Origin of the sequence: Sulfolobus acidocaldarius SUSAZ, assembly GCA_000508305.1 — an archaeon.
GTDB lineage: Archaea > Thermoproteota > Thermoprotei_A > Sulfolobales > Sulfolobaceae > Sulfolobus > Sulfolobus acidocaldarius_A.
This window is the reverse complement of the sequence record CP006977.1, coordinates 802,831-860,501: the sequence shown is the minus strand read 5'-3', so window position 1 is coordinate 860,501 and position 57,671 is coordinate 802,831. Positions and strand designations below refer to the sequence as shown.

General features: G+C 36.3%; 53 protein-coding genes and 3 pseudogenes (2 of these 56 only partly in view). 24 read left to right on the top strand and 32 right to left on the bottom strand.

Going from position 1 to position 57,671, the window contains the following annotated elements:
• Positions 1–668, top strand: partial view of a 3-ketoacyl-ACP reductase gene (gene fabG / locus SUSAZ_05150; protein ID AHC51406.1) — the 3' portion only. The gene continues 91 nt to the left of window position 1, outside the view; 668 of the gene's 759 nt are visible here — the last part of the coding sequence; its start codon lies off the left edge, out of view; the stop codon is at positions 666–668.
• 20 nt (positions 669–688) lie between these two features.
• Here fabG and SUSAZ_05145 read toward each other — a convergent pair whose 3' ends face one another.
• On the bottom strand, positions 689–2,080 hold the full coding sequence (locus SUSAZ_05145; protein ID AHC51405.1) for a 4-hydroxybutyryl-CoA dehydratase: 1,392 nt from the start codon (positions 2,078–2,080) through the stop codon (positions 689–691).
• A gap of 253 nt (positions 2,081–2,333) precedes the next feature.
• Between SUSAZ_05145 and SUSAZ_05140 the strand changes: the two genes are divergently transcribed.
• On the top strand, positions 2,334–3,059 hold the full coding sequence (locus SUSAZ_05140) for a dehydrogenase (GenBank protein AHC51404.1): 726 nt from the start codon (positions 2,334–2,336) through the stop codon (positions 3,057–3,059).
• On the top strand, positions 3,056–3,946 hold the full coding sequence (locus SUSAZ_05135) for a folate biosynthesis protein (protein ID AHC51403.1): 891 nt from the start codon (positions 3,056–3,058) through the stop codon (positions 3,944–3,946). The genes SUSAZ_05140 and SUSAZ_05135 overlap by 4 nt, the downstream gene beginning before the upstream one ends.
• A 77-nt stretch (positions 3,947–4,023) precedes the next feature.
• On the opposite strand, the gene SUSAZ_05130 is transcribed toward SUSAZ_05135, so the two are convergent.
• Both SUSAZ_05130 and SUSAZ_05125 read right to left on the bottom strand, forming a co-directional pair.
• Positions 4,024–5,838 (bottom strand): phosphoenolpyruvate carboxykinase, encoded by a 1,815-nt coding sequence (locus SUSAZ_05130; GenBank protein ID AHC51402.1) that lies wholly within the window; start codon positions 5,836–5,838, stop codon positions 4,024–4,026.
• Positions 5,839–6,024: 186 nt separating this feature from the next.
• Positions 6,025–7,506: an aldehyde dehydrogenase gene (locus SUSAZ_05125; GenBank protein ID AHC51401.1), complete on the bottom strand. Its 1,482-nt coding sequence runs from the start codon at positions 7,504–7,506 to the stop codon at positions 6,025–6,027.
• A 174-nt stretch (positions 7,507–7,680) separates the two neighbouring features.
• Here SUSAZ_05125 and SUSAZ_05120 point away from each other — a divergent pair, with 174 nt between their 5' ends.
• Positions 7,681–9,276 carry a lactate permease gene (locus SUSAZ_05120; protein ID AHC51400.1) on the top strand — a complete coding sequence of 532 codons (1,596 nt, stop codon included), beginning with the start codon at positions 7,681–7,683 and terminating at the stop codon, positions 9,274–9,276.
• A gap of 206 nt (positions 9,277–9,482) precedes the next feature.
• On the opposite strand, the gene SUSAZ_05115 is transcribed toward SUSAZ_05120, so the two are convergent.
• The 4 genes from SUSAZ_05115 to SUSAZ_05100 form a co-directional block, all read right to left on the bottom strand.
• Positions 9,483–10,352, bottom strand: coding sequence for a UV damage endonuclease (locus tag SUSAZ_05115; protein AHC51399.1), 870 nt, complete (start codon positions 10,350–10,352; stop codon positions 9,483–9,485).
• 262 nt (positions 10,353–10,614) lie between these two features.
• On the bottom strand, positions 10,615–10,860 hold the full coding sequence (locus SUSAZ_05110; GenBank protein AHC51398.1) for a hypothetical protein: 246 nt from the start codon (positions 10,858–10,860) through the stop codon (positions 10,615–10,617).
• 6 nt (positions 10,861–10,866) lie between these two features.
• Complete coding sequence (locus tag SUSAZ_05105) at positions 10,867–11,691, bottom strand: sugar isomerase (protein ID AHC51397.1); 825 nt, start codon at positions 11,689–11,691, stop codon at positions 10,867–10,869.
• Between the two features lie 220 nt (positions 11,692–11,911).
• Positions 11,912–12,166, bottom strand: coding sequence for a hypothetical protein (locus tag SUSAZ_05100; protein AHC51396.1), 255 nt, complete (start codon positions 12,164–12,166; stop codon positions 11,912–11,914).
• A 102-nt stretch (positions 12,167–12,268) separates the two neighbouring features.
• Between SUSAZ_05100 and SUSAZ_05095 the strand changes: the two genes are divergently transcribed.
• Positions 12,269–13,099 (top strand): transporter, encoded by an 831-nt coding sequence (locus SUSAZ_05095; protein ID AHC51395.1) that lies wholly within the window; start codon positions 12,269–12,271, stop codon positions 13,097–13,099.
• A 98-nt stretch (positions 13,100–13,197) separates the two neighbouring features.
• Here the strand turns inward: SUSAZ_05095 and SUSAZ_05090 are convergent, their stop codons facing one another.
• Positions 13,198–13,536 carry a membrane protein gene (locus SUSAZ_05090; protein ID AHC51394.1) on the bottom strand — a complete coding sequence of 113 codons (339 nt, stop codon included), beginning with the start codon at positions 13,534–13,536 and terminating at the stop codon, positions 13,198–13,200.
• Positions 13,537–13,770: 234 nt separating this feature from the next.
• Here SUSAZ_05090 and SUSAZ_05085 point away from each other — a divergent pair, with 234 nt between their 5' ends.
• The 4 genes from SUSAZ_05085 (at position 13,771) to SUSAZ_05070 (ending at position 18,448) form a co-directional block, all read left to right on the top strand.
• Positions 13,771–14,817, top strand: coding sequence for an RNA helicase (locus tag SUSAZ_05085; protein AHC51393.1), 1,047 nt, complete (start codon positions 13,771–13,773; stop codon positions 14,815–14,817).
• 259 nt (positions 14,818–15,076) lie between these two features.
• Entirely contained in the window at positions 15,077–16,174 is a 1,098-nt protein-coding gene (locus SUSAZ_05080; protein ID AHC51392.1) for a (4Fe-4S)-binding protein, read from the top strand.
• Complete coding sequence (locus SUSAZ_05075) at positions 16,171–17,418, top strand: pyruvate ferredoxin oxidoreductase (GenBank protein ID AHC51391.1); 1,248 nt, start codon at positions 16,171–16,173, stop codon at positions 17,416–17,418. The genes SUSAZ_05080 and SUSAZ_05075 overlap by 4 nt, the downstream gene beginning before the upstream one ends.
• Before the next feature lie 13 nt (positions 17,419–17,431).
• On the top strand, positions 17,432–18,448 hold the full coding sequence (locus SUSAZ_05070; GenBank protein AHC51390.1) for a pyruvate synthase: 1,017 nt from the start codon (positions 17,432–17,434) through the stop codon (positions 18,446–18,448).
• A gap of 38 nt (positions 18,449–18,486) precedes the next feature.
• Here the strand turns inward: SUSAZ_05070 and SUSAZ_05065 are convergent, their stop codons facing one another.
• The 3 genes from SUSAZ_05065 to SUSAZ_05055 all read right to left on the bottom strand — a co-directional run bounded on the left by SUSAZ_05065 (position 18,487) and on the right by SUSAZ_05055 (position 20,622).
• Positions 18,487–18,951, bottom strand: a complete 465-nt coding sequence (locus SUSAZ_05065) for an AsnC family transcriptional regulator (protein AHC51389.1) — start codon at positions 18,949–18,951, stop codon at positions 18,487–18,489.
• A gap of 265 nt (positions 18,952–19,216) precedes the next feature.
• Positions 19,217–20,203, bottom strand: coding sequence for an alcohol dehydrogenase (locus tag SUSAZ_05060; GenBank protein AHC51388.1), 987 nt, complete (start codon positions 20,201–20,203; stop codon positions 19,217–19,219).
• Positions 20,204–20,376: 173 nt separating this feature from the next.
• Positions 20,377–20,622 carry a hypothetical protein gene (locus SUSAZ_05055; protein ID AHC52488.1) on the bottom strand — a complete coding sequence of 82 codons (246 nt, stop codon included), beginning with the start codon at positions 20,620–20,622 and terminating at the stop codon, positions 20,377–20,379.
• 341 nt (positions 20,623–20,963) lie between these two features.
• Between SUSAZ_05055 and SUSAZ_05050 the strand changes: the two genes are divergently transcribed.
• From SUSAZ_05050 to SUSAZ_05035, 4 genes are all read left to right on the top strand, one after another.
• On the top strand, positions 20,964–22,496 hold the full coding sequence (locus SUSAZ_05050; GenBank protein AHC52487.1) for a hypothetical protein: 1,533 nt from the start codon (positions 20,964–20,966) through the stop codon (positions 22,494–22,496).
• A 273-nt stretch (positions 22,497–22,769) separates the two neighbouring features.
• The gene (locus SUSAZ_05045; protein AHC51387.1) at positions 22,770–23,918 is read left to right on the top strand and encodes a carnitine dehydratase; all 1,149 of its coding nucleotides are present in this window, start codon (positions 22,770–22,772) and stop codon (positions 23,916–23,918) included.
• A 220-nt stretch (positions 23,919–24,138) separates the two neighbouring features.
• Positions 24,139–24,639, top strand: a complete 501-nt coding sequence (locus SUSAZ_05040) for a MaoC family dehydratase (protein AHC51386.1) — start codon at positions 24,139–24,141, stop codon at positions 24,637–24,639.
• A gap of 206 nt (positions 24,640–24,845) precedes the next feature.
• The gene (locus tag SUSAZ_05035) at positions 24,846–26,363 is read left to right on the top strand and encodes an AMP-dependent synthetase (protein ID AHC51385.1); all 1,518 of its coding nucleotides are present in this window, start codon (positions 24,846–24,848) and stop codon (positions 26,361–26,363) included.
• A 526-nt stretch (positions 26,364–26,889) separates the two neighbouring features.
• On the opposite strand, the pseudogene SUSAZ_05030 reads toward SUSAZ_05035, so the two are convergent.
• Together SUSAZ_05030 and SUSAZ_05025 are read right to left on the bottom strand one after the other, a co-directional pair.
• A pseudogene (locus SUSAZ_05030) lies at positions 26,890–28,136 on the bottom strand (ATPase).
• Between the two features lie 36 nt (positions 28,137–28,172).
• Positions 28,173–29,267, bottom strand: coding sequence for an alcohol dehydrogenase (locus SUSAZ_05025; protein ID AHC51384.1), 1,095 nt, complete (start codon positions 29,265–29,267; stop codon positions 28,173–28,175).
• A 276-nt stretch (positions 29,268–29,543) separates the two neighbouring features.
• On the opposite strand from SUSAZ_05025, the gene SUSAZ_05020 reads away from it, so the two are divergent.
• On the top strand, positions 29,544–29,705 hold the full coding sequence (locus SUSAZ_05020) for a hypothetical protein (GenBank protein ID AHC51383.1): 162 nt from the start codon (positions 29,544–29,546) through the stop codon (positions 29,703–29,705).
• A 10-nt stretch (positions 29,706–29,715) separates the two neighbouring features.
• Here SUSAZ_05020 and SUSAZ_05015 read toward each other — a convergent pair whose 3' ends face one another.
• Positions 29,716–30,906, bottom strand: a complete 1,191-nt coding sequence (locus SUSAZ_05015; GenBank protein ID AHC51382.1) for a 3-hydroxybutyryl-CoA dehydrogenase — start codon at positions 30,904–30,906, stop codon at positions 29,716–29,718.
• A gap of 59 nt (positions 30,907–30,965) precedes the next feature.
• On the opposite strand from SUSAZ_05015, the gene SUSAZ_05010 reads away from it, so the two are divergent.
• Entirely contained in the window at positions 30,966–31,775 is an 810-nt protein-coding gene (locus SUSAZ_05010; GenBank protein ID AHC51381.1) for a hypothetical protein, read from the top strand.
• Positions 31,776–31,790: 15 nt separating this feature from the next.
• Here SUSAZ_05010 and SUSAZ_05005 read toward each other — a convergent pair whose 3' ends face one another.
• Together SUSAZ_05005 and SUSAZ_05000 are read right to left on the bottom strand one after the other, a co-directional pair.
• Positions 31,791–32,135 carry a hypothetical protein gene (locus tag SUSAZ_05005; protein ID AHC51380.1) on the bottom strand — a complete coding sequence of 115 codons (345 nt, stop codon included), beginning with the start codon at positions 32,133–32,135 and terminating at the stop codon, positions 31,791–31,793.
• Positions 32,132–32,464 (bottom strand): hypothetical protein, encoded by a 333-nt coding sequence (locus SUSAZ_05000; protein AHC51379.1) that lies wholly within the window; start codon positions 32,462–32,464, stop codon positions 32,132–32,134. The genes SUSAZ_05005 and SUSAZ_05000 overlap by 4 nt, the downstream gene beginning before the upstream one ends.
• A gap of 327 nt (positions 32,465–32,791) precedes the next feature.
• On the opposite strand from SUSAZ_05000, the gene SUSAZ_04995 reads away from it, so the two are divergent.
• A complete protein-coding gene (locus SUSAZ_04995) occupies positions 32,792–33,115 on the top strand; it encodes a hypothetical protein (GenBank protein ID AHC51378.1) in 324 nt (107 codons plus the stop codon).
• Between the two features lie 37 nt (positions 33,116–33,152).
• Here SUSAZ_04995 and SUSAZ_04990 read toward each other — a convergent pair whose 3' ends face one another.
• Complete coding sequence (locus SUSAZ_04990; protein AHC52486.1) at positions 33,153–34,106, bottom strand: hypothetical protein; 954 nt, start codon at positions 34,104–34,106, stop codon at positions 33,153–33,155.
• Positions 34,107–34,376: 270 nt separating this feature from the next.
• Between SUSAZ_04990 and SUSAZ_04985 the strand changes: the two genes are divergently transcribed.
• Both SUSAZ_04985 and SUSAZ_04980 read left to right on the top strand, forming a co-directional pair.
• Positions 34,377–35,612 carry an amidohydrolase gene (locus tag SUSAZ_04985; GenBank protein AHC51377.1) on the top strand — a complete coding sequence of 412 codons (1,236 nt, stop codon included), beginning with the start codon at positions 34,377–34,379 and terminating at the stop codon, positions 35,610–35,612.
• 152 nt (positions 35,613–35,764) lie between these two features.
• Positions 35,765–36,568, top strand: coding sequence for an acyl-CoA dehydrogenase (locus tag SUSAZ_04980; protein AHC51376.1), 804 nt, complete (start codon positions 35,765–35,767; stop codon positions 36,566–36,568).
• Here the strand turns inward: SUSAZ_04980 and SUSAZ_04975 are convergent.
• From SUSAZ_04975 to SUSAZ_04940, 8 genes and pseudogenes are all read right to left on the bottom strand, one after another.
• Positions 36,565–36,999, bottom strand: a complete 435-nt coding sequence (locus SUSAZ_04975; protein AHC51375.1) for a MaoC family dehydratase — start codon at positions 36,997–36,999, stop codon at positions 36,565–36,567. The genes SUSAZ_04980 and SUSAZ_04975 overlap by 4 nt on opposite strands.
• Positions 37,000–37,029: 30 nt before the next feature.
• The gene (locus SUSAZ_04970; protein AHC51374.1) at positions 37,030–38,118 is read right to left on the bottom strand and encodes an acyl-CoA dehydrogenase; all 1,089 of its coding nucleotides are present in this window, start codon (positions 38,116–38,118) and stop codon (positions 37,030–37,032) included.
• Between the two features lie 208 nt (positions 38,119–38,326).
• Positions 38,327–38,633: pseudogene (locus tag SUSAZ_04965) on the bottom strand (regulatory protein ArsR).
• Positions 38,626–39,228 carry a hypothetical protein gene (locus SUSAZ_04960; protein ID AHC52485.1) on the bottom strand — a complete coding sequence of 201 codons (603 nt, stop codon included), beginning with the start codon at positions 39,226–39,228 and terminating at the stop codon, positions 38,626–38,628. Before SUSAZ_04960 ends, SUSAZ_04965 begins: the two are co-directional and overlap by 8 nt.
• 15 nt (positions 39,229–39,243) lie before the next feature.
• Positions 39,244–40,012 (bottom strand): annotated as a pseudogene (locus SUSAZ_04955) (ABC transporter).
• A gap of 1 nt (position 40,013) precedes the next feature.
• Positions 40,014–40,349 (bottom strand): hypothetical protein, encoded by a 336-nt coding sequence (locus tag SUSAZ_04950; protein AHC52484.1) that lies wholly within the window; start codon positions 40,347–40,349, stop codon positions 40,014–40,016.
• A gap of 264 nt (positions 40,350–40,613) precedes the next feature.
• Positions 40,614–41,423 (bottom strand): hypothetical protein, encoded by an 810-nt coding sequence (locus SUSAZ_04945; GenBank protein AHC52483.1) that lies wholly within the window; start codon positions 41,421–41,423, stop codon positions 40,614–40,616.
• A 196-nt stretch (positions 41,424–41,619) separates the two neighbouring features.
• Positions 41,620–42,156, bottom strand: a complete 537-nt coding sequence (locus SUSAZ_04940) for a hypothetical protein (protein ID AHC51373.1) — start codon at positions 42,154–42,156, stop codon at positions 41,620–41,622.
• Between the two features lie 199 nt (positions 42,157–42,355).
• Between SUSAZ_04940 and SUSAZ_04935 the strand changes: the two genes are divergently transcribed.
• The 6 genes from SUSAZ_04935 to SUSAZ_04910 all read left to right on the top strand — a co-directional run bounded on the left by SUSAZ_04935 (position 42,356) and on the right by SUSAZ_04910 (position 49,839).
• A complete protein-coding gene (locus tag SUSAZ_04935) occupies positions 42,356–42,937 on the top strand; it encodes a hypothetical protein (protein AHC52482.1) in 582 nt (193 codons plus the stop codon).
• Between the two features lie 71 nt (positions 42,938–43,008).
• Positions 43,009–43,122, top strand: coding sequence for a hypothetical protein (locus SUSAZ_04930; protein AHC52481.1), 114 nt, complete (start codon positions 43,009–43,011; stop codon positions 43,120–43,122).
• A 1-nt stretch (position 43,123) separates the two neighbouring features.
• The gene (locus tag SUSAZ_04925) at positions 43,124–44,836 is read left to right on the top strand and encodes a hypothetical protein (GenBank protein ID AHC52480.1); all 1,713 of its coding nucleotides are present in this window, start codon (positions 43,124–43,126) and stop codon (positions 44,834–44,836) included.
• 237 nt (positions 44,837–45,073) lie between these two features.
• Complete coding sequence (locus SUSAZ_04920; GenBank protein ID AHC52479.1) at positions 45,074–45,937, top strand: hypothetical protein; 864 nt, start codon at positions 45,074–45,076, stop codon at positions 45,935–45,937.
• Between the two features lie 1,228 nt (positions 45,938–47,165).
• On the top strand, positions 47,166–48,338 hold the full coding sequence (locus SUSAZ_04915) for a hypothetical protein (GenBank protein ID AHC52478.1): 1,173 nt from the start codon (positions 47,166–47,168) through the stop codon (positions 48,336–48,338).
• Positions 48,325–49,839, top strand: a complete 1,515-nt coding sequence (locus SUSAZ_04910) for a carbohydrate kinase (protein ID AHC51372.1) — start codon at positions 48,325–48,327, stop codon at positions 49,837–49,839. The genes SUSAZ_04915 and SUSAZ_04910 overlap by 14 nt, the downstream gene beginning before the upstream one ends.
• Here the strand turns inward: SUSAZ_04910 and SUSAZ_04905 are convergent.
• The 7 genes from SUSAZ_04905 to SUSAZ_04875 form a co-directional block, all read right to left on the bottom strand.
• Entirely contained in the window at positions 49,828–51,240 is a 1,413-nt protein-coding gene (locus SUSAZ_04905) for a decarboxylase (protein AHC51371.1), read from the bottom strand. The genes SUSAZ_04910 and SUSAZ_04905 overlap by 12 nt on opposite strands.
• Positions 51,241–51,439: 199 nt before the next feature.
• Positions 51,440–51,634: a hypothetical protein gene (locus SUSAZ_04900; GenBank protein AHC52477.1), complete on the bottom strand. Its 195-nt coding sequence runs from the start codon at positions 51,632–51,634 to the stop codon at positions 51,440–51,442.
• 249 nt (positions 51,635–51,883) lie between these two features.
• Entirely contained in the window at positions 51,884–52,738 is an 855-nt protein-coding gene (locus SUSAZ_04895) for a membrane protein (GenBank protein AHC51370.1), read from the bottom strand.
• A gap of 338 nt (positions 52,739–53,076) precedes the next feature.
• Entirely contained in the window at positions 53,077–54,744 is a 1,668-nt protein-coding gene (locus tag SUSAZ_04890; protein AHC51369.1) for an AMP-dependent synthetase, read from the bottom strand.
• A gap of 356 nt (positions 54,745–55,100) precedes the next feature.
• Entirely contained in the window at positions 55,101–55,751 is a 651-nt protein-coding gene (locus SUSAZ_04885; GenBank protein ID AHC52476.1) for a hypothetical protein, read from the bottom strand.
• Between the two features lie 349 nt (positions 55,752–56,100).
• A complete protein-coding gene (locus SUSAZ_04880) occupies positions 56,101–56,412 on the bottom strand; it encodes a GYD family protein (protein AHC51368.1) in 312 nt (103 codons plus the stop codon).
• 64 nt (positions 56,413–56,476) lie between these two features.
• Positions 56,477–57,671, bottom strand: the 3' portion of a protein-coding gene (locus SUSAZ_04875; protein AHC51367.1) for a cellulose biosynthesis protein CelA. It continues 308 nt past the right edge of the window; 1,195 of the gene's 1,503 nt are visible here — the last part of the coding sequence; its start codon lies off the right edge, out of view — the gene reads right to left on this strand; it ends in the stop codon at positions 56,477–56,479.

Sequence of the window (57,671 nt, the reverse complement as noted above, 5' to 3'; positions counted from 1 at the left end):
GTAAAATAGTGATAAATGCCAAGAAGAGAGCAGAAGAAGTTAATGAGACCGTAGAAATGGTAAAGAAAACTGGTGGAGATGCCATAGGAGTTTTAGCTGATGTAGGGACTAAGGAGGGTTGCGAGACACTTCTAAAAAACACTCTAGACAGGTTTGGTGTTGTAGATATATTAGTAAACAATGCTGGACTAGGACTATTCTCCCTGTTCATGAACGCAGATGATAAGCTAATTGAAAAACATTTTTCCGTAGACTTCAAGTCTGTAGTTTATTGTTCTCAAGCATTTGCAAGGGAGATGAGAGAAGGAGGAGAAATAGTAAATATAGCCTCAATAGCAGGAGTTTTACCAGCTTATGGTCTCTCAATGTATGGAGCAATGAAAGGAGCTGTAATAAGTCTCACCAAATATATGGCGCTTGAATTGGCTCCTAAAATAAGGGTTAATGCGATAGCTCCAGGATGGGTTAAGACAAAGTTAGGAGAGAGTATGTACAAATTACTGAACATGAGTGAAAAGGAATTTGTAGAGAAAACAACCCTGATGGGAAAAATGCTGGAGCCAGAGGACATTGCGGAGTTTGTCACAGCTATACTTAAAATAGAGGGATTAACAGGTCAGGTATTCGTTGTAGATGCAGGGGAAAGCATAAAAAGAGGAATTGCTTAAATGTGCAATTCACTTAAAAATCAACTAAGAATTTTTTTGATTAAGCCCTCTGCTTCCCTATAGTCATAACTTCTGAACAGCTCTATCTTACTAGCCTCTATTGATCCCTCTGCATGAACCATTGCAGTTAATAGATAACCCGCTACAGGACTAGCTGCAAGCTCTTTAACCAACTTCAATATCTTCACTCTTTCTTCTCCGTCTACAGCTCCTCTCAGGTACTTGGTAATTGTCTTACCCTCTTCACTATCAAAGTCCTCCTGTGATGGGAGTGTAGCGATAATACCTCCAGCAACATCAACTAAGTCCTTAATCACGTCATGGAAGTGCATATTGGAGTATAGTTTCCCTACGTTTACATACAGCGGGTTTGGAACTGCAACACCCTCTAACATTACAGGGCTAATAGCAGAAGTTATAGCGGTACTCCTGAGTATTTCCTTATAGAGTATCAGGTCAACTACATCGTCTCTCACATGTTTTTCGTTCTCTATTCCATTGGCTTTAGCCATCACTCTAGCTGAGCCTAGGAATAAGTTGATTAGTGCTGACCTATAGGACAGTGCAGTAAACCTATGATAAGTTGCAAACAACATGGCAATATTTCCCGCGTAATCATATTCCTTAAAGAGGAAGACTCTATCCCAAGGGACAAACACGTTATCGAAAACTGTTATGGTCTCAAGTTCGTAGTCCTTTTTACTTAAGACTGCTGAAGTGTTTCCCTCAATTTCGTCAATTGGTCTCACATAAAGTTTCAACCCAGGCGCATTAGCAGGGACTGCGAAAGCTACGGCGTAGTCCTTATCACTATCTTTCATAGCCCTAGTTGGTATTACAATTATCTCATCTGACACAGCAGATTGAGTTGTATGTGCCTTAGCACCCCTTACTACAATACCATCGCTCTTAACATCCACTATTCTCACGTACATATCTGGATCTGTTTGTTCTGAAGGTCTTTTACTCCTATCCCCTTTAACATCAGTCTGTGCTGTAGCTATTGTCAAATCATTTTTAGTAACATATTCATGGTATTTCTGTATTCTTTTAGTGTAGTCTGTACCGTATTTTCTGTCCAATTGTTTTGCAGTGATAGTGAGTGCAAATATTGCGTCACTCCCTATTGCTTGAGATATGTTGAATATTCCGTTACAGTATATTGTGGTATCGTAAATTAGTTTATGTCTCTCCAACAAGTCTTGAGTTGATGTAGGCTTTTTGAAGAATTTACTTACCTTACCTAATGAGGGGTCCTCATACATCCTATCAGCATATTCGAAAAGTTTTGAAGCATGAAGTGCAGATATACTCAATATAGGGTGAGTAGTTATATCTTCTACAGGTTTTCCCCTATAGAAAACTTTCCTCTTATCTCGTAGAGAATTTAGAAAATCTCCTTTTGTTCTCATTAAGTATATTTAATAGTTGACTTTATTTAATGTTTTGGTTTACATCTAATTAGTATGTTAATATAATTTTCTAATATTTTTGTACACTATTTTTTCTTTAAAGGTGTATTACTAAATATAATTCGTCTTATATCACAAATTTTTTCGCATTATTCACCAGTATATAAATAATATTTTTAGATGTTTCTAGAAGATTATCAAAAAACTATTTTATCTAACTTTAATATATAAACTATAATGACATATATTTAATGTGTATCTTAAGGGAAAAACGGCATTAATTACAGGTAGTGCAAAAAGGATTGGAAGAGGCATTGCCTTGGGTTTAGCCAAAGAAGGAGTTAACATTGTTTTACATTATAATACATGTGAGGAAAGTGCACTCAAGTTAAAGGAAGAGATAGAGGGGATTGGGGTAAAGTGTTGGTTAGTAAAGGGAGAGTTGTCTAAGGATTACGGAAAAATTCTAGATAGTGCATTAAAATTCACTGAGGGGAAACTAGATTTCCTCATAAACAACGCCTCAATATTTCCAGCCTCTGAGGTTACAATGGAAACTCTTAACAGTGTGGTAACAGTGAACTCGTGGGTGCCCCTACTATTATCCCTTGACTTCTCTAAGAAGCTGAATAAGGGCAAAATTGTCAATATATTAGACTCAATCATTTCAGGCTATAATTTCGAAAGGTATCCCTACTTCCTGAGCAAGAAATTACTGGAGACCATAACAGTTTCTCTAGCTGTAAAACTATCTCCTTCCTTTCAGGTTAACGGAGTTGCCCCTGGGCTGATACTACCACCTGAAGGGAAAGATTACTCCTATCTAGAGAGTCTAAAGAGTCTTGTTCCAATGAAGAGCTATGGTAACGTGGAGGAAGTTGTAAGCGCTGTAATCTTCCTTATAAAGAGTGATTTCATCACAGGACAGGTAATCTATGTTGATGGGGGAGAACACTTAACTCCACGGGTGGTCTTATGACATACAAGATTTCCATAGAGGACTTGAGATTATATACAATTATTGGCATAAACCCGCAGGAGAAAGAAATGAGGCAGGAGGTATCTATAGACGTCCATTATTGGGCTGACTTAAGAGAAGGAGCCAAAAGTGATCTGCTACCAGAAACTGTTGACTATAAAGTCTTAAAGAAGGAGATCATCTCCTATGTAGAGAACTCCTCTTTTAACTTACTTGAGAGCCTTGCGTACAGGCTGAGTAAGGTCGTTCTTCAAGATAATAGAATAAAGAAAGTTGTGGTAAAGGTCGGAAAACCGGGTGCGTTGAGCAGAGCGAAAAATGTTTCAGTCGAAGTGAGAGCAAAAAGAAAAGATAACTTAGCTAAAGTATATATATCAATTGGGTCTAACATTAACCCTGAAGATAACGTTAGAAGAGCGATAGAGTTACTAGACAAAATGATTAAAATTAGGAAAATTTCCACAGTATATCTTACTAAATCCATTCCCCCGGATCAACCTGACTACTTTAACTGTGTCGTTGAGAGCAGAATTAATATGTCGCCGAAAGATTTGAAATATAACATATTGAGGAAAATTGAGAGTGAACTAGGGAGAGAAAGGACAAAGAATAAATTCTTACCTAGGACTATTGATCTCGATTTAATACTCTATGGAAACAGAGTGATCAACGAGGAAGGGGTAACTGTTCCAGATCCTGAGATAGAGGGGAGAGAATTTTTAGCAATTCCGTTAATAGAGTTGAATGAGGACCTGGTGATTCCTGGCATAAACAAGTCAATAAAGGAGATAGTTAAGAAATTTGAGGGTGTGGATATGAAGCCATTAACTGATTTTACGTCAGAATTACGAAGCCTAATAAGTGGAAGTAGGAAAAAAGACCCATGAACGATGGATTTGTCTAGAATAGTGTAGATCGCGTACGTTGACGTAGTGTGGTGTTAAATGGGGAAAAAAGAGAAGTTTTAGCTCTTCACTAACTGGAATGGAGATACCTTGTCGCCATATCTATTTATGTAGTCTAGTAGCCTGTCCTTTTGTGCTTTCAATTCATTAATAACCTCTATCGGTGTGTCTGCTATCTCTGAGTATATCTTAATTATCCTCTCGGTCTTTTCCAGATATTTACTTAATTTCAGGGTAAACTGAAGTTCGTATGCCTCTTTTGTGTACTGCTTGCCCAGAGTGGAGTCAAACAGTTTGCTTAGATCTTCGTAGTATGGAATAAATCCTACAGGTGTGTAAATAGCGTCAGTCTCACTCTCTACTCTTTTAACAGCCCATTTAACCCATACCCGTTTATCTTCCTTGGAATTGAGGAATTTGTTGTTTTCGTCCCTAAGAAAATAATTGAAGCTAAATATCTTGGGGACGTTTCTGAGATTTCTGCCAAATGTTAGATAGTTATTTAAGTATTTTCCTAAGGACAGAGGCATGAAGTCAAGTATTGCCATAGGGTTGAATTCTAAAACATCAGCTTTGCCGATAACTGCTGAAGTTCTAGAGGACTCCATTGAAGCGCCTATAGTTATGACTCCGTGTTCCCAGGAGAAAGCCTCTGTCACAGGGACTAAAGTGGAGTAGTCTCTAACTCCAAAAATTATTCCCTCAATTACAACACCTTGTGGACTATCATAGTCTTTGTCCAAATTACTGAATGATGTTAAAGGAGATGTGAACCTGGCATTAGGATGAGAAGCTGGTTTTCCACTTTCCTTAGTCCACACTCCCTCATGGTTGTATCCCTTTTCGGGTTTTTCAACCTCACTTCCTTCCCAATATACTCCTCCGTCGTCTGTCATCAACACGTTAGAAAAAATAACTTCACCGGGTTTATGTAATACATCCCATATTACAGGGTCATCTCTCTCGTTTATTCCTTGAATAATTCCAAAAATACCGATCTCAGGATTTACTGCTCTGCACACACCGTCAATTTCCTTTATAAATGCTAAATCATCGCTGATCAGACTTCCTAACATTGAAGTTGATGTTTTACCAGATCCTGACGGAAAAGATGCTGTGAAGTAATGGGTACCACGGTTTCCCTGAAATCCCACAATAGCCATATGTTCGGAAAGCCAACCTTCATTTACAGCTTTCGTAACTGTTAACCTTAAGGCTAGTTTTTTCAGGCCTACACTATTACCAGCATATGTGGTGTTAACACTATAAACGGTATTTTCCTTAACATCTATCATAATTCTCCTTTTCTTGATATCTAATTGTCCCTTTGAATGAATGAATTTCAAAAACGGTTTATCTCCATAAAAATCCTCAAATGCATTCCTGTATAATATATTCTCGCTGTGAATTACATATGGAGAATCTGTAATTTGCACTGCTAATATTGAAAATTTTGAGTTCCTTGGACCCAATGAATAAAAACCTATGTACATCTCTCTACCCTTCATAGAACCCTTCAATAGAGATAACATCTCCCTTAAGCCCTCATCTCTGGGCTTTGTGTTCACAAATGGGATTTTCTCATCAAATAGAATGAAAGTGTCCTCTCTAGCCCTTGCTTGATCTAAAGGGTGGTCAAAATGTATTGTATGCCCTTCCATTTTGAGCCTGATTTCTTCCTTAGTCTCCAAAGCCCTTTTTTTAACGTATTCTCTGTCCTTCTCTTCACCAAATGATATGTAAACGCTGTCTGGGGTAGTAAGCTCTATGGTCTGGCTCAAGAAATGGACTAGGGAAGGGTTGTTTATACTTTTTAATTTTTGAAATGTTTTGTCAGAAACAATGCCGTTTAAAGGGCTTAAATCAACCTTCATGATATATAATTGGTTAAAGAAAGTAAAAACGTTTTAGTCAACTATTTAACTGATTTATGAGGTTACTAATAGATAATTGTAGTATGAAGATTAGGATTATTTTTCTATTTTGTGGAAAACCGCTATAGACGCAAATTAAATGAAACTAATAAAGCTCATCTATAGCGTTTTAAGGTCTATCTAAATTTAATCCTTGGCCACTTGTTTAAAGTGAGGGTAAGATCCACTTAAATTCGTATACAACATTTTAGTTTCAAGAAAATCCTCAATACCTTGTATTCCCAATTCCCTGCCAATCCCACTTTGCTTATACCCACCCCACAGACCCTCTGAGGGCTGTGTGTACACGTCATTTATCCACACTGTACCTACCCTTAATTCCCTGGAAACTCTAATTGCCTTCCTGTAGTCATTGGTCCATATAGATGCTGTTAACCCATATATAACGTCGTTAGCCAAGGATATTGCCTCCCTCTCGTCCTTGAAATAAATTATTACAAGAACAGGTCCAAATATTTCCTCCTGGGCTATCTTGGACTTATTATCCACGTTAGAGAACACTGTTGGCTCAATAAAGTAACCTCTTTGAAATTCGCCGTCAGTAACTTTCCTACCTCCAACAAGTAACTTATATCCTTCCTTTATCCCAGTTTCGATATAGTCAATTACCTTATCCTCTTGGGGTTTCGACACTACCGGACCAATATCTGTGTCCTCCTGAAGTGGAATACCTAACTTAAGTTTTTTAATTTCATTACTTATCTCCATCTCGACCTTTTCTGCAATACTCTCCTCCACCAATAGTCTAGAGGTTGCACCACATGCCTGACCTGCATTCCTTAGAGCCCCAAAGATTGCTCCTTTTACAGCGTTTTTCAAATCACTATAACTAAATAGTATAATAGGGTCTTTGCCTCCTAGCTCTAATGAAACCCTTTTTAAGTCCTTAGAAGCCTCACTCATTATCCACTTACCGGTGTTGGTCTCACCTGTAAAAGATATCTTATCTATCTTTTTGCTCCTTACTATTTGTGCACCTACCTTTTCCCCTGGACCAAATATAACATTTAGAGCACCTTTAGGGACTCCTGAAGACAATATGATTTTTGCTAACTGGTATGCTATACCTGTTGCGTAAGTTGCTGGTTTCCAGACTATTGTGCAACCTACTGTAATGGCTGGGGCTAGCTTTCTTGCACTCTGTGTTAATGGAAAATTCCAAGGTGTTATTAACCCCACAACACCTACTGGTTCCTTTATGATTTGTACCATATCCTTGCTGGGAAGGAATTTTGAAGTATCGTATATCTTACTTCCAAAACCTGCATAGTACTCGAATACGTCAGCTGCAGCACTAACCTGTACTCTAGCTTGTCTTATAGGCATCCCTATCTCTTCTACAAGCAATTTGGATAAGGCCTGGATCTCTCCCCTTATTTTTTCAGCTATTCTGAATAATGTCTTATCCCTTGCCTTGTAGTTTGAAACCCATCCGTTTTTATCCTTATCAAAGAATTCCCTGGCAACGTCGATTGCCTCCTCGACATCAGACTCTTTAGCTACATTAATTTTTGTTACACTCGTGTCAACGTTGTAAGGGCATTCCCTGTAAATATATTCATCAGACCTTCTTTCTTCTCCATTAATTATTGACCTGACTTCTATCATTAATTGAATTACTTTAATGATATATTTAAACATTATTTTCATTTAGTACATAAACTAAAAATTTTCAAATTTTCCGATATGTAAGTGTGCAGTTTGTAAAAGTTATTCTGGTTAAAACTGACTTACCTTTAAATATAAATTTAAATAATATATATTTTATATATTTAAATAGCCATGTATACACAACCGTTAAATCCAACAGGTAATGTAGCTCTAACGGTTTTTGCGTCTTTAACACCAATAGTAGTCCTACTGGTTTTACTAGCTGGTTTAAGGTTAACGGCATGGATTGCAACATTAATAGGCTCTATAGTAACCATTCTCGTTGGTATTCTCGTTTGGGGTGCTCCTGCAGACCAGGTTGTTAAAGCTTGGCTAATCGGTGCCCTAGTTGGTTCATGGAACATATCATGGATTGTGTTTTGGGGGTTAACAATATATAACACTCTTGTCCTCACAGGCAAGTTTGATGTTTTTAAGGATTGGTTAGTGAGAAATGCTACAAGAGACGCGAGAATTCAGGCTGTTATTTTGGCATGGTCATTTGGAGCATTACTGGAGGGTTTAGTAGGTTTCGGATACCCCTGGGCTTTTGTAGCTCCATTACTTATAGCGTTGGGATTTGAAGATCTAAAAGCCTTACAAGTCTCTGCACTAGCAAATAATGCACCTGTATCTTATGGAGCCCTAGGTACTCCAATAATTATTTTGGCTTCCACTACAGGACTTCCGTTATTATTTGTATCTTCATCTGTTGCTAAAATTGTAGCATTTTTAGGATTGTTACCTCCATGGATACTACTGTACTTAGTGGATAAATGGAGAGGGATTAGGGACGCATGGCCTATAGCAATACTAGCTTCTTTATCTTATATACTAGGTCAATACCCAATAGCCAGTTTTATTGGACCTTATTTACCAGATATAACGGGCTCCTTAGTATCTTTTGCAGTGTTACTGTTATTCGTAAGGGTATGGAAACCAAAGAGGCTAGTTGTCCTATCACAGACTAATGGTGGAGAATCAGATAAGGGTAAAAAGTATCAAACGAGGGATATTATTCTAGCTTGGTCAGCCTTCATAGCGTTAATAATAGTAGTCACTCTCTGGACTGGACCCTGGTCTCCATTAACTAAAGTTTCCTCTTTCACTTTAGCCCAGCCTGCCTTCTCTTCACTGTTACACAAGACTGTGAGCGTAAGTTTTGCGTTTAATCCGTTCGTTGCAGGCACTTCAATTCTAGCATCATGGCTTATAATATGTGGAATATTACGAACCCCAGGTAAAATAATGGCTCAAGCCCTCAAGAAATCATTGTTACAGTATTGGGGTGGGATATTAACAGGAGTGTTTGTTGTAGGTTTAGCATATGTGTTCAACTTCAGCGGTATGGCGTACTCGTTAGCCTGGAGGGCAGGAGATTTAGGCTTTCTGTTTGTAATAGTATCACCACTATTCGGTTGGATAGGCTGTGCACTATCAGGTAGCAATACCTCCTCGAATGCATTATTTGGCGCATTTCAAGCAGCTACAGCAAATATAGCAGGAGTACCAGTAGGAATAACAATATCTTTAAACTCTGTTGGCGCCGAATTAGGTAAACCTGTTGCACCACAGACTGCAAGTGCAGGTGTGTCTACCACAAAGTATGTGAGAAATGAGGGAACGGTAATAAGGGCTAACCTACCGTGGGCGTTTGGCATACTGTTCTATCTGATATTAGTAGGAGTCTTGTTTGCTATCTTTGCGCCAGCCCTATTTAAGCCATAGTTTCTCTCTCAAATTAAACTAGCTCTTTTTTTCCCACATTATAGAAAACCTCTAGTACCACTTTGATACGATAAGAACTTACCCTATCATCATAGTCTAATTTATCCATCAGATATTTGAAGAGAGCAGTAGTAAACACGATAGAGAGATTATGAAGTGTCGATCTAGTTTTTATTTAATAAACTGGATTTATGTTAATCAATGCTCTAGCCTAATTTGTTTAACTCCTTTAACACTTTTACAGCCTTTAGTGCACTAATCTCCTTATCCTTTACCTCAAGCATTATATCAACTTCATCCACCTCGTTCACGAATCTTCTGAAATTCTCCTCATTGATTGTGGAGGCATGGACTCCAGGTTTTTCTCCTGGCTCCTGTTCACTATAATCTATCATAGGTCTATCCTTCCAAGTCCTCCTCACTAGACTTAGTGCGTCATTCAGACTTTCTCCGTTGTTAAGAATAGAGTGATGAAGATTGTCAAAAATGACAGGAATACCTATCCTTTCACTTATCCATAGACAATCCTTTAAGCTAAACACCTTGTCGTCATTTTCAATTACTAGTCTTTTACTTATGTTTGAAGGTAACTTATGAAAATTCTCTATGAATCTGTTAAGACTTTCCTCTTTACCATTCATAGAACTTCCTACATGTATTTGAATTTTGCCTCCAATACCCATGGAGTCTAACAAGTCAGCATGATACTTTAATTCCATAATACTTGACCTCACCACTTCTTCCCTGACAGAATTTAAAACCACATATTGACCTGGATGCATGGAGATTCTTATTGAGTTTTCCTTTATGAAGTCCCCCATATCTCCCAGGATGTGAGAAAGCTTATCCTTCCAATTCACATGGAATTTGGGGTGTGAAGCCAATGGTATAGTATTGGAGCTTATCCTGAAGAAAAGTATTTCATGTTTCAGATTCCATTCCAATATATTTTTAAGGCAAAGTAAATTTGAGGAAGAGACTTTAAGCACTCTCTCTTCAGACAAAGAAGCGAGTTTTATTGTTTTATCAGCTTTACAACCTAAAGAGTAATTTGTGGATACGTAACCTATTCTCAACAGTGAATAACACGAAGTGTGACATAAATTATGTCGTCAATCTCCTTATGACTAACCTTTAAAAATGCTAAACTAAAATTATGTTAATTACATAAATTTGTACTACAAGAACCTCTAATAACACGTGAAATATGCGAACGTAAACCTGGTTCTTAAACTTTTAATCTTAAGTTATTTCCACGAATCTTTTTAGGAGTGACTTCTTTCTCATGCGTTGTAAACGTAACGTCAAAGATCGAAAATAATGATTGAAAGAAGAGCGTTATGAAAGATATATTATGTAGGTGACTTTTTCATTGTTTATCTTTTTATCGACTATCTTTACTCCCTTATCTGCCATCTGGCTCACCCAATTATCAACTTGACCCTCTTGTCTTCCCTTCCAAGCTATCACTTTTACTTCCTTATTTCCACCTACTTCGAGCCAAAACCTGAGTAAGCTCATATATGTTGAGCCAGACTCACAGGTACCTTTCTCCACATCAGTAGTTAAATCAAGGCTCTCCATATCCTATCAATATATCATTTTCGAGCTGATATCTAATATATTTTTAGTTTCTAAGAAATATACCCTGTCCCAATTTTCTCGCTTCATCTTCTGTACTATTGATCTTAATAGAACTTTAGTGTTACAAAAGGCATCAGAACAAGGAGTTTTCACTATTTTAGTGTAATTCACTAGGTTTACTAAAATATCCTCTCTGCTATCATTACTACCCAACAGAACTATTTCTCTTCCTCTGGTTGAAAAAATAGGTGAGTGAAGGAACTGCTCCAGTCTCTCGGCATTAGCTGAATAGCCAAAAATCTCTGAAAACTTTAACATTCCATAATACGCTATACCATAATTTTCCCTATAACCTACAAAGAACGGATTATCTGAGAGGTCTATAGTCTCATTTATCTCGTTCCTGACAACTTCTTCTCCTGCTAATGAGTATACCGCACTTAGACTCATGAGAAAAGAAAGAGTTCCTGGCAGCACCTGTTTCGAATAATATGGAATAGTAATAACATAGTCTGCTAGTTTAGCTAGAATAGACTTTTCATTAGCCGTGATTACATATATCTTAGTCTTTCCCTTAAACTTCTCTGCTAATCTAATATTACTTTTAGGTTTTCCTGAGACGGATATAATCACTAAAGGGTATTCCAAGCTGTCATATGCTAAAGCCTCATAAGGATCTATTGCCCTGAATCTTCCCTTTGTCTTACCCTCAACTGTTAGAGCAACTGCATAAGAATCCCCTGCACCAGTAACATAAGCTCTGTCGAGCTTTAGGTCACTGTAAACTAGATATTCACTGGATAATTCCCTCTCAATGAACTCTATGTACATACTAATAACTCTCTAATGGCTGAAAATTAAGAATTATGTATGCTGAGGAAGGATATCAGAAAACTAACTAAAGATCAACCAGCCATCTCATGCCAATAAAGGAGCTAAACTGAGCCTGAAACAAAATACAATGACTAGACCTACTCATGAAATTAAATTGGCATTAATAACATTTTTGAATCTGACTTCCTCCCCGCCATAAGTGGCTAAGCTTTCCTCATTACGTAAACTTACAAGTTTTACATTCAGGATATATTGCGTGTAAAATCTTTATTAGACAATTTTCCTTATCGTTTATTTCCACACATTCAAATAGCTTATACCCATTTTCAACAGCCACTTTTATTTTATGATGATCTATCCTATCTACCACTAGGATTTGGAACTTTTCTTGACCATAAACCCGTGATATAACTCCTGAGTCCTCAATTATATACGTGGAATTGTCATGAGAAAATCTCACAATGGATTGCAAACCTTTTTCCTCCTCCTCAAGAGTTTACTTAAATTCTGATTAGTGAAACCATCATAAATAGATTTTTATCCAATGTATTCAAAGGATTTCACTGGTTCTGTAATGCAGAGAGATACTATAACTTTTTTCAAGTGGATTATACCATTATCCTTAGCCTGGGGAATTGCATATCCTCTCACAAAGCTAGTGACATTTTCTGTTTCGCCAATACTGGTCAGTGTGGCAAGAGTAATAATAGGTACCATATTTTTTTACTTTCTAGGAAGAGGTTTCTCTATAGGAATTAAGCAATTCGTAAATGCCCTATTCAACGTAATCATTTTACTTGCCTCAGTTAATGTAGGAATATATTTATCCCCGAGTCCAGGTCTAGTAGCTACTATGATCTACACACAGCCCATTTTTGTGTTAGTTATAGAACTAATTCTGGGCAGTAAAATTAGCTTAAGGGGAATGTCAGGTGTGATAATAGGAGTGCTGGGGGTACTCATTTCAGCAACACTGTCCTTTAACATTGGTTTATTATCTGGAATAATGGGCTCTTTATCGTGGGCTATAGGAACTGTCTATTACTACAGGAACTTGTCGAAAGATAACGTAATCAAACTTAATGCCTTCATGTCATTGATCTCGATACCATTTTTGTCATCCTTAACTCCATTAGATTACTACTTTAATTTTAGTGTAACCAGTGTTGTACTTCTACTTATCCTGGCATTAATAGCGCAGGTAGCTGGATTTTACTTCTGGTTTAATGCAGTAAGGGACCTTGGGAGTGTAAGCGCCAGTACGGGTTCTCTATTGGTTCCCGTTATTGCATACTTGACGAGTATCTTAATCTTGAAAGTTATTCCCAACGTACCTGAGATAATAGGCTTAATTCTCATACTTATAGGAGTATACTTATCGTTAAATAGTAGGAATGGAAAGTAGTGTAATTCTCGATTGTGACAGATCAATAATAAGTTAAGCTAACCTATAAAATCTATGGAACCAATAGACGAAAAGGTAAAAGAACTTCAGATCGTTTATTAGGCTATTATTATTAACGCAAGTACTATTGCTATGAGAAGCACAAATGTTGCAAAAATAGTATTCTCAGTTGTCCTCGGTGTAAAAGTGTTGTTTTTCAAATCCTTTTCATTTCTCAAGTAGTTATAAGTACCATAGGCTATCATTATTCCTCCCAAAACTATCATGATCTCACCATAAATTACTGACGATCCTGTAGTCTTACCTCCCCTTAATACTTCAAGGAATAATGCGAATCTCGCTATCACAAAACCGAAACCTATTAATGCGATTCCTGTTCTTATCCATGCAAGAAAGGTCCTCTCGTTAGCTAAATGGTCTGATGGTGAAGAGGTCATAAATCTATTTATGAACTGTGGAATTTAAAGAATAACATTCGTGTTGGAAGATACATGAATAGATGGATTATGGATATCATAAAGTTCTATTTCGATGTCACCTTTACAAAATGACGAAAGCCTCGCCCTTTAGGGCGGAGAGGAAGTCAGCTGACTTTCCCCCTAAAAAGCAAGGCTTTCTTCATTTCATAGTTCACTCAACTTTATTAGTGTCAATATTCCAGTATCACTGTTATGTTCGAAAATCTAAGTATTGAAATGAGGAATGCATTGAGTGACGCTAATTATGAAAAACCTACAAGGGTTCAACAGGAAGTAATTCCTAGGCTTCTTGTGGGAAAAAGCGTAATAGTCCAAGCAAAGACAGGATCTGGTAAAACAGCCTCCTACTTAATCCCTATCCTAGAGAGCGGGAAGACAGCCTTGATTCTCTCTCCTACCAGAGAGCTGGCATCACAGATACTTGATGAGCTCAGGAAGTTAGGTAAATACAAACAGGTTGATTTTAGTCTAGTTATAGGAGGAGTGAAGTATGAAGGACAGAAACAGGCTAGGATAGTTATAGGTACTCCCGGTAGATTATTGGATTTGTGGAGCAAGGAAGAAATTGACTTTTCGAAATTTGAGGTAGTCATAATTGATGAGGCTGATCGGATGCTTGATATGGGATTTATTGACGATATAAGAATGATATTAAATAACTCAAAGCCTGAAATAGTAGGTCTATTTTCAGCAACTATACCAGAGAAGATCGCCGAACTAGCCACAGAGTTCTCACCTGATGCAGAGAAAATAGTACTAGATGAGTACAAACCTGTAGAGGAAGTACAGCATGAATTCATAAGAGCTAGAAATGACTGGACTGATAAGGTGGCTAAACTACTGGATGAGATAGATGGAAAAGATAAGATAATAGTCTTCACTAGAACTAGGGAGAGAGCCAAGAGATTACATTACCTTCTGGAGAACAAGGGGATAAGAAACGGCTTGCTGAGTGGAGATATGCCACAGTCAGTGAGGATGAAGAACTTTTATGGCTTTAAGAACGGTAGATACAACATACTAGTGGCAACTGATCTGGCTTCAAGGGGAATTGACGTAATAGATGTAAATATAATAATTAATTTTGACGCTCCTAGAGACATTGAGACATATATACATAGGGTTGGGAGAACTGGGAGGATGGGCAGAAAAGGTATTGCGATAACGTTTTACACATTTGATGAGAGTAACATTATAAAACGAATTAAGGACTTAATCAGCGCTAAAATAGTCGAGTAATAGTGAAAATATTACGCTTCATATAGTTGTGTCTTTTATTCCTTAACTTATAGTATGAGTTAACCTTCTCTTTTTCCTAGTTCTGAAACCAGTTTTAGCTTTGTAGTAATTAAGAATTAATGTATTTTACAGTAAACTATAGTTGCAAATTTTTTAAATACTTTCCCATACTCATGACTTTAAAGTTAGATAGGACAAAATATATTTTGTTAAAATTTTATATTAATGTATATATACTAAGATAAAAAAATATATTTTGATGAGAGTGCAATCAGGAGAGCCGGTATATGTAGAGATCACGTATAGGGGCATATTTCAGAAAAGACTAGCCAAGTACATAGCTGAGGGCATTGTCTACACAGCCAGAGAGATGGGAAAACCAGCCCTTTCATTTGGAAGGTATGGAGACTCCCCTGAGAGAAATGGAGTGCCAGCTAAATATTATGTTGGAATAGGAAATGGAATAAGCGAAGAAGACCTAATAGGATACTCAACTAGAGTTGAACCAGATCTTGTTGACAGTATCATTGTAGTTGATGACACTTTACTAAAGGGTGTGGAATCGTGGGCATGGCAAGGAGTTCAACCAATAAACCTGAAACTTAAGGAGAATGGTACAATGATAGTGACTTCTAACAGAAGATTGGATGAATTGGCAAAGATGGTTCCCAAGAAGAATTTTGACTGGACTTTAGGTGTAGTGAAGGGTGATACGTCATTTTCTGGTCTATGGGTATTCAAGGACGACTTAACTATGGAGAAAATATGGGGGGCATTGGCGAGATTAAGACCAGATATAATCGACCTTGAACACCTTGTGAAATTTGTGAGCGAAAAGAAGACTAATCCTGAAAAGAGAATTTCTGCAATAAAAGAGGCATATTCTTCAGTCGATTACAGAAGGATCATGAGGGGAGAGGGGATAGACTTCCCTTACAATCCACCTAGACTATTAACTTGGCAAGAAATGCTAGATGGCGCAGTAGTACCCGCAGTCCCTAGAGGTGGAAGAAATGAGCAATTTAAGAGGGGGACAACAAAATCAGAGAGACCTACCGTAAACTTCGACACATGTATTAAATGCAAATTGTGCTGGATTTACTGTCCTGACGAGTGTTTTGATGAAACACCTGATGGTTATTATGACATTGCTTATGATTACTGTGTAGGCTGTGGAATTTGCGCGGAAGTTTGTCCTGTAAAGGATTGTATAGTCATGGTTGATGAGAAGATGTTTACAGATTATAGGAGACCGTATGGAATGTGGAAGGAAAATAAGGTGAAGTATAAGGATTGGCTAAATCAGGTCAGACAAGCAAGAAAAGAAAGGGTGTACGTTCCGGGGTTGGGAAGATGACTGAGACTAGAAAATTAATTGAAAAAGAAGTATTAATGAATGGAACACAAGCTGTAGCTCATGCCGCAATGTATGCTGATGTGGATGTTGTTACAGCATATCCTATTAGACCATACACTGAGGTAATGGATACTATTTCTAAGTTAATAGCAGACGGTGAATTGGATGCTGAGTTCGTTATTGCCGAGGGGGAGCATGGACAGTTTGAAGCTGTCAAACATGCCTCCTTAGTTGGTGCAAGAACTCTAGTGGGCAGTAGTGGTACAGGCTGGATGTATGGAATGGAGGCGATAGTTGTTACTGCAACAGATAGAGCACCTGTGGTTGCGATAATTGGAAATAGAGCATTAGACGATCCTGGAGCCTATGGTGTAGAACATAATGACGCATTGATGGTCAGAGATGTTGGTTGGTTACTGGTCTGGGTTGATACTGCACAGGAGGCATTTGACACTACCCTTATTGCTTACAGGGTTGGTGAGGATCCTAGAGTACTATTACCCGTAGGTGTGTCAATGGATGGAGGTTTTCTAACCCATGCAGAGCAAATAGTGAGATTACCACCTAAAGAATTGGCAAAAGAGTTTCTTCCCCCTTATAATAGGGGCAAATACATGGTTCATCCTGATAACCCGATATCTGTAGCTCCACAGGTAAATGAAGACTGGGTAATGGAGTTGAGAAGACAGCATGATGAAGCAATGGAAAGGGCAAGGAATGTGATTGTAGAGGCTTATGATAATTTTAAGAAGGTATTTGGAAGATATCCAGGAACTACTAAGGAGATTGAGTTACCTGAAAATCCTTTTGTGGAACCATTCATGACGGATGATGCTGAAGTTATCTTAGTAGGGATGGGAACTGTGTCTAAACCAATGAAGGTGGCAATAAAGAAGATGAGGCAAGAGGGGTATAAGGCTGGAATGCTAAGATTAAGGTGGTTCAGACCATTTCCCACGCAGGACGTAATGAAATACCTAGGCAATACAAGAGTAGTATGCGTAGTTGACAGGGATTACTCAATTGGATCACCAAATAGGGGAGGGGCTGTGTATCAGGAAATAAGATCAGCATTATATGACTTAGATCAGAGACCAAAGGTTTTAGGATTCATAGGAGGTTTAGGTGGAAGGGAAGTAACAATACAAGATGTAGAGAAAATAATCAAGATCGGTTATGAGCATAGGGATACCCCCATAACTAAGCCCGTATATTGGGCAGGAGTTAGAGGTGATCCCTGGTAAAAGGTGATCAGGTATGGTGGAGAAGGAAAGAGAGGAAAGAGCGTATAAAACAATTATTAAGACAATAAAAGACGCTCCCTTAGAGGAGTTTTATACATCAGGTCATAGAACCTGTCAAGGGTGCGAGTCAGCACTACTGATGAGATTCCTAGCTAAATCTGCCGGACCAAGAACAATAGTGATAGGAGCCACAGGTTGTATGTATGTAGCCAATACGACGTACTATACAACGTCATGGGTTGTACCATGGGTGCATACACAATTAGGAGGTTCAGGGGCAGCGGCATTAGGTACTGCAGCAGCGCTTAAAGCGCTAATGAGGAAAGGTAAAATTAAACAAGAACCTATAAACGTTATCGCCTTTTGCGGTGATTTAGGCTGTGCAGATATGGGACTGTCAGGTGTATCGAATGCTATGACTTATGACTACAATTTACTTATAATACTCTATGACAATGAGTCCTCAGCTAACACGGATATTCAGGAGACTAGTATGACACCTTACGGTGCTCAGACAACCTTCAGTAGACCCGGAAAGGTAAGAAGAATAATGAAGAGGAGATGGAAAAAGAGTGTTGTCCCTATGATTATAGCAGGACACAGAACAATTAAATATGCTGCTACAATGAATCCTGCCTACCCACTGGACGGTCTTAATAAAATTAGAAAAGCATTAGAGATAGGTGGACCGACATTTATACACTCCCTGGACCCATGTCCTAAAGGATGGGACTATGATCCTCAATTCTCCCATGAACTTGGAGTACTAGCAGTGGAGACAGGAATATGGCCCTTGTATGAGTACATTGAAGGTAAGATAGTATATGATGAGCCAACAAAGAGCATTGTGGAAGGACGAACTAAAAGAAAGCCCGTGAGGGAGTTCTTGGAGAAGCAAGGAAGATTCTCCCACTTCACCGAAGAAGACGTGGAATATTTCCAGAGAATGGTCGATGAGATGTATGAGGATTGGGAAATACCAGGAGTTATGCCGATAAAATCACTTAACGTGAAAATTGACGATAACTAAAGAGAAAAATGAAAGATAAAATTTTTCTTTTTACTTTTTTACAGTAATATAGATGGATCTATCTTATATCTCTCAATTATTCTAGAGATCGAGACACTCTTAATCCCCTTAATATTGTAAAGTCTGTTCGTGATAAATTGATGCGCACTAGACTCATCCTTAAAGATCATATGAATGTGTAATTTTGGACCACTATCGAGTCCATAAATTCGGGCAACTTCAGGAATTTGACCTAACTCTTGGGCGACCTTCTTTATGGAGTACGGCACAGTCTCAACTTCCATAACTAATGACACACTTAAACCTAAATTAAGCCTATCAACAACTGCAACATATCCTCTTATTATTTGTGAGTCTTCAAGCCTCTTAATCCTATATCTCACTGTGCTAATGGGGATTCCCAACTCATCTGATAATTCCTTTAAACTTTTTTTAGCGTTATACCTAAGTATGTTGAGAATTGTTTCATCAATATCATCTAGCTTGATTGAACTAACACTCATTAATTATTAAATATATTTACAAACATAAAAGAGTTATTACAAGAAATGTAAGAATCGCTTTTGATGACTTGAAACTTTAACTTATTTTGAGCCAATAATATTACAATTTTTACAAATTTGACGTCACGTGATGTTAAATTTTTAACGTAATTTTGACGTCCTGTTAATCAATAAAAGACGTTTAAAACTTATTTAATCATGTTTATGAATAAAACTGGACAAAGTTGGTAATTTCCTTAAGAATTACTAAAAAAGAGGACTATGGTTAGTAAACCTCCTGAATGAACTTCTTTGCATCATCTACGGACAGTTTAGTAGGATTTCCACTATTATTTGATAATTGTGAAAATATTTCAGCATATTTAAGAGCTTCCTCTAGACTAGTGTACTCAGACAATTTTCTCCTGACACCAATTTCCATAAGGAAGTTATCTAGAAATTCGTACAGAGGTTTGTCCTTTTCAATTGATTTCAGTTTCTCCTTAGATGCCTCATAATTAAATTTGATAGCTGTTGGAAGGGATATACATGAAGTGTAACCATGAGGAATGTTAAACCTGGGTCCGAAAACATAGCCAAACATATGGCTCATGCCCATTCTCGCATACCTCATGGTGAGAGATGACAGCCAAACTCCTATTTGGCACTCTAACCTACTGTCTAGAGAATCAATATCCCTAAGGCAATTTACAATTTTATGAAAGCCTTCCTTGGCTAATGAATCCACAAAAGGTGTAGAATCCCTCGAATAAAGGGCTTCAACTGCGTGATCAATTGACCTCACTGCAGATGACACGAGTAACCATTTAGGTGTTTCAAGGGTAGCCCTGGGGTCGAGTATTACGATATCGGGCTCTTTTCCTAGCTTACTCCTCTTCAAGCCTTGTGTTGTATAGCCTCCACTCCTAGTGTGTTCAGCTCCAGATAAGGTTGTAGGAATTACTATGTACTTAGTTTTCTCCTCTAAAACCAACTTTAGACCATCAATTATACTTCCTCCCCCTAATCCTATGATAATCTCGTAGTTCCCTACCTTTTCCTTTAATACAATAACGTCATCTTCTGGAACGTGCTGCCGTGGACCCTCTATTACATCTGCATTAACTAACCTAGTCACCAATGAAAGAGTCTTACCCTGCAATAGACTTCTGGTGGTAACTATTCCTACCTTAGACGACTTCAAATTGGCTAACCAATCTAAGGCGTCCTTACCGTATATGACCTGGGTAGATGGGTATTCCACTTTGTACATGTTAATAGAATATTCTTTAATACGTTTTAATAGTTGTTTTGTCAACATGGAAGGCATATATAGGACAAGCCAAAATTAGAGTAACATAAATACATTTTTTCTTCAATACGCAATTTCCCTATTCAAATTAATTGGTTAAATAAAGAAAAAATCTACTCGCTTTTTATCCTAAATTAATGTTCCTCATATCCTTTTGGTATCTTCCTATTACCGATTACACCACTAAATAAACCTAATAATATGCCCACCAAGTTTGCTGCAATCCCTACCGCCGTAATAGCTGTAGATTCGGAACTTATGCCTATAATATCTATTGCTACTCCTATAAGCAATATTGCCCAGCCAATCACGTAAATAACAGTATCAGATACGTTAACAATCCCTTTATGGATTACGTAATCATCGTCTTTCTTTTCCATAAATAAAATTTATTTTTTAGATTTAAAAATTTTGTCAACGATAACTATTAAATTATATTGAAAAAATTTTGAAAATCACTGTCCTCAGAATTAACATAAATGCAATAAACTGTCACATTAAGTCGTAAAAATATCATTATAGGCGCAAATTTTCAAAAGTATTAAACGTCAATAGTTACAAGACTATTTTGCAAACTGTAATGATAGATTACGATGTCAGTTATAAGAATAGCAGTTCTTCAACCTTGATTTTGAAATTTTTATATGTAGTTTTCATTATGATTGATAATATTAAGTTTTTATATTTCATAAAATATAACTATATTATAGAGGGAAATTAAATGGAACAGAAAAGCAAGATTCCTTCTCTTTTTGGAGAGTACACCGTTTTAGTTGATGATGTCGGGAGGAAGTACAGAATCGGGGAGGATCCTAAAAGTATTTCAAAGAGGTTGTTGGGATATCCAATAAACAGAAATTTAATTTTACTCAGTGCATTTTTGGCGTTCTTCTCTGGTAGTGTATTCCAATACGGATGGAGTGCAGCCTCAAAAACTGTAATTAGCCATTATGGCTGGTCACTAGTAGCTGCCTTCTTCGTATTCACCGTTTACACCGTTTTTCAATCAACTGTCACAGCCTATATTTATCAGAGGTTTAGAGAGAAGGGTTTGATAAGTCTAAGGAGAAGTTTACTGATTGCTGCAGGAAGTATGATCCTAGCCTACTATTTATTTGCAAACGCTTTCCAACCATGGATTGCATATCTTGGGTACTCAGTTATAGGAGGTTTAGCAGCAGGTATTGGTTATGCTGCAGGGGGAGGGATGGTAAACAAATGGTACCCTGACAAGAGAGGTTGGAGATTGGGAATAATAGATGGTGCCTATGGCTATGGGGCTGTCCCATTTATCGTACTCTACCTGTATTACTTCCAGGGGACGTATTTCCAGGAAGTCCTTTACATCATAGGAGGTACAATTGCAATACTGACACTGATATCTTCATTTTTCGCAGTAGATCCGCCTAAAAACTGGTGGCCTAAAGATGTTGACCCGATACTAGCTAGGCAGGCTAAATTAAAGTCTAAAGAGTTGAAAGTGAACCCACCTGCAGTAGCCCACTTTACCCCTAAGGAAATGATAGCAACCAGACAAGGCAAAGCTCAATTCGTATCATTCACCTTAGCTTTATCTGCATCACTGTTTACAACTGCATATTATGTAACTTTTGCAAACCAAATGGGATTTAAATTAGGTATATTCTTGCTACTTGGGTCAATAGGTTTTCCTCTTGCCAATGGTATAGGTAGGGGATTCCAAGGACTAGTATCTAATTACATTGGGAGAAAGGAAATGGCAGCTTTAAGCTATGCAATGTTAGGCTTGGGAAGCCTGGGCGTATTATATGCAGGTTTAGCCCATATTTCATGGTTATGGGCTGTATTTGCTGTGATTGCTGGTCTTGCTGCTGGATCTCCGTACACCTTTAACTGGCTATTAGTCGCTGATCAGTTCGGAGAGAACAGTATGGGGAAGAATTGGAGTCTACCATATATGTTGAAAGGTGTAGGAGGCACGTTTGCCGGACTTGGAGCATCAATAATATTAACGCTTCTGTCTGGAGGTACATTAGGTAATGTAATTACAGGAGTAAAGACTATCACTGTATTTGCGTGGACAGTAACTTTTTGGATAGGAGCTATATTAGCTTTATCTGCAGCATTAATTGTATGGTTCCTTCAGAAGAGACCCACGCTAGAAGATTATGTTAAAGCAAGAATTAAGTTAAATGAACCTATTCAACCTGAAATTGTGTCAAATATCGGTGAGGATAAGCTGAAGAAGATAACACAGGAAGTTAGGGGAAGATAAATAGTCATTGAGAGCTTTATCTTAAGAAAATTTATGATTTTTCCACAAACTGGTTCTAAAAGAAAATGTTTTTGGAGTGAGTTTTTACATAGAGTATCTTTAAACAACTCATTTATCTAGGTTTATATCACTACACCACTCTAGTTCATCATCCATCTTAATACCTTAGTTACACCCAATGGATTACAAAGCCGAGGAGCTTTGAAAGGATAAGGTCAAATGAACGGGAGGAACAGGAGGTCTCCCTCCTAAGGAAACTTAAAATCTTTGTTAATGAGTATAATTCCCATGAGAGTAGTCGAGCTGAGCAACAACATTTCCGCCCCTTTAGTTGGTCAAATCCTATCAGAGTTGGGAGCTGATGTAATAAAGGTAGAACCGCCCAAAGGGGATGATAGAAGAGGAGTAAAACCTGAAATAGACGGTGTTGGAGTTTACTTTGCCAGTGTTAACAAGGGAAAGAGAAGCGTATCAATTGATTTGAAGAAGCCAGAGGGATATGAGATTTTTAAGAAAATAGTAGCTACAGCTGACGTCATAATAACTAATTACAGACCTTCAGCACTTAAGAAATTGCGCATAGATTATGAGAGCGTGAAGAACCAAGTAAACCCTAAAATAATTTATTGCTCTATTACAGGATTTGGTAACTTTACAGAAGAGGCTGATAAACCGGCTTATGACACAACTATTTTAGCCCTAAGTGGTCTCATGGATATGACTGGGGAGGAAAATCCAGTGAAGTTCGCAACCTCAATTTCCGACATAACTACTGCACTTTTCTCCACAATTCTAATATTGTGGTATTATAATCAGGGAGGACCTGTATTCATAGATGTACCAATGATCTACACTCAGTTCTACTTAATGTTAGAAGATGCTTATATGTACTTGAACACAGGAATTTTGCCCAAAAGAATGGGCTCTGCTCACAGATATTTAGTGCCCTATCAAGCCTTCAAGACAAAGAATGGATACATCTATGTTGCAACATTCAATAATGAGCAGTACACTAACTTATGTAAAGCCTTAGGCAGGGAGGATTTGTTGGTATATGACACTCAAGAAAGTAGAGTAAAAAATAGGGAGTATATAGCCAGGGAGTTGCAAAAGATATTTGAAACTAATACCAGAGAGTTTTGGATAAAGAAGCTCAATGAGGCTGATGTGCCTGTTGCACCGATATTAAACCTTGCGGAGGCTTTTCAGATGTATGGGAATAAACTGGTTTACGAAAGGAGGAGTTTGAGATATGTGAGATTCCCTGCCAATGTTAAGGACAAGAGGGAACCTGGGACAGGACTGCCTGCACCTAAATTGGGGGAGCATACTATTGAAGTCCTTAAAGAAATAGGTTATAGGGAGAAAGAAATTGAGGAGTTCATAAGTAAAGGAATTGTTATTTTGAACAACAAGGGTTGATTTTTCTTAATCCCGTGGAATCATAATTTAGGTGGTTAGCTATTTTTGTGCACCTGCTCGTTGTAGAATAACATGTTTTTAAACTGAGGACTGTATGGTTAATTGTTCATTTTATCTAGATCTCATCTTAACAAAAGTGAGCGTCTTTTTGCATGTTATCAATAAAGTTCATGGAAGACCATTAAATAACCTTTATATTGCATGAGCATAATATTCACTTATGTCAGAGCAGGGTCCTTTCTTTGAAGATTTTAAGGTAGGTCAAAGGTTCAGAAGTAAGGTTGGCAGAACTCTCACAGATGTTGACAATATATGGTTCACTTTGTTGACAAACAACTCTAACCAAATTCACTTTAACAGAGACTATACTGAGAAATATTTTTCTGGAGAACCTTTCAAAGGGAGGCTTGTTGTTAATGGATTCCTTACTCTTGCCATAGTAGCAGGGTTATTAGTTGAACTAACAAGTCAAAACGGTTTTATGCTAGGGATAGAGAACGTAAAATTTATGAATCCAGTATTCGCAGGAGATACGATTTACGGTGAAGCAGAAGTAATAGAGGCTAGAGAATCGAAGAGTAGACCTGGATTTGGAATAGTCAAAATAAGAACGTGGGGGTACAATCAGAGAGGAGAGAAAATAGTGGAATTTGATAGAGTTTTCATGGTGAGGAAGAGGAATTCAGTGTGGAGTGAAGAGAAAAGTACTGAGAAACCATAATGAAGTTATACATATAAAAATTAAAGTTAGGTTAGTGCTGAAACTTGGTGGAATTCTAACCTCAGACTATAATTAAATGGTTGTGATATATTGTTCTGTGATAGATAATCCTGGGATTCCAAGATAACTTGGGTTGACGTTTAGGTTGCTTTATATCGTGCAATTATAATCTAATCTTTATTAATGTTAAAATGAATTTTTAATTAATGGATTCAACAATAATGGATTATAATCTTAATTTAAAAGCAATTTTTTGGAGAGTAGAGCATATATATCATGAACAAGAAATTATATCTAGAACACATAACAGTATAGTGAGATATACATACAAAGATTTCTCTGAGAGAGTGAGAAAATTAGCTAGTTTTTTAAGGACTAAAAACCTTGCTGGTGAAAATATAGCCACCATAGCCTGGAATACCCACAGACACTTGGAACTTTATTTTGCCGTACCCTTACTTGGAGGTGTTTTGCATACTGTCAATGTCAGATTTCATCCCTCAGAGATGGAATATGTAATAAAAGAGATGGAAGATAAGGCAGTATTTATTGATAGGGACATCTCGTATAAAGGTGATAATGTTACCGTCTTAGATGAAAGATATGATGACGAAATTAATTCATTTGAGCCTCTAATGGATCTTCCAGATATTGACGAGAAAATGGGAGCTGTTGCCTGTTTTACCTCAGGAACCACAGGAAAACCTAAAGGTGTAATATATAGCCATAGGAGTATATTTATCCACTCATTATCATTATTGGCTAAGGACGTTGTGGGAATATCTTCTCATGACACTGTCATGCACTTAGTTCCAATGTTTCACATATCCGCATGGGATCTACCATTCGCTTCGTTGATGACTGGAGCTAAACTGGTTTTGCCAGGACCTAGACCAAAGGCAGAGGATATTGTATACTTGATCAAACGTTATAATGTTTCAATAGGTGCTGGGGCACCAACAGTTTGGATCGATGTCCTAAATTACGTGGAGAGGGAAAAAATGGATCTGTCTCCCCTTAAAGTTGTTGTTACAGGAGGAGCTGAACCGCCTCAAGGGTTAATGAGAAAACTGAAAGAGCTAGGCGTAAGGACATACCATGCTTGGGGAATGACAGAAACCGAGGCAATTGCAACTGTAAACCAGAGTGATAGCGTGGAGGAATTATCAAAGCAAGGATACCCAATGCCCGGTTTTGAAATAGGATTAATGGATGAAAATAACAGGAGCCTTCCCTGGGACGGAAAGAGTGTTGGAGAACTAGTAGCCAGGGGTGCCTTCGTGACAAAGAAATATTATAAACAATCAGATATGATCGTGAATGATTTCATTAGGACTGGTGACGTTGCTAAAATATACCCTGATGGTAATGTAAAGGTAGTTGATAGATTGAAGGACTTGATCAAGAGTGGAGGAGAGTGGATAAGCTCAGTGGACTTGGAGAACGCTATAATGTCATATGAGAAAGTACTTGAAGCTGTGGTAGTTGGCATAAAGGATGAGAAATGGGGAGAGAGACCAATTGCTTTAGTCGTAAAGAAGCCTGATAGAGACGTAAACGCTGAGGAAATAATAACATACTTGAAGTCATTAGGAAGATTTCCTAACTGGTGGATGCCAGAGAAAATTATATTCGTTGACTCAATTCCCAAGACTAGTACAGGAAAATTGGATAAGAAGGTAATAAGAGATATGCTAAAAACTAAGTATGATAATAAACTGTAATATATAAAGTAAAATATTCTCTAGAAATGACTATAATGTTTAAACTTAAATTATAAGTAGAAAATCTAGTAAACTAAGATTTTCCCCTTAATTTTTTAAATTTAATTGAGTTTAAGGCATGTGTGGATATTGTGCCATCGTGGAGTTATAAATTGTTGTTGTAGTCCCATCTAAAACTCTAGTGTATACTTGAGTGTCCCTACCTGTTCAGCATCTTTACAACCCTCTTCGACCTAACTAATGTGTCCTTTATTGACCGGTGTTGGTTCATTACTAGCACAATCTATAATTGTGAGTCTAATCTACAAGGGTATTGTAAAATCCATAGGCAGAGACTTTTCGATAATGATAAGAGCTGGAAGGCTTGCCCTACTGTTTCTGGGATTTTTCATGATAGGTTTAGGGGTTTGCAGTTTCTTTTAGAGGCTTTAATAAAAGCACTATAGAATGATGTACATGAGTATTTTTAAGTTAAAACGAGAATTTACATCACTTATTAAACGCCATTTGTTTGATTCAATAAGTTTTACACCCTCATCCTCTTACTAGCTTCCCTATATATTGGATCAAGAAATTCATAATCCTTGATTATACTTGTCTTTTCGAGACTAAGCAAAATATTATCGAGTACACTACTTGAGATCGTAGTCCCCTCGCTTCTCTGAATACACTCCAATAATTTACTCCATGTATTCATTCCTGACCCTAAGCATTTAAGCGCATACTTGTATCTTCTAGCAGAAATCTCAGATACCCTCTTCTTCGTGTCAATGAGTTTTTCCTATTCGTCCAAAGCAACGCCTATTGCTATTTCCATTATATCATCAATTTTTCCACCTTCTAAGAACCTATTTGCACCAAATGTTAACCAACCAGGAATTCCGTCAAAGAGATCCACTAATTTATCTATTACAGTATTATCAGCTCTTAGACCTACTTCCTGGAAACCTTTAGTGAGAAACTCCTTGCTCATCTCTCTACTAAATCTTTCAAGTGTGACAGAATAGTAATATCTACCATAAAGAGGTGAGTTCTTATCCTCTACTCCTAAGAAATCATAGAGTAAGCCAATTTCCGATCCCGTAAAAATGAATGTCAGATTTTCATCATAATCATAGGCGTGAGCAATTGCGTCCTTGATCTCTGTAGAAAGTGGTCCCCCAATTTTTGAGCTTCATCCATTGCTATTATAAGCCTCTTCTTGTTTAAATGGTCAAACAGATCAGCTAAAGAGAGGGATTGTCTACCCTTCCACTTAAACTCTATAGAGTTACCCACTATACTTACTCCCCTTACACCAGATAGAATATCCCTTGCCCTGTCTATAATTAATGAAAAACTGGCAGAGAAGATACTATATAAATCCTGTCTACCATAGTTTTCCTTTAATCTTCTACAATCTATTAAAACGTAATCTGTTTTTAACTCATTTAAGGCAACAAGTAACGTTGATGTCTTACCTATCCTTCTTATACCAGATATAGCCAGTAATGGTCTATTTACGTTATTCTTTATTTCCTCTATCTCCTTTTCCCTATCGAAGAGCTCATCCCTAGTCTTCTTTGGTCTTTCATCAAATAACGACTTCTCCCCCAGAATATATATTCTGCCCCAGAAGCTACATTTTTTTACCACATTTTCTGAGAAGTAAGTAACAATAAAGCCACGGAATCCCTTTTCCATAAAATTGTACTTGTACTTTAATCTGAGCTCTTCTGTTTTATCACCAGTAATTCGTAGAGATATGCCTCCTACGCTGATAACCTTTTTCAAGTAAAGAAATAGAAAATTTAGTTTGTCTTTACTTGTTTAGTCCCAAATTATTCTAACTTTTATTTCCTCTGCTTGTTTCTCCTTTAAGACTTTCATTACCTCATTTTCGTCATTTATACTAATTGTTCTAGTCACTAGAAGTTTTGAGGTTTTAGGATACATGGTCTTCCAAGATGCTAAGTGCACAATCGCCTGTTGAAAATGAGGTTTTTGTCCATTAACTAAACCTAAGATTAATTTATTACCATGAACTAGCGTTTGAAGATCCTTATAACTTATTGAAAATATACCGTCACTAGGAAAACCGAATACCCCTAGTATACCATTCCTGTTTAATAGAGGAATTACCTTATCAAGCAATTGAGCGTTAGCACCTGTTGCGTCAACTATTACATCAAATCCTCCAACAGAGTCTTTCAGCTTTTCGAACCCCGTTGACGAGTTATAGTAATTGATCTTTCCCTCTTCTATTATAACACTCTCAGTTTCATTAGGATCCCTTCTATTGCTTGCCCATACCTCATATCCTATAGTTCTTGCCAGTAAAATGAAAAGTAGCCCAATGGGTCCTGTACCTATAACTAACATTTTTCTGCAATTTATTGTTCCATCTTCACATGTCCACGCAGGGAGCCTTTTTTGAATATCGTCTATTTCCTGTAAAGATTTTTCGATATCTGCTAAAGGCTGAGCTAATATACCTATGTCCTCTAGAGCTTTGGGTATTTTAACTAGATATTTAGGATCATCATACCACTCCTCTCTCATAAAACCGTCCATAGCGTATATACCTGCCTCAACAAATCCTCCAGTCTCACAAAAATCTGGTCTTCCTAATAAACAATTAAGACATTTCCCACATCCTCTCCTGTTTACCGGCATGACAAGGTCTCCCTTAGAGAACTCACCCACTGACTCCTCAACCACTCCAATCGCTTCATGACCTAGTACTAGGTAATCCCTGTCCTTATGGGCTTTGCCTAGAGCTAACTTGCCATTTACAAGCTCCCTATCTGTGCCACATACTCCTGAATAGAGGCTCTTTATCTTTACTTTCCCATAATTCTGTGCGTCCTTTATCTCCTTAATTTCTGCTCCAGCATTAGGAGGTCTTATTATTATTGCTCTCATAAGTGCTTTTATCGTCATTACAAAAATTTAAACTTTTACCATTTAATACTTTCAATTTAATTAAAATTAGAAAATTGCAGTAAACAAGAAAATTCGTCAGCCTCAAGCAGGAATACTAGTTTAAAACTAGGATTTTACGGAAACTGCGTAAAAAGTGGTTATATTTAAACATTTTTTATATACAGTAACTTACTATACTTAAAAATTCCTAGGTAATTTAAAATTCATTGACAAAAGTTTTAAATATCTAGCACGAGAATATATATTTGACCAAAAATGGTCTCCCAAGAGATAATCAGAAAGGAGAAAAAGAGTAATGATCACAAATTCATCCCATTAGACCAATTACCTGAGGAATACCTCAGACTAGAATACCCTCATGAATGGGAATCAATAAAAAAGACCAAAAGATTCTACGACAGTGTATTGCCATTTTAAAAAATATATTCTACTTATATTCATAAAATCCTTTTCCTACCTTCTTCCCTAATCTTCCTTCCTTTACCATTTTAGTTAAGAGAAGATCAGGAGCGAAGTAGTCTAGTCCTGTTTCTTTCCTTAAATCCTCCAGAGTTTTGACAACATTATCTAACCCATATTCGTCAGCATACTCAAACACACCTTTAGGCCAATTTAAGCCCAGTTTGCAACCCTTATCTGTATCTTCCTTTGTCACAATCCCTTCTCTCACTAGATAAGCCCCCTCATTTATAGCAGGAGCTATAAGCATAATACCAGGAATCTTATTAGCCTTGTCCTTTGGTATAGATGGTTTTACAAATTTATTGGGCTCTGGATAGCTGTAAAATCCTTTACCTGTCTTCACACCCAAATTTTTAGCCTTATACAACTGTTCAAATGCCTTGCATTCATAAGCCTTAAACCCTCTTTCCCCCATAGCCTTACCAACAAGATAAGCCACATCCACACCAGCATAATCCTGAAGTAAGAACACGCCCATGGGAAAACCTAACTCATACATGGCAGAAGCATCAACCTCTAAAACGTCTGCCTTTCCCTTCTCGACCAGAAGACAAGATATGTCATTTACTCTGAATAATATCCTGTTAACAAGGAATCCTGGAACGTCTTTTTTCACGAGTATAGGATCTCTCCCTAATTTTTTACCCATCTCATATGCTCTTTTCATAGTTTCCTCTGAAGTCTTCTCTCCCTTAATTATCTCTACTAACTGCATGAGCACTGGTGGGTTAAAGAAGTGCATCCCCACAACTCTCTCTGGTCTCTTAACTGCAGTTGCGATCTCGGTTATGGGCAAACTACTTGTGTTTGAGGCTAATATGGCATCTTTTGATGCTAAACTATCTGCCTTCTCAAATACCTTCTTTTTTACGTTAATATCTTCAATCACTGCCTCTATTAAGAAATCAGTATCTTTCATTGCCTCTTCTTGGCTCACAGTTAAATGCAATCTTGATAATATCTTGTCCGGATCCTCTTTGATGTTACCCTTCTCACTTAACCTCTTTAAGCTCCATCCTATTCTTTCCTTTGCGTTTTTAAGTATGTTCTCTGCTACATCATTAAGCCACACGTCGTATCCTGCAATTAAGGCTAACTCAGCTATACCATGTCCCATTGAACCTGCTCCTACTACAGTGAATTTTCTTATTTCCATAAAAGATCAATATATATTTTAAACTAGCATTATTTAACTTCTCAGGCAAAACTTAATTGATGTACTTAGTGGCAACTTCAAACGGAATATACAAGATAACGGGTAAGGATAAGATAGAGCTAGTCTGTTGTGACGGAGAGAGTATGCACGACTTTATCCTTAAGGGAAGTAGATTATACACATGCTCCTCTAACAATGGAGTTAGCGTTGATAATAGAAATGTAATAGACGAGTCATGCTGGAGATTATATGAGTTCGGGGACAAGATTATAGCTTCAGTTGAGGGACCTAGGCTGTACTTAGTAGATGAGGTAAAGAGGATACTTGACCTAGAGGATGAGGGAAAGAACTTAGGTTGGAAATTTTTAAACTCAAAGGCTCACATTACAGATTTTGCTCTATATAAAAACAAGATAGTTGCCTCAGTGGAGGACGGAAATCTCTTGGTGGGAGATGAGCTATCATCTCTGAAGCCAATAAAATTTTTTGCTGACTCCCATAATCTTTTGAGTAAAGGCAACTACTTATACATAACTACTGCAGATGGTTTATATATGACTCAGGATCTGGAAAATTTTCATTTGACAGAGAAGGGCTACTTTCATGGTATTGAAGATTTAGGCGAATTAATATTAGCCCAAGTTAGGAGTAAGAGACCACTATTTCTTGGCAAGGAATACAGATGGGAGAGATTAAATCTTCAACTTCCAAGCCCTACATTTGGCGTAACAGCAATATCAAAGATAGACAACGAAAACATAGTTTATTCTACATCATCCTTGGTGGAGATTAATCTGAAAAAACTGGAGGCGAAAACCCTCATAAAAAACCTTCCCATGACTAGGAGGGTAAAAGTAGTGGATCATTAGCTATATATAAAAAATCTATTGACGTGTGGAAGTTTCGAGACCGTACATAACTGAGAAGTTGGATAAAAGTCCCAAAGCCAGCAACAGGTGGACAATCAACAAAGGAATATTAAAGTACTGTAGATAAACGATGCCAAGTACTGCAGTAAGTATTAGAAGAGCTAAATTGCCCACAAGCATTCTTCTCTTTATAGAGTCTTTAGCTCTAGCTAAACCGTAAATTATTATTACTAAAAGAACCGCTGCTATTATCGCATGAATTCCTATAAGAATATTTGAGACTCCATAAAAAACCATGGAGTTTCCGATTAGTATTTCTAGTATACTTACGCCAGCTCCAGTTAGCCATAATGTCTTCAAAACGTTATGACCTCATAGCCATTATTTACGTAATGGGCAACTCTCTCTCCTACAGGTACTAGGTTGACCCCCATATTTTTGAGATCTGGAACCAGGTTCATTCTCTCGGCAACACCTATACAGGCGGAATCTACTAACTTGTTTTGTAACATTTCTTGAAACATATCTTTAAGATCTCCCTGAAGTTGGGTTAGCCTTTTTTGACTAGGTCCAAAGTAGATCACCTTGACATCCTCATACCTTTTGTTTTTAGCTGAGTTGTAAGCCATTCTCATAGCCAACTCGAATTTTTCATCTCCAGACATTATTAAGAAGAGAACCTTTGTCATAGTCTTATTTTCGCATTTCCATCTTTTAAATCTTCCTAATATAAAAGATATCCTAATTTTTACTTTTCTTAATATTAAAAATTTTGAAATTATAGAGTTTTCCCGTTTAAGCAATTCTACAAAAATCAGTTACTTGAACAAGGTACAGCTTCTATAATTTTCTCCGTCTTATAACTCTCCTATGTTCACTTTATTTTTTTACCCAAAATCGCCAAATAGTTAATATATAAGTTCTACGAATAAAAAGTTATCATTTAATAAACCTTTTTCTTATTTGAAAGGTAATCTTTTTAGTTCACCGGTTGAGGACATCATTAGTGATCGAGTATGACTCCCTCAAGAATATTATCAATAATTGGTGGTCTTTTAGCACTCATAATAGCTATAACTAGCCTAGTAATCAATAAGCCTTTATTAACATATTACGTTTCAATTGACTCAGGTGTGTTAATGGCTTTAGGTATAATCAGCATAATAGGTGGATTGGCTGACATTTATGGCGGAATAAGAGACAATAAAGGCTTAATGATAACTGGTGGAATACTTGGCGCATTAGGACCATCTGTACTATCTCTGCTATCTTTGCTAGGTTTAATCGGTGGTCTGATGAAAGGACTTGGAAGTGCTAAAGCCACTAAAATTTCTAAGTAAAAAGGACACTCCCTTCTTACTTTTCAAGACAAAATTTTTACATTTTTGGCATCTTTCTATTTGTCATTATATAAATTATTACAAATATCGATAAGATTAGTCCTATTATTCCTCCAACTATAGCCAATATTCCGGAAGTTATACTAAGAGCATATACTGCATCTAATAAACCAGGAGACGGTGGGAAGGAAACCTGAACTGAACCAGTCAGTACCATACCAATAGAGAAAATCAATAAACCTAAACCTAGCATGCTATTATTAATCAACTCCCCAACCTCACCCTTAGTCATAGGGTTGTCTACAGCTATTAATTCCCCCTCCGAGATGCTGGACACTAAAGATGGTACAAGTGCTAATATTACAGCAACGCCCCATAAGGTCGACTCGTAATTTACCACTAAAAATCTACCTGTACTATACGTATAAACGTAGATCAGAATGACTCCAATCATTTGGAGAATTACTTTAACTAACTTGTTACCCTCTGCTATATAACCAGAGATTAAGGTTAATATGACACCTAAGATTACCACTATACCGCCAGCTACTCCAAAGGGAAATGAAATCGGAGTTGATATGGATATGATTATTGAAGATAGTCCGATTAAAAAGTAAAAACCTAACCCAGTAAGTATACTAATCTTATTTACGGATAAATCAGCCCTAAACATGGAAAAAATAGGGGAAATTAGATACGCTATTAGTCCCAGTATTCCTATTATTGAACCGGAAATTATTCCTCCACTAGGATTTAACTGGATCAAATGGGAGAGAAAGACTATACCCGCAATCGCAGCGAAAATTATTGAGATGCCAAGTATCAATTTACCAATCTTCAGGAGTCTAGGTATATAGCTAGCCATTGCGCTAACTGTAACTGGTGTATCCTGTTTTGGTACTTGAACAGAGCCAAAATAATAACCGCAACTATAACAATATCTGGCATCATCTGGGACAGATTTACCGCATCTAGGGCAGTTCTTAGCCATAAGGCAAAGTCAATCAAATGAGAGATAAATTTATGTTTAAAAATTTTTATCCATATCAAGAAGAATTAGTCTAAAAATAGTGTATTCTTTTTCATTATACAAATCAAAACAACTCTTAAAGGTTTACTAGGCAAACACAGAAGCAGAAAGTTTAACGTGTGTCTTTAACTCGATACAAGATGTCCACAATCTGTCTAAATCTTTCCTCAAATTCAGCTAAGTTATTTTGACAATAGTTAATAATTTAAAAACTAATAATATCAAGAAAATATGTTAATTAAAAATGCTAGACTGGAAGATGGAAGGATAGTTGATATTAAGATAGATGGGGACAAGATAACTTGTATAGGGAGTTGTGAGAGAGAAGAGGATGTATTGGAAGCAAATGGAAAACTCGTTTTACCACCATATCTTAATATGCATTTTCATCTAGATAGTGTCTTCACTAAAGCAGAAAATCAAAGTGGAACTTTATGGGAGGGGATAAAAATATGGAAAAAATTGAAGCAAGAACTTACTGAGGAACAGGTTTACAAAAATGCAGTAACAGCAGTCAAATTAATGGTAGCCTTTGGAACTCTCTGGTTGAGGACACATGTGGACATAACGGAGAAAAGTCTTAAACTATTGAGGGCTCTTCTCAAGGTCAAAGAGGACGTAAAAGACCTTATGGATATCCAAATAACTGCTTTTCCACAGGATGGGATCTTCGTAGATAAGGGTAATGAGGAGTTAATGTATAAAGCATTAAGTGAAGGTGCAGATAATGTTGGACTTATTCCTCATAACGAATTAACCAGGGAGGACGGGGTGAGGTCAATTAAATTTGCACTTGAATTGGGGAAAAGGTATAATCGAGATATTGATGGACATATAGATGAGACAGATGATCCTAACTCTAGATTCTTAGAGGTCTTAGCTAAAGAGACACTGGAAAATGGGTGGACAGGTAGAGTTGCAGCAGGACATGTAACTGCAATGCATAGCTGGGATAATGCTTACAGATACAGAATTTTACCACATGTTGCGAATGCAGGAATAAGTGTGATACCTAACCCCTTAATTAATGCAGTCCTTCAAGGTAGGTTAGATACTTATCCGAAAAGAAGAGGTATGGCACCTATAAAGGAAATGTTGAACTTTGGAGTGAATGTCGCGTTAGGTTATGATTGTATGATGGATCCTTGGTATCCTCTTGGAAGCGGAAATATGTTACAAGCGTTATTTATGGCAATTCATCTTGATCAACTTACAGGATATGAAGAGTTGAAAAGATCAATATACTTAATAACGTATAATGGGGCGAAAGCCTTGAGAATTAAAAATTACGGTATTTGCGTAGGGTGTGAAGCTAATTTGATAGTGACAGCCTCTAATAATGTGGTAGACTTGATAAGGTTTATTGATCCGCCCTTATATGTCATAAGGAAAGGAAAGATCTTAGCAGAAAAGGGGAATCGCATTTTATTTAATGGTAAATGGGAGGATGTAAAAAGGGAGCCTTAACATAAAATCATCAATATATTTCTCGTCTATGATTTTTTACCTAGAGAATCTAAAACAACCTTTCCATCCATTAAAACGGACAAACGGTATGAATTAACGCTCAGTATTCTTTATGGTAAAAAATATTATGTCTCTCCAAGATATATTAATCAATGTTACTAGACGTAGAGAGCAATGAGGAGTTCTCGCTAATTAGGAATTCTTTAAACGAATTCTTAGATAGAGAATGGAAAACTTTAGGAGCAAAGAAGGATAAAGTCTCCGATATCAAGGTCAAGGAAATATTTGAGAAAATAAAAGATTTGGGAATATTTCAGCTTATCAAGGACGATAGGGTATATGGACTTTTGATAAATGAAATCCTTGGTGAAAACCTGTTACCTGGAACAGTATCTACCACAGCAATGCTAGGATTAGACTACCCAGTTACAATAGGAGTAAATTATGTTCCTGAGGCAGACAAAGTGGAAATGATAATCACCCCTAGAGGAATAGCAAAAAGGGATGAGGTAGAATTAAAAGAGGTAGAATCACCCGATCCCACCTTGAGAATATACAAAGTAACGGGAGGGAATTGGAAAAAGTTAGAGTTGGACTTCAATAGAGCAGTTATTATGGCTTCAGCTCAGATTATTGGGCATGGCTTAGCTACAATGAAGCAGATAGTGGAATACGCAAAAAATAGAGTAGCATTTGGAAAGCCTATAGGTTCTTACCAGGCAATAAAACACAGAGTCGTAGACGACGTAATTGGCTTAGAACTTGTTAGATCGAGGTACATACTAGGTAATGTAGAAAATCCTTACAATCTTTTAAATCATGCTTACAGAAAAGCCTTCAGAGCTGCACTAGACTCCATTCAATTTCATGGTGGAATAGGATTCACATCAGATTTGGATCTACATTTACACCTCAAGAGGATTATAGCACTTCAGAAGATATTTAAGATCAGCTAAGATTTTTTATCACAAACTATCTCTAGTTTTAAATTCATTACTTCTTCTCCCAGCTGGTTAATGGTTTTTACGTTTAAGAAGACTCTACCGTTCTTCTCTCTCTCCTTCTTATCAGTGACCTCTACCACACACTTCAGTGTGTCGCCTATTTTGACAGCCTTCTTAGCCTCTAATTCAAGTCTAGATAACGCAACGAACCCCTCACCAAAAGGATCCACTGGTAATTGGTAAGTTAGACCCACTGCTAATGAAGCCGTCAACAGTCCCGGGGCAATTCTACCTTTGAACCTGGTCTTCTTGCCGTATTCCTCATCTAGAAATAAGGGATTATAGGCTCCTGTCATGGTGGAAAAAATTATCACATCTGCTTCTCCAACTGTTCTACCTTTTGTCTCCCACTTTTGTCCTACTTTAAAGTCTTCAAAATACATATTTTAGAAAAAGAGATTCATGATAAAAAATTATTTCGGTAATTTCAATACTCTCTCTCCAATTAGGTTCCTCAAGATCTCTGAAGTGCCACCAGCAATAGTTCTACCTCTAGAGCTTAACATTCCTAGATACCACTTCTGATTCATGATAAACTCTAGATCATAATTAGAGACTGCGTGTTCGTAGACTTTTTGAAGTATCTCAGACGCAACAAGTTTCAATATAGCCCCCTCAGTGTCGACGTCCTCTCCCCTCCTGAGCTTAGTCAGGAGTCTACGATAAAACGCCTCTAACCCCTCTATGTCATCCCTTAACTCCTCCAGCTTTGGATCCTTTAGACTGTCTATAGCACTTTTAGAAGTGAAGAGCATTGTAATCCCTAAGGTAAATCTCTCATGGTTCAACACAGTCATTGCAACCTTCCATCCCTCTCCAACTTTACCAACTACATTCTCCTTAGGAACTTTTATATCGTTTAAATACACTATATTGAAGTCACTCTTGCCTGTGATTTGATAAATGGGAGAGACTTTTATTCCGGTCTGTCTCATATCTACCACAAACATCGTAAGTCCACCATACCTATCTTCACCAGTCCTTGCTAAAAGTATCATGTAATTGGCTAGATGAGCGTAACTACTCCATATCTTTTGTCCGTTGACTAGAAAATAATCACCTTTGTCCTCTGCTCTGGTCTTGACTGATGCCAGATCTGATCCTGCAGAGGGCTCGGAAAATCCTTGGCACCATATGTCCTCAGCGCTAAGTATTCTTAGTAAGTACCTCTTTTTCTGTTCCTCATTTCCATGCTTCAGGATTGCAGGTGCCGCTACCATTAATCCTATTGAACCTAAACTTCTTCCATATGGTAAACCAGCTTTTATGAATTCCTCATATGCTATCGCCTCATAGATAGGAGGTAGCTCTTGCCCACCATACTGCTTAGGCCACGTTATACCCAGATATCCTGCATTATACAGTTTCCTTTGCCATTCTCTAATCTTCTGATAATCATCGAACTCAACTGTATCGAAGAGAATCCTTCTACCTTTTAAATCAGCAGGAGAATTAGCTTCAATCCATTTTTTAAGTGCTGACCTAAACTCTTCCTCGTCCAAAACTACTCAATATACATTTAGTACCAGAATTTATAATATTTTAAGCAATGGCTTACCCTCAAAGCTCAGGAATTTTAAGCCAACTATTGATGGAATATTTGTGGAAGTGGTAACAGTTAGTCTAACTCTTTTTCCCGGGTTCTGTAACTGAGAACCATAAACTAAATCATGTTTACCGTGTGGGAGAAATTCGTTTTATTAAACGATCTCATATCTTTATGTCCCTGATCACGTTGATGTATTTTTTAATCTCCTCTACACCTTTTTCAGTTATTTGCACTATTGTCCTAGGACCTGAAAGAGTAGGTATCTTCTTTACACTAACCATTCCCATTTTCCTCTAAAATCTGCAAATGCATGTGAAGGGAACTTTTAGGTATTTCTGTAGAATTTTGAAGATCACCAAATGTAGTTTTGCCTAGAATATACAATGAAATGAGAATTCCGAGCCTAGATGAATTTGAGAGCACAGGGTTATTCAGTAACTCCATGATCTTCTTTAGGTCTTCACTCATTTTCAGCAACCTCATTAATTGATTTATAACCAGCGTAAATCCAAGATATTGTAAAAAATGAATAGGTAAAAACTGAAATAATGTTATTCAGATTTGAAAGAGTCATCAATACTGTAAAACTAACTAAAGCCACAACATCATAATATCTTAAACCTACCATTCTGTAACTATAATATAGTCCAACTAATACTAGACCAACGTAGAACACTTCCAAAATTTCTTCAAAAACTGAATTTAAATCATAATAGGAGTAAATAATTAAAAGAATCAACAACAGTATACCGATAAGAGAGTATAAAATGAAAAATTTCCCCTTTTGCTCACGGTTTATCTCTGGATAAATCTTGTAGAATTTTCCCCATACTTTCGCTACTTTATTAAAAAAGACGAAGGTAAGAGATATATAAATAAAAATAGGTATAAGGAATGAAATACTATATAGAAGAAAACTTTTCAGGCTTAGACTATCAATGATGTAATAAATAGGTGAATATAATGCTGGAAAAGTTGACCATAAAAGATAGTATTTTGCTAAAGCTCTCCTAATCTCGTTTTTAAGGGTGTAATAAGCTAGCTTCTTAGCCTCTTTAATCATATCCTCATGTTCACTTTAGACGCCTAAGCATAATTTATCTATACTTCTTAAGTTTTTAATTTTATCTCTATGATCATCACATTTAGTTATGGAGAACTTCTTACCTTTTATCTCTACAACAGTTAAAGCTAAGGGGTCCTCTTCCTCTACTATTGAAGACTCCAGGAACTCGTCGACTTTCATGGGACCAAATGTTTTTCCCTCAAATATCAGATAAAGATCATGTTCTTGGAATAAACTCAGCATATCAAGTTCGTGTGTAACTATTAATCCTTCCTCTCCATATTCCTTTAGCCAATTTACTATTATTTTCCTTTTAGCGTAGTCGACGTTTTCAAACGGCTCATCGATAATTATTTGTTTAGGATACGAGGCTAATACTAACACAGTATTAAATAGCACAGTTTGACCTGAAGACAAATCATAATAATTCTGGTTTAGATTGTTCATTCCAACCTCCTTAAGTATGTTTTTAGCTAAATTAATGTCTAACTCTTTTATTTCCTTTAGTATTGAGTTTGTCTATTAATTTTACCCCTAATGAATAAGCTTCTGGTAAATTACATGATAGTTTGGTGAACCTTCTGATTCCCTTTACCTCTATTCCATCAACTCTAATTGAACCTTCATAATCTCTTATGCCGCAGATGGCCCTTAGTAAAGTGCTTTTGCCTGAACCGTTTGGTCCTAACAGTAGACTCTTACTAGATAAACTTAAGGTCGCTCCTCTAATAATCTCTTTTTTCTTTTCACCATAAACTTTTACGTTCTTAAGCTCTATCATGTTAAATTGACCTCCCTTCTTCCGTGGGCTTAAGATATAGATTTCTAACGAATATCACAGCTAATACTGATAAAAGGCCTATCCAGAATAACAGAACTATAAGGGGTATGAAAGGAGATACTGAGGAGCTAGCATCCCCCATGATTGAAAATGGTGGATCTTCATTCATGTAAGCGTAATAGGATAGCATAACTATATTCACGAAAGGACTGCTCAAGCCTATATTTCCTAAGTCAATGTATAAATATGAAAAGCCAAAGAGATAACTAATGATTAACGGTAAGAAACTAATTATATTCCATATTTTTCTAGTGGTTTTTAAGCTTAAAATGTTCAAATTTATCGATAATGCAGTATAAAAAGCCCAGTAGGAATAATATGGCAATAATAGCTGGTATATTTCTTGGAAATGCCACATCGTAACCAAACTTACTTCCGAACAACAGATAAGTTGTCGCCAACATGATTCCAGAGACTATCATAATAACTATTCTGTTCTAGATATTTACGTCTCTCTTCTCAACTATAAAGGTCTACTTAAGTTGATAAATTATTTACAAAATGACGAAAGCCTCGCCCTTTAGGGCGGAGAGGAAGTCAGCTAATCAAAAAACGTAAGTATAGCATTATTAACTTCCTCAGGGTTCTCAGCATGTGGCCAATGTCCTGCCTCGCGGATTTTCACCAACTTATAGTCTTCGAATACCTCCCATAGTCTGTCAACCCATGAAGTAGGGAAAAGAGGATCGTTTTCAGCCCATAATACCAGCGTTTTACTCTTTATTTTCCTTATGTTGTTCCATCTAAAATGAGAGACATATGCCCTATACCAATTTACAAGGGCTCTTACAGAGTAAGGCTCTTCATATACTTTGAAATACTCTTCTTTTTCCTCCTCCTTAAATTTCCTGACAGTCAGATGATCTAGGAAATAGTTGATGTAATCTCGCAAGTTACTAATAATCATTTTTTCAGCGATAGGAATTTGATGGAAGAAAATATACCAGTACTCATTAGCTATGTCTCTCCATCTTCCTCTCATGCCCTTATATGCTGGATTAATTAAAACTAGGTCACAATTAGTTTCCTGGGCTATGAGTTGTGAGACTATTGAGCCAATGTCATGACCTAAAAGAACAAAGTCATGAATATCTAATTTATTAAGAGCCTCCATTATCTCTTTAGCCTGAACTTCAACACGAAAGTCGTCCACATCGTAATCCCCTTTTTCAGAATGTCCAAATCCCTTGAAATCTATCCTAGTCACCCTAAACTTCTTAGATAAAACATCTACATTATGTCTAAAGTCATAGCAGAAACCTGGTATTCCATGAAGTAGTACCAGATTCCTCTTTCCTTTTCCGCTTTGAGTAAAATGTAATTTCCTTCCTCCAACAGAAACAAAATCCATTTCATTAAAGTATTAATAAAAACTCTTTTAAAAACTAAAAGTATAATGTAATCATAATCCTCTTAATTCATTAGTCTAAATGGGAAATACGATTCACTACTAACTAAAGACAGGACAACGTACTAGGAAAAAGTCTTAGTATGTGAAATATATATGAGTTGAAATGAATATAAAAACGTTGAAAAGCTACTTTATATTAAATCTCAAAAATTATGGTCCTCGCGTTGCTAGAAATTAAGCTACAGGAAGTGTTCTTCAAATCTTGCCTACAATCCTTTGTATCCTTAATCTCTGGAATCTCCTTTAGTTGTTTTATCAGATCATTTATCCTCCTATATTCATCCTGAGGAATTATGGACGTGACTATCTTGGCTCCCTTTGATTTAGCAGCTAATGCTGCAGCTACAGACATGCCCTTCCTACCTCCTGTTATATCCACATAGTCCTCGGAGCTGATATGGTTGTTCACAAAGGCTTTAAAATCCTTAAGATCCTGCTCTGTATTTATATCATTTATTCTTACTGGAAACTGGATTATCTCAACCTTAGAGAACCTCTCTTTCAAACAGCACACAAACATTAATTTAACAATTTTCCATGCTTTTTCAACCTCAGGATCTCTCGTTGTTATAACTCTTATCTCATTAATATCAACTCCATTTTTCACTAGATGCAGAAAAGTCTCTAATATTCCTCCTGGTGAAGTTCCCAAAGTAGCTACGAGTTTTCCCATAGTAGAGTTTTAAGTTAAATATATTTATTAAGATTTCTGGATACCACGTTTTACAAATATAAAATATGATACAACATCATAAATGGAATTTAAGAACTATATAAGATTTAATGTAAGCCCATGCCGTGAAATATATTCTCTACATAAAACTTAATCATAAATTAGAATTTTATATGTAAACCGCGTAATTAGTAAAGTAATGAGGAAATTTCATGATATTATTAAAGATTGTAAGTATTACACTTTTGATGACGACACCATATATGACTTAACAGAGTGTGAGATTTTAGAACCCTTTCTACCTATAAAAGTACTAAAATTTTACGTAGATAGAACTCTAAATAAGGTGGACAAAATTTCGATAAAAACAGACCACTTGGAAGCCGGTTTAGAGCTAATAGAAGATATATCTTTTCTCGAAAATGCCGATTTTAGGAACCTAGTAACCTTATTGAATACCGAGACAATATACGCAAACTTGCTCTTTAGGAAGTCTAAAGTGAATAGTCTGACATTAGTTTTGAGAAATATGATGATGCTAAAAATTTCATATCCTCATGATATAGGCGATAGTTTATTTTATGTAAAAGTTTTCATAGATTACGCCGATAAATTTAATACTGTTCATATTAACAGCGAGAATGATGCGATAATATTTCTTAACCTAGCAAGAGACAACTTACCAGGTAAGGTTTCTGTACTATCTGGTAGTGTAAGAGATGTAGAAAAATCTACCTGTGATAGGTATTTAAACTTTATGAAGTTTTTAAATCTAACGTAAGTTTTAATGAAGTTTTTATTACAAAATTTCTTGTCGAAATCTTTTTTTAAAAGTAAACTATGATGTAACATATGGAGTTAAAAACTGAAACTTTAAGATCGAGAAAGAGGATGTTAGACTTAAACAGTTATAAGAGGTCTGAGATAAGGTCGTTAAAGCAGTTTGTATCGTCTAGAGAGGACTGAGATGAATATATGTGAAAGGGGATATTACACAGTTTTTAATTACACCTCAAGACTTCAGTTCTGCCCTTCACTTACACGTATGCAATATTATAAACTGATTCTACCTTTTACAGTAAACAGCGTCGAAATATTTGATATTACTGAGGGGAAAAAGAAAGTAGAGGCTCAGATAGGGGACAATAGATTTGTGGAAGTGCTAGGAGCACCTCTTAACCCAAACATTAAAACACATATAATCAGTGTGAAATGTCGTAGGGTTAAAGACAACAGAGTATTCTCTCTCAAGTTCCGCATAGACATAATTCCTAATACAACACTTCTAACTTCATCCCTCTTCAATTCAAACAGTGAGTGTTTACTTTCAATCTTTCTGACACGCCATCCAATGGAGGAAAGCAAAAAATACTATCTTAATGACTATGAACTTCCTCGCTTTAACTTGTACCTTCAAAGAGGAATAAAAGAAATTTTACAAGAGCAAGTTGATAATTATCTTTTTGTAGTTCCAGAGGTTAATGACTATAAATTAATTTACGGATATAACCCTGATTTTGGTTTCTTGCCCATTCCCACTATGCTTACCGATGTGGAGATATTAAGGATCGGAGTGAATGATAGTTCAAAAAATAACGAGACTAGCTACTTCGCTAATGTACATCTGCTACCCGGGGAAAACCTCAAGGGATATATTCGTTATGATTATTATATTAATAAAAAATTTTTAGATAATTTGCCCAATAGTATAGTTAAACTTTATGTGGATTCACTACTTTCTGAGGTTGAGACTAAGAAGCCCAAATTACGTTTGAGAGAATCTTTAAGGTTGCTAATGAATCCCAACAATTATGAGTCGGATTACGTTAATTTAGAATCTAACAATTTGACATTTAGGCAAGGGGATGTAATCTTCACTAAAATAAATCCTGAGGAGATAATACAAAATACCTTTGATGAACTACACTTCCTTCTTTCAAATTTAGACGTAAAGTTATTTTCTAGAATGTATAGATCAATATTTTGGTTTTATGAAAAAGAGTTATTGAAGTCATACTATGGCACAAGTGGTATAGATAAGAATATCCAAAGTGCATTTGAGACAGGTAAAGAGGGAATAGAGGAGATATCGAAGTTCATTCCCCTAAATTCTCTTGTCAATTTTATTTCTACCTCTTACAACGAGAATATCAGTATACTACTTGAGCATATTGAACAGCTTAGAACTAGAAAAGCGCATGAGACCATAGCCTTAATCTTCTCACTACTTATTTACATTAACAACCTAATGAGAAATAAGAAGATAGACTTTTCTTCTGAAGGAACTTCCCAGGTAGATAGAGGAATAAACGTTCTTGGCTTAAACCATTTACTGGAAGGTAAAATAATAGCAATTCTCCCATTTATCACCTCTGATCCTATGAGTTTCGCCATATTTCACACTAGGGATAATGAATTTTCCAAAATAAACGGTATCGATAAGGCAGGTTACTCATTACTACCCATCCAACTAACCCAGATAATACTATTTGAACCTCCATTAAAAATAGCTCACAGAGAACATAAGGATATAACAGTAATTGGAGAAAAGGGGAGAATTTACTCCTTGATAGCAAAAATCACTGAAATGGTCATCCTCAACAGAGGCTTCAACAGTAGAATTGCTTATGGCTACAGGGACTTCAGGGAAACGTTGAGGGTAAGGTCTATTTTACGTTAATCATAAATAGAATTTTGTGCTTACTACAAGCTAGAAAGTGCTTTAACTTAGATTATTTTAGTGCCCGTTGATATAATTGAAACCAAATTTTGTAGCCTGAGATTGACCAATTTAATTAAGTATAAGTAAGTTAAATTATGTCGGATAAATATGAACAGTAACTATAATCTGTACTTCACTCAATCTTTTTATGGATTAAGGAAAAGTTTTTAAAACTAGTAATTCAGTAAGTAACTGATGAAGCCTAACTCTAGTGCTCTTGGTAGAATCAAGATAGGATCAATCTTTTTGGAGTTTTCGTCGATCCTGTTTATAGTTTCAATAATAATAGTGTTTTATACAGCGTTTAACACTGTGGCAAAATACATCAACATGAGTAATGGTGCTAGTGGTTTAAATCAATCACAGTTACAACGAGAGCTCCTTAAACAGTTAAATACTCCACTTATTCATGCCATACCTATAATCGTTACAGCAATTGCGATAATAGGATCAATCGTAATTTTAACTGGATATTTAAATGAGAAGATTAAGACAAACTATTCTGATTTGGGTAAAGTTGGAACGATAATCATGATTATTGGGGCAGTAGTCTACGTCTTACCAGTAAATCTCTTTGGTGATGTTATATTTGTAATAGGTCAAATTATTCTTGGTATATCATTATACAGGATTGGAGAGACATTCAATGAAGGGTCACTTAAAAACGCTGGTATATTGGTTGCATTACCTTTCTTGATCACTCAAGTAATTGGATATGCTCTGAGCTATATTGGAGTAAATAGAGTAATAAGAGAACTAAATAGTCCGAAAAAGACTGTAAAGGTAAGTTCATTGGGAAGTGGAATAATTAGAGGAAACGGAATTATAACCTTATCATTATACTCTGACGGTGATATTTACATTACTCAAGCTCAAATAGTGGGCAAAAACTACGTCTCTACTTCTATAACGCCAAACAACTTAAAACAGGGATTTAACAATATAACAATAGACTTTAATAACATGTCCTTAAACTTGATTTCTAATACGCTTTACACCGTGAGATTATTACTTGCTAATGGAGATAGTATAGATATTCAAGTAACTGCACAACCATAGATATGGTGAAACTTTCTACGTCAACTGAGAAGGTTTTTACATTAACACTCTTAGCTTTAATCCTTTACCGAGAATTTAATATATCCTTATAAGGGATAAGTGAAGATTTTATCTTTTATATTTAGACTCAGATTCTTGATGATAATAAAGTATTATACTTTCCGTTACGTATATCCTCCTCAGTTACTGTTTCCTCTCTCTTTTCTCAATTCTCCACCTTTTTGACCATTTTCCCCAATAACAATGCTCTACATATCCTATTCTAATTTTACTAAGCCAAGAGATGGTGGGGCACTAAAATTTTTATCAGCTAGACGTGTAACCAAAGAAAATCTTTACCTTAACACATTTATACGGGTATATTAACAGCTCTAATCTCTTCTTTAGTTATACCACTAGTGTCGGTTACAACAATCACATTTATTCTAGGTATAATCATACCAATTACCTTGATAATAATCATATTTGCCTAAACTTTTACTTTCATCATTCCTTTCATTGTTCTTCCTAGTGCATACAATAGTCATAATATCATGTCTTGCCGGATACTAGTGCCATTTATTGTCAGTTATCTTAAATTCAGGAAAATGGAGTTGTAAAATGTATTTTACTCTTACCTCTGCCATGACACGCGAAATATTTAATGGTTTTAATTTATTATTATGGTAGAAACAAAAATATATTTGTCTTGCTAAATTTAATTTAAAACTGTCTTTTTCTACCGAACTTCTAAGGTGTTTACTTACCATTTATAGTTACAGTTATAGATTATCAAAATGTATACATAAAGTTCTCTATTTCTTCCTGGGAATTAACTTTCTTTTTAACCAACGTTTTTACTAAAGAGTGAGATAGTTAGACAACAGAGAACATAAATTGTTTAAATATATATTTTCATGTACTAAATTTTAATTTAAAATTTTGTAATTTTGTATCCACAAGAGATAAATTTCAGTACTGAAAACAGATAGTAACGAGTGAATTTAGTTTAAAGGTTTACCTTAATAACAACATGAAAATCAAGGAAAAACAGTTATCTAAATACTATACTGTAGAAACTCTTAACATAAAAACCTTAAAACTAAGAACAAGGCACATAATTTAACGCAAAAATCATTTTGGCAATGATTCTGCTTAACATAACTTAATAAGTAAATATAATAAACTGTATATCTACAAATTTAGATAGATCGTGATGCGCTATAAATGGGCTGTATTGGGTTCATATATGTTTGTGGCGGCGATTTCACAGTTACTTTGGCTAAACTTCGCATCAATTACCACACCAATTATGACAGACTTATACAATGTCCCAGCAGAGGACATAGGTTTACTATCAGCTATTTGGCCTTTGATTTTCATTCCTTTATCAGTACCTGCTGGAATAATAACCGATAAAAAAGGTTTCAAATACGCCGTTTCCCTTGGAGCATTAATTATGGCTGTGTTTTCAGTAGCAAGAATATTCTCAGGAGAAAACTTTACATTATTATTAATTTTTCAATCACTTGCAGGAGTAGGGCAACCTTTCGTTTACACCTCGATCTCGAAAATGGTAATCGAATGGTTTGAAGATAAAGAGAGAGGTTTAGCTACAGGTTTAGCTGTTATAGGGCAATTTCTTGGTTTAATGTCAGCTCTAATTTTCACCCCTATATTGGTTCCAGATACCAATTTTTCTGAATTTCAGACAATGCTTACAGTCTACTCAGTCATATCTGTCCTAAGTCTCGTGATATTTGTAGTTGTAGCAAGGGAAAAGAAAGTGACTTCCGCAGAATCCAACATGATTTCATTCAGTATAGTCAAAGGGATATTAAAATCTGCGGACTTCATAATTCTAAATGTTCTTTTCTTCATAGGTATAGGCTTTTTCACAGGTATTTTAACCTGGATTGAAAGTATATTAGAACCAAGAGGGATAAGCGTAACTGACAGTGGAGTGATAGCTGGACTGATACTTATTGGTGGAATATTCGGTTCTATCGTCATTCCATTTTTATCAGATAAACTACAGAGAAAAAAGATCTTCTTCCTTTTAGATTTTGGTATCTCAGCTATAATGCTGTATTTCATAACAGTCTTCACCAATTTCATCGTATTGAGTGTCTCCACTTTCCTTCTGGGATTCTTCTTAGTATCAGCGTTGCCCATTGGTCTAGATTACTCTGCACAACTGGTAGAGCCTAATATGACTGGAACAATTCAAAGTATTCTATGGTTAATAGCACAAGGAGGAGCAGTCTTACTCATACCTGTTATGGGGTCTTTAGAAAATCCTATATTGTATCCAAATAATCCTTTCCTTCCATCAATGATCTTAGTAATTATATTAGATGTAGTTTCATTTGTGTTAAGTTTATTTCTAAGAGAGGGGAGGGCAAAAAATGAGCGACGATAAGTACGTTATAGCCTTCGATATTGGAACTACATCAACAAAATGTGGGATAATCTCACTTAAAGATTTTGAAGTAAGAAAATTGGTCTCTACCAAATCAATAGTAAACTATCCTAAAAAGGGGTGGGCGGAACAAGATGCCAACAAACTGTGGGAAACAATAGTGGATTTAGGTAGAACTGCTCTAGAGGACTTCAAATTCACCATAAGCGGGTTAGTTTTTGATGCTCATATGGCTGGAGTTATTCCTGTTGATGCAAGTGGCGAACCACTGAGGAATGCCATAATTTGGTTAGATGAAAGAGCATCAGGACTACCTGAAGATTTGTGGAAAGGTGTAATTAAGCTTCAAGGATACTCCATACTCAAACTGTTAAAATTCCTCAGGATTACAGGTGGTGCACCCGGTAAGACAGGAAAGGATGTTATATCAAAGATTATCTGGATAGCTCAAAACGAAAGGGATATCTTCTCAAAGACCTATAAGCTATTAGACATTAAGGGCTTTCTAATCAGTAAAGCTTCTGGCGTTTTCGTTACTAGTCATGATGAGGCAAGTCTCTCCTGGTTGGCTGATACCAGAACTGCAAGAGCTATATGGTCAGATGAGATTTTAAGGGATTATAAAATAGACATAAACCTATTACCTGAGATCAGGAAATCTACAGATATTGCAGGATATATAAAAGGGGAAGTAGCTAAGTTATTCGGGGAAATACCAGTATTCGTGGGAGCAGGAGACCTTACCGCATCAGCTGTTGGTTCCGGAGCCATAAAGGAAGGGGAACCGCATATATACATAGGCACTAGTGACTGGGTAGCGTCACATATTTCTAAAAGAAAAGTGGATGTATTCCATTACGTTGGTAGTATACTAAGTGCTATACCAGGAAAATACCTATATGTAGCAGAACAAGAGGTTGCAGGAGGGGCAATTGAATGGGTAATGAGACTTTTAGGCATGGAAAGGAACTATGAGGAGGTCGAGAAGTTAGTAAAAAGTGTTGATAAAACGAGTCTTCTATTCCTACCGTGGCTTTATGGCGAGAGATCTCCCATTGACGACCCTACTGTAAGGGGTGGAATTCTGAATATCTCTTTAGAGACAAGTAAAGCAGAAATATTGAGGGCAGTCATGGAGGGTGTGGCATTAAACATAAAGTGGGTGTTTCCCCTTGTAGCTAAAGACGTAAAAGAGGTGAATATTGTTGGTGGTGGAGCACTTTTCGATTCATGGTGTCAGATAGTCGCCGATTCCATAGGGCTACCGGTAAAAAGAGTTAAGAGACCTGAACTGACAGGGTTAAGGGGATTAGGGGCAATAGCTTCAGTAGGACTGGGTGTTTATAATAGCTTTGAAGAAGCTTGCTCAAAGTTTGAAATCGATAAAGTGTTCATGCCAGACTCAAATAACTCCCTGAGGCTTAACAAAAAATTTAGAGAGTTTGTAAATGTTTACAAAAGGCTCAAAAAAACCTATAGATCACTTAATTCAAGATCTTGATGGTTTGAAAACGTATTCATTTATCACTAATTTTAAAACATTTTCTACTAACTCAGGTGGCATCTCGTGCATCAATTCATTAATTAAAGTAGGATTCGAAGGAAGCTTCCCCTCCTCAATCCCCAACGCTCTAGCTATGCTCTGAAGGTCATTGAAATCTTGTAGAAGCGGTAAGGTAGATTTTTTACCTTTAAGCTCATTAGTAGCTCGTTCTAAGTCTCTTAAGAATTCGTCTACCACCTTATCGTGTCCAGGCGCAATAGTCAGGTGAATACTCTTGGGAAATCCTAATATTCTTGAACCCGGCTGATATTGTATAAACCAACCCTTCATTAGTGTTGGTAATTCAGCTAAATTAAACTCCTCAGATGTGAAACTAACTATACCTCCCAATGGTTTGCCTAATATTCTATAGCCCATTTTCGGCAGTTCATTGGTTAATTTGATTCGCGTGTTTAGGATTCTATTTGCGAGCTTTCGGTAACCATCTTTTCCTAGCCCATGAATTATTCCCCATGCCGCAGCCAAAGGTCCTGCAGACCTTGTGGAGAGCACCGAAGTATTTACAATCGGATAGCCAGGCCATCTAGACATCACAAAAATACTTCCCTCCCTATACGAAGAGTTTCTAAATAGAACTACTGAGGCTCCTCTGGGGGCATAGCCGTACTTATGTAAATCAGCAGATATAGAGGTAACTCCTTCTAAAGATAAATCAAAAGGGGGTATTGGCTCTCCTAGGTCACGTAAGAAAGGTAACAAAAATCCTCCAATGCAAGAATCTACATGTAGCCATACCTTCTTATCTTGCGCAATCTCAGACAAAGCTTTAACATCATCAATGGTTCCGAACGGATAGTTAGGGGCTGAAGCTACCAACATTGCTGTGTTTTCTTTTAGCTTGCTCTTTAAGTCCTCAAGGTCAATAGTAGTCCTCCCAGGGTCTATTTTTACGGGAGTGACTTTCATACCTAAATAGTCAGAAGCCTTATTGAATGCGGGATGTGCAGTAACCGGTAATAAAATTTCAGGAGTAACATTAATATCTCTCTTTAAAAAATAGTCCCTAGCTGCCTTCGTGGCTACCATTATACTTTCGGTGCCTCCAAATGTGAAGTTACCAACTGTCTCTTCACTACCTCCCAGTAAAGAAGAAGCCATAGCGATTATATCGTTTTCGAACCTAAGTACGCTAGGATATACGGTGAAGTCTAACATTGTTTTGTTTATAAATTGGTTATATAAGGTCATTGAAACCTCTATTACCTCCTCTGGTAATCCAAGTGAGTAAATATGACCCCACATTCTTCCACTTAATGGTTCATTGTCATTACGAGAGTAGGTTTTAGCTATTTCATAAATATCTTGTTTACTAAGTGGTTTGTCAGGAAAAGCTTTCATAATTAATTGAAGTATAATAGTTCAATAAAAATCTAGGTATAAAAGGATTAATTGAAAATAATTTAGAAAAATTTTTAATATTTTTTTAAATTAAATTTTAAATAAATCCTTTATAAATCAATAAAATAAAGATCTTTTCTAGATTAGCCCTTAGTAATAAATTAAGGGTAATCTCTGCCCAATCTTTTATTTATTATTTTCAATTACACCCATTAAACACTTTATCTAACTTTCTCTTTTCCTCTTCTGAGATATCTCTGACATTAAGCCTTTCCACAACTATTAGATATCTAATAGTATCGTCAATAGAGGATAAATTCTTCTCATCTTTTATCCTCTTTAATATACACGCTGTAGATTTTATAACTCGTAGCGTGGTGTATTTTCTATTCATAACCTAATTACTTCCTTTGTTACTAATAAAATCTGTCTTACTTTGTAACCTTTTATATTCACCCTTATTAATTTGTAGATAAACAGAAGAAAACGAATATATGTAAGTTAGATTAAGGTAAATTCAAAAAAAGGAATTATTTCATAGTCTAGATTAATATTCGTTTAGAGTTGGTTTATGCACTAAATAATTGAAATTAGCATAAAGAATTGAAATTTTTCAAAAATACTAGATGAACTGATTTTAATGTCATAAAACCACATCCTTCTTCCTTATCCTAACGTGTATGTAAGCCAGAATAATTCCGATTATAAAGGATGGAATTATCAGATAAATAGGTTCAAGTGAGCCTATTAATAATGGAGAGAACAGCTGACTCCCTTGATATAGGATCAATATGAACCCTACAGTCATTGTGACAATTATTGGTCTTCTCCCAACATTCCTTCTCCTCCAAACCTCTCCAGCCACATAAAACATGACTATCCCTAGGGAGATTATAATATACTTAACGAAGACTACATAAAGAAACTGAATCAGCCAATTTAGAAATCCTATTGTCAATTGTTCATTTAGTATAATATATACTCCAGAAGCATAAAATACTGCCCAATCAACTAACATTGAGTTCTTAAATGGTCCATATATTCTTCTCCATGGTTCCCTTTTAGGCTCTCTTAGATCCTTATCAGCAGTACGTTCAACTAATCTAGTAGGATCCTCAAGATACCATGCTGATCTCTTACCTCTCCCAGACTCTTTCCCCTCGTAATTTAATTTATACTCCTTTACCAATCTGGTCAAGGGAAAAAATAACTCCACACCCCTATCAGAGGGGCTTGTAAAAGCATCAAAAATAACATGGGTTAAAGCCCCTATTCCAATATATTTATTAAATAGGAAAAGTGCAATGATGAAAAATATGTTATGAAATAATGCTCTGTGTAACTGCATTCTTCTAAAAATGTCCCTCTTCAATAAAGCATACTCTCTGTCTAAATCAGGTATTGCTGCTCCTATTCCAACCAATACAGCTAAATCCACTCTATGAAAGAGAGCCAGCCCTAAGGCTAAGGCTAACAGGATATGTGAATTTAAGTTCATTTATTATATAAGCCACATCTAAATGTATTAAGACTTTTCACTATATCTACGAAGACGAGACCAATTTCACATCTATTGTTAAAGGTTATATTTAAACTAGTCTAATAACAGAATTCGGATACGATTCCTTAGAAAATCCGAGTTAAATTTTAGACTAAATATCGCTAATTGCATTTGTACCCAAAATATAATAGATGCATGTTACTCCTTCTCCTTAGAAATATTTAATGTTTAAACAAATACGTTCTCTTAATTTTTAGATATAAAAAAGTTAAAGTACTCTCTTGGTATATCAGAGAGTTAAAAAGAATGGAATTACTAGAATCATTAAGGTGATATTATATCTTCTCCTCACTTTTCACATAAATGTCTTTGTACCTGTTCCTTATTTCTTCCTTTCTGAACTTACCAACACTGGTTTTAGGTATTTCGTCAACAAAAACAATATCATCTGGTAACTGCCACTTTGCAAACCTCTTCAAAAGATGTTCCTTCAACTCTTTCTTTACCTCTTCCTTATCCTTACTTTGATACTCAGGTTTAAGTGAGACCACAGCTAATGGTCTCTCACCCCACTTAGGATGAGGAACACCAACAACACTAGCCTCCCTAACATAAGGATGAGCCATCAAAAAGTTCTCCAAATCAATACTACTAATCCACTCACCACCGCTTTTAACCACGTCTTTTAACCTGTCAACTAGTTTAACATAGCCCAAAGGATCAACAACACCAACATCACCACTCCTCCACCAACCATCATGGGTGAACCTCTCTGAACTTCTCGGATCATTATAGTATTCTTTGGCAATCCAGGGTCCTCTAAGCCAAATCTCACCAAAACTCTTACCGTCCCATGGCAACTCCTGATTACTAATTGGGTCAACAACCTTAACCTCTGCGCCGAAAATCGGTAACCCTTGTTTCATTCTCTCAAATCTCTCTATATCACTTAGTTCTTTCAATTCAGCTTTTGGAAGAGCCATCGAAACTAAAGGGCTTGTTTCAGTAGCCCCATATCCCTGAATCACTCTTCCTCCTAATTCCATAAAGGCTTTCGCCAATGCTGATGGTGGTTCGCTTCCACCGCTAGTTATTCTTAAACCAGGGGTTTTCACTCCCATTTGCTGTAATCTTCTTACGATTTCAAGAAGTATAGTAGGGACTCCCGCTGTCACAGTTACTTTATGGGTGACAATGTGTTCTACCAATGTGTCTGGAGTATATCTCCCTGGGTAAATCATTTTCATTCCCATCATCGTGCTTGCGAAAGGAGTTCCCCATGCGTTTGCATGAAACATGGGAACTATTTGTAGACCAACGTCTGAGGGAGTTAGAGAATTCCCTATTGCTACTGCCATGGCATGAAGAATTATTGATCTATGAGAGTAAAAAACTCCCTTAGGCAGACCTGTGGTACCTGAAGTAAAGGCTGCAGTCGCTGCAGAGCTTTCATCAACAGTAATAGAAGGTCTGTTCGGAGAATTGGACCTCACCAATTCCTCATAACCTAGAACTCTTTGGTTAGTCTTTATTTCCTCTACAGGTTTATCACTCATCACCAGGACAAAGCTAAAATCATATTCCTTGGACAAAACCTCAGCTAGTTGCAATAACGAGTCATCAACCAGTAGACCCTTAGGTTTAGTGTGCTTTACAATATAGCCCAACTCTGTAGGGTGTAGCCTTATGTTAAGTTCTAAAGTCACTGCTCCTATTGATGGTAGAGAGAAATAGGACTCATAGTATCTATGGTCATTCCAATCGAGGACACCGACGATATCCCCTGGAGACAGGTTAAGCTCTCTTTCAAATGCGTTAGCTATTCTATTTACTCTTTCATAGATTTGTCTATATGTGAATTTATGCAGGAAACCTCCTTGTAATCTCCTATCAGAAATTACTTCTGTATCTCCATGAACTCTTGCAGCATGTTCAAGTAACTTATGCACATTAAGTTGATACGAATCATTCATGGTTGAAGGTCTTCCTTTGACAATTTCCATATATTATTTTTGCCATACATAATTAAATTCGTTACTTTACTTTTTTAACAATTAAAAACCTTAATGAAATGGAATTCTTATAGATAAAAATTGGGCTTTTTAGTTCTATTATAGTAATAACATACTCCGCTTTTTGAATATATTATTCTTAAGTGAACATATTTTCGATGGAGTGTATAGAGGTTATTATATGTTAAAATACTAAATAAGAACAAGTCGGTATTTTATTTAAAACACACAACTTACCTTAAAAGATACAGTATACTGCAGATACATTATTTGTAAAATATATGTGATGTGTTGTTCACAGTAAATTAACCAGAAAACCTGTAGTTTCATATCATAATTTAAAAGGACTAAAGTTCAAAAATAAGTCTATTTATTTCATCTTCCATTTTCTTATACTCCGCATTCACTTTAATTTCATTGCTCCTCTTACTTATCAAACCTTGCTTTTCTGCGAACCATATAGGAATTTCCACGTCCCCAGAATCATAATATATCCCTATACTCTTTGGAACCCATAATTTCTTGCTATCAAACTTTATCAAATACGCCTTTTCACTTTCTCCTTCTAAAACTCCTTTTAATTTAATGGTCTCGTTTTCTACTCTGTTTCTTATATTTCTTCTCACGCTGGAGATGATATAGTCTACTAGGCTGTTTTTGTCCTCAAAGTATCTGTTGTCAAATTTATATATCCTTAATGAAGCTGTCTCGCAAACGTAGATTTCTCCGTAAGAAAGTCTTAATCGGGGAGAACATTGAATATCCCTGAGAGTATCTCCCTCAAATAAAAAGTATTCGACACTCACAACCTTATTACGCCTTTTGTAAACTTTTTTGACTAAACTTCCTTGATTCTCGTCAATCTCTCCCTCTAAATACCTTATAGACCTCGCTGAGTGCCATGTCTTGTCCTTCAACTTCACATATCTCCAAGCCTTGTCAAATACAAAGTAATATTCTTCCTCATCCTTGGATATTTTCCCTATTCTAATCAACATACTATATTTACCTATATTCAATAGAGAATATAAAAGGATTATATTATTTTGACCCTGAAATGTACTTGACATGAAGGACAGATAAGAGGATTTTCTTATGTGTTGAAACAGTTAGAAAATATACTCGTTCAAGGAATGTAGATACTTACAGGAAAACGTAGAAGTTTTTCATTATTCTCTGCTAATATAGTAAATAGATAACCTAAACAAATAATTTACTATTAAAACTGGGCTGTGAGTTTATAATTTAAAATTACTTACGACTCAGAGGATTTTACATAAGTTTTCAACCTTACTAAATAAAGTACAATTAAACTCAAAAGAAGGAAAAAATAAAATATTTATCTTTTTATTTTGGGTGACCTATGGAAGGAGTTGTCTTCATTGCCTTAATAGCGTCATCAACAGGCATTGCCATGTAGGTTCTAGTCCTAACTGTTCCTCTACTATTCAGTTCTACTAGTGCCTTTAGAAAGCTTTCTACGTTTTCAGCTTCCACTATATTCACAAAATCCATGTCACCAAATACTACATATTGTTCTTTAACCTTAGCCCCTATTTTCGCAAGTTCTTCATTTACCTCTTTTATTCTCTCTGGTTTACCGACTATGGTTTTGGCGCCTTCATCAGTTAAACTTGACAAAACGATGAAAACGACCAATTTTATCAGTATCTTATTCCTTTTTAAACTATATAAATCTTTTATGAGAATTGATGTAATAAAACTAATAATATACTATTTTTGTTAAATCCTCTCTAGTCTTAAATCTAGTAGAAATTAAGATTCCTCCCAAGAAGAAGGGGATATGATAAATTGCCCAAAATATATTTACAATTATTGAGTAGTATAGAAGGAAACTTGGATTTGCAGAAACCAACCAGAAAATTCCTTTCACGGTACTTACGACGAGTAATAGCAAAATGACAATATAAGGTAATAATATTCTGAGGTTAAGTCTTCCACTTCCCTTAGGCGTTACTCTAAATGGTCTTTTCTTGCCTAATAACCAAGATATGAAGGACCCAGTTACTGCGGTAAATTCTAAAAATTCCACACATTGATGGTAAAAGAACCCCATTAGCCCATATTCTGTCTCCTCTCTTATTCCAGCCACGAATATTCCTATACTGATGAAAAGATAGGGGAGATATACTAGTAAGTAAAGAATGGGATTAATTCGGAGAATAGGTATTTCTGTCAGTAAGAATACAATAGGTGAAATAAACTCTATTATTGCTAATGGACCTTCCTTTATCCAGTAAAGGAAACCTGCAAAATAATCATAATACTTTGAGAAACTTAAATCAGCATTAATTATTTCTTTTGTCAATTGGAAGTATCCGAGAGCCCATCTGGACTGTTGAATTAAGTACGCATTAAGATCCTGAGGGGGTTCTCCATACCATATTAGCGGTAAATCAACGTACACGGAATTGTAACCCTTAGAGTGAAGTTTTATAGAGACTGCTGCATCTTCTGTAATACTATTTTCAGGTAGATACCCTACCTCTCTTAAAGCTTGTATCCTGAAAACTGTTCCTGAGCCCAGAGAGAACGCTGACCTATCGCTTCTGCCCCTCATTATAACTCTCAAAAACGGTTCCTGCTGGTACTTTGCCCCCGAGGAGATGCCTGAATAATTTTCAGAGTAAGTTTGAGGAACCTGTACAAAGGCTACTTGAGGATCATCAAAATAAGGTAGAACTTGTTTGAAAAAGTCTTGTACAGGTCTCTGATCTGCATCAAATATTGCTACTAAATCATATCCCTCAATTCTTTTCAAGGCGTCATTTATAGCACCTGCTTTATAACCTCTTCTATCTTTTCTGTGAAAATAATTTATATTATTCTTTTCACAAAATTTCTTTAATTCTCTAGAAATATTTTCATCAGTAGAGTCGTCTAATAAAAATACATCT

What these genes read in the sequence shown, in the direction of transcription:
- SUSAZ_05145 (AHC51405.1), bottom strand. Translation starts at nt 2,080, where the DNA reads ATGAGAACAAAAGGAGATTTTCTAAATTCTCTACGAGATAAGAGGAAA.
- SUSAZ_05135 (AHC51403.1), top strand. Translation starts at nt 3,056, where the DNA reads ATGACATACAAGATTTCCATAGAGGACTTGAGATTATATACAATTATT.
- SUSAZ_05130 (AHC51402.1), bottom strand. Translation starts at nt 5,838, where the DNA reads ATGAAGGTTGATTTAAGCCCTTTAAACGGCATTGTTTCTGACAAAACA.
- SUSAZ_05125 (AHC51401.1), bottom strand. Translation starts at nt 7,506, where the DNA reads ATGATAGAAGTCAGGTCAATAATTAATGGAGAAGAAAGAAGGTCTGAT.
- SUSAZ_05120 (AHC51400.1), top strand. Translation starts at nt 7,681, where the DNA reads ATGTATACACAACCGTTAAATCCAACAGGTAATGTAGCTCTAACGGTT.
- SUSAZ_05110 (AHC51398.1), bottom strand. Translation starts at nt 10,860, where the DNA reads ATGGAGAGCCTTGATTTAACTACTGATGTGGAGAAAGGTACCTGTGAG.
- SUSAZ_05105 (AHC51397.1), bottom strand. Translation starts at nt 11,691, where the DNA reads ATGTACATAGAGTTCATTGAGAGGGAATTATCCAGTGAATATCTAGTT.
- SUSAZ_05095 (AHC51395.1), top strand. Translation starts at nt 12,269, where the DNA reads ATGCAGAGAGATACTATAACTTTTTTCAAGTGGATTATACCATTATCC.
- SUSAZ_05090 (AHC51394.1), bottom strand. Translation starts at nt 13,536, where the DNA reads ATGACCTCTTCACCATCAGACCATTTAGCTAACGAGAGGACCTTTCTT.
- SUSAZ_05085 (AHC51393.1), top strand. Translation starts at nt 13,771, where the DNA reads ATGTTCGAAAATCTAAGTATTGAAATGAGGAATGCATTGAGTGACGCT.
- SUSAZ_05080 (AHC51392.1), top strand. Translation starts at nt 15,077, where the DNA reads ATGAGAGTGCAATCAGGAGAGCCGGTATATGTAGAGATCACGTATAGG.
- SUSAZ_05075 (AHC51391.1), top strand. Translation starts at nt 16,171, where the DNA reads ATGACTGAGACTAGAAAATTAATTGAAAAAGAAGTATTAATGAATGGA.
- SUSAZ_05070 (AHC51390.1), top strand. Translation starts at nt 17,432, where the DNA reads ATGGTGGAGAAGGAAAGAGAGGAAAGAGCGTATAAAACAATTATTAAG.
- SUSAZ_05065 (AHC51389.1), bottom strand. Translation starts at nt 18,951, where the DNA reads ATGAGTGTTAGTTCAATCAAGCTAGATGATATTGATGAAACAATTCTC.
- SUSAZ_05060 (AHC51388.1), bottom strand. Translation starts at nt 20,203, where the DNA reads ATGTACAAAGTGGAATACCCATCTACCCAGGTCATATACGGTAAGGAC.
- SUSAZ_05055 (AHC52488.1), bottom strand. Translation starts at nt 20,622, where the DNA reads ATGGAAAAGAAAGACGATGATTACGTAATCCATAAAGGGATTGTTAAC.
- SUSAZ_05050 (AHC52487.1), top strand. Translation starts at nt 20,964, where the DNA reads ATGGAACAGAAAAGCAAGATTCCTTCTCTTTTTGGAGAGTACACCGTT.
- SUSAZ_05045 (AHC51387.1), top strand. Translation starts at nt 22,770, where the DNA reads ATGAGTATAATTCCCATGAGAGTAGTCGAGCTGAGCAACAACATTTCC.
- SUSAZ_05040 (AHC51386.1), top strand. Translation starts at nt 24,139, where the DNA reads ATGTCAGAGCAGGGTCCTTTCTTTGAAGATTTTAAGGTAGGTCAAAGG.
- SUSAZ_05035 (AHC51385.1), top strand. Translation starts at nt 24,846, where the DNA reads ATGGATTCAACAATAATGGATTATAATCTTAATTTAAAAGCAATTTTT.
- SUSAZ_05025 (AHC51384.1), bottom strand. Translation starts at nt 29,267, where the DNA reads ATGAGAGCAATAATAATAAGACCTCCTAATGCTGGAGCAGAAATTAAG.
- SUSAZ_05020 (AHC51383.1), top strand. Translation starts at nt 29,544, where the DNA reads ATGGTCTCCCAAGAGATAATCAGAAAGGAGAAAAAGAGTAATGATCAC.
- SUSAZ_05015 (AHC51382.1), bottom strand. Translation starts at nt 30,906, where the DNA reads ATGGAAATAAGAAAATTCACTGTAGTAGGAGCAGGTTCAATGGGACAT.
- SUSAZ_05010 (AHC51381.1), top strand. Translation starts at nt 30,966, where the DNA reads ATGTACTTAGTGGCAACTTCAAACGGAATATACAAGATAACGGGTAAG.
- SUSAZ_05000 (AHC51379.1), bottom strand. Translation starts at nt 32,464, where the DNA reads ATGACAAAGGTTCTCTTCTTAATAATGTCTGGAGATGAAAAATTCGAG.
- SUSAZ_04995 (AHC51378.1), top strand. Translation starts at nt 32,792, where the DNA reads ATGACTCCCTCAAGAATATTATCAATAATTGGTGGTCTTTTAGCACTC.
- SUSAZ_04990 (AHC52486.1), bottom strand. Translation starts at nt 34,106, where the DNA reads ATGGCTAAGAACTGCCCTAGATGCGGTAAATCTGTCCCAGATGATGCC.
- SUSAZ_04985 (AHC51377.1), top strand. Translation starts at nt 34,377, where the DNA reads ATGTTAATTAAAAATGCTAGACTGGAAGATGGAAGGATAGTTGATATT.
- SUSAZ_04980 (AHC51376.1), top strand. Translation starts at nt 35,765, where the DNA reads ATGTTACTAGACGTAGAGAGCAATGAGGAGTTCTCGCTAATTAGGAAT.
- SUSAZ_04975 (AHC51375.1), bottom strand. Translation starts at nt 36,999, where the DNA reads ATGTATTTTGAAGACTTTAAAGTAGGACAAAAGTGGGAGACAAAAGGT.
- SUSAZ_04960 (AHC52485.1), bottom strand. Translation starts at nt 39,228, where the DNA reads ATGATTAAAGAGGCTAAGAAGCTAGCTTATTACACCCTTAAAAACGAG.
- SUSAZ_04945 (AHC52483.1), bottom strand. Translation starts at nt 41,423, where the DNA reads ATGGATTTTGTTTCTGTTGGAGGAAGGAAATTACATTTTACTCAAAGC.
- SUSAZ_04940 (AHC51373.1), bottom strand. Translation starts at nt 42,156, where the DNA reads ATGGGAAAACTCGTAGCTACTTTGGGAACTTCACCAGGAGGAATATTA.
- SUSAZ_04935 (AHC52482.1), top strand. Translation starts at nt 42,356, where the DNA reads ATGAGGAAATTTCATGATATTATTAAAGATTGTAAGTATTACACTTTT.
- SUSAZ_04930 (AHC52481.1), top strand. Translation starts at nt 43,009, where the DNA reads ATGGAGTTAAAAACTGAAACTTTAAGATCGAGAAAGAGGATGTTAGAC.
- SUSAZ_04925 (AHC52480.1), top strand. Translation starts at nt 43,124, where the DNA reads ATGAATATATGTGAAAGGGGATATTACACAGTTTTTAATTACACCTCA.
- SUSAZ_04920 (AHC52479.1), top strand. Translation starts at nt 45,074, where the DNA reads ATGAAGCCTAACTCTAGTGCTCTTGGTAGAATCAAGATAGGATCAATC.
- SUSAZ_04915 (AHC52478.1), top strand. Translation starts at nt 47,166, where the DNA reads ATGTTTGTGGCGGCGATTTCACAGTTACTTTGGCTAAACTTCGCATCA.
- SUSAZ_04910 (AHC51372.1), top strand. Translation starts at nt 48,325, where the DNA reads ATGAGCGACGATAAGTACGTTATAGCCTTCGATATTGGAACTACATCA.
- SUSAZ_04905 (AHC51371.1), bottom strand. Translation starts at nt 51,240, where the DNA reads ATGAAAGCTTTTCCTGACAAACCACTTAGTAAACAAGATATTTATGAA.
- SUSAZ_04900 (AHC52477.1), bottom strand. Translation starts at nt 51,634, where the DNA reads ATGAATAGAAAATACACCACGCTACGAGTTATAAAATCTACAGCGTGT.
- SUSAZ_04895 (AHC51370.1), bottom strand. Translation starts at nt 52,738, where the DNA reads ATGAACTTAAATTCACATATCCTGTTAGCCTTAGCCTTAGGGCTGGCT.
- SUSAZ_04890 (AHC51369.1), bottom strand. Translation starts at nt 54,744, where the DNA reads ATGGAAATTGTCAAAGGAAGACCTTCAACCATGAATGATTCGTATCAA.
- SUSAZ_04885 (AHC52476.1), bottom strand. Translation starts at nt 55,751, where the DNA reads ATGTTGATTAGAATAGGGAAAATATCCAAGGATGAGGAAGAATATTAC.